Origin of the sequence: Pseudoalteromonas sp. CNC9-20 (genome assembly GCF_022347875.1) — a bacterium.
Classification (GTDB): domain Bacteria; phylum Pseudomonadota; class Gammaproteobacteria; order Enterobacterales; family Alteromonadaceae; genus Pseudoalteromonas; species Pseudoalteromonas ruthenica.
On record NZ_JAKRFS010000002.1, the window covers coordinates 403,701 to 461,371 of the forward strand.

The window sequence follows — 57,671 nt, forward strand, 5'->3', positions numbered from 1 at the left end:
TGCGTTTAGATGGGGCGTCGCACCACTTTGCGCCAGCCAACTACCCCGCAGTGGCCAACTTTGAAGCCACTGCGGCCCTAGTGAAAGCATGTCAGGATAGCGATATCACTCATCACGTTGGCATTACCGCATCCAGTGATACCTTTTACCCTGGGCAAGAGCGTTATGACACCCACAGTGGTTATGTTCCCACCCACCTTCAGGGGTCCATGCAGCAGTGGCAAGCGCTTAACGTGATGAATTATGAAATGGAGTCTGCCACCTTGCTGACTATGTGTAGCGCATTAGGGCTGCGCTCAGCGTGCATCGCCGGAGTATTAGTCAACCGCTGTGAAAACGAGATACCCGACGTGGATATCTCGGCTGTTGAACAAAATGCGATAGATCAGGTTATTGCGGGAGCACAGCTGCTACTTAGTAATTCGTAATTAAATTGCGCGTGCGGAGCAAGTTGAGCTAACACTGTTTTGCTTGCTCCGAGGTGTGATTTGCCCGCCTGCTGCTCCAATAAAGTCACCGCTGTAATAGCACTAAAATCGACTTCTTGATTGGCCAACACAATTTGGCTTAGCGCCGCTTGCATGGGTGAAAAGCTGGGATTAAACGCGGCATTCTCCATATAACGGCCAAAATAGGTTGCGCCTTCATATTCAATGGCTACCGCCGCTTTCCCACCACTGTAAGGGGCATAGCTTTGCGCAAAATGGTGGTGTAATGAGCGGCTATCATCATGATAGCTAGCAGAATTACCCAGCAAGGGCTGCTCTACCCCCAAATCAACTGGACCAAAGGCTTGAGGCAACAATTCGTTCAAGGTCGTTGACTTATCACCTATGGTTATAGCGATGTTCTTCGCATCTTTGAACTCATTAATAAATTGACGGCAATGCCCGCATGGTGCGGCGCTGATATAGATGTGCTCAATCTCTGTTGCGCCGTGTAGCCAAGCATTATGCAATGCGCACTGCTCTGCATGGGTGGATACCTCTAACCCCAAGCCTGCTAGCTCAACATTTACACCGACTGCATAAAACACGTCACCTTGGCTATTTCTTGCCTTAACAAGCGCGGCGACATGAAATGACGAAATGGGCGCCACCGCCCATGTTTGGGTTTGCGCTAGCAGCCAATCGATGGTGTCTTTAAAAGAAGACCCCAGCTCCTGCTGAAGTTCTTTGAATTGCTGCTCAGAGGCGATACCGCCTTGGCGTTTTGTTTCTGCGAGTAACCCTGTAACCTGCATGTTCAGGCCTGTTGTTATTTTTTGGGCTTGGGATACTAACCTAGCACGAAAGTGGGCGCAACCAATTACGTGCCTGCTCCTGGCAATCAAAGTTTTTCACCCTGACCCCAAGCTCTCGTACTTTTTGCGTCACCAGTTCATGCATAAAACCCTGATAACTAACCACCCGAGCAATACTCAACTGGCCGAGCAATGGCGCTAGCTTGTTGCACACATCAATGAACTCATCCTTAGCATAAGCATGTTCAAATTCGCGTACATCAATTAACACCGCTTTCGCATTGTAACTATTGGCGAATTCAATAATGGCGTTGGCGTTATTTAACACATCAATTGATTGCGCTTTACCGCGCATGGTTGCGCAGACAATGTTTTCTTCAGCGCAATAACTTAAACTCGCAACAACAGAGTTGGCCATGTCGTTCTCTCTAATAAATACAGATACAACAAAGGCACAAGTTCGTTTGCACTAGGAGGGCAAAAGTGGAAGCGGCTCAGCCATCATAGCCAATGTATTGACCTTAGACCTGGAGCTTTGCGTGGAAACTCTTTCGAGCACCGTGCCTTTATTCTGAGCAGGCCATAATACGTAAATTAGAGCTTTTATTCAACTAAACTGAATAATCACCACTCTACGCTGTGATCCGCTTTGACCCCGTTATTATCGCTAACACCGAAATTCGTTTTACTGTTTGCAGACCCCTCAACTTTTCCTCATAGAGACCTATCATCCATACAACCAGTAAGGTCCAGGCTTAATAACATGATGAATAGACGTTTTATGCTTTCCTAGGTAGATGATGCTTTACTATGGAGTACATTAAGCTTGACTATAATTGCGAAGAATGAGCGTCAGCTAAGCATTAAGACGCCAATTCCATAAACAGCTTGTTTTATACCGTTTACTTACCAGCCCTTATTTTGGGTAACTGAGTTTGCAAAATGACAAAAGCAGGAATTAGTGGCAAAAACGCTAACCACGATAATTCAGAAACAACCCAAAACCAAATGAACCATGACTCTGCAGCAATTAGCAAAAGCAATTTTATGATACGCCTAAAAAGCATAAGGCCGCCCATAGCTGCTAACGGTAAACCAAAACCTAGCGAGCCGACTAAAACTATAGCTGGGTGAATAGACTCAAATTCGGTATTTCGTATAAATGAAAAATAAAATTCGTAGCCATTGCTGAATAGCAAAGGGCTCAATAGACAAAGCATCCAAACAATGTTCCAGCTAGTATTACGCTGAAGCTTAGAGTGGATTTTATTTTTTTCTTGAAGCTTGCTCAATGCATCCATTTCACTCAGGCTATCCCTAGGTATATAACGCCCGCCTAAGAGGCGGAAAATGCTTGGCTAAAATTAGCGAAGAATGAGCGCAAGCCAAGCATTTTGCGTCCATTTTTTTAAGGCGCTTGTATGGATAATAACTCCATATTTTTATTATTTTAAACCAGTTTAGGGTAATGTGAGACCCAGGCTTAAGCTGCAACTTAAGCTTTCCATGCGGCAGTTCGATTGAGCGCTGGCTCCTCAGTTGAGAGACCGATAACAAGAACGAACGCCGCATAGGACTCCAAGCACCACACTCGAATAGTCTACTGGGTCTCGAGCCCGCATTGTGCAAGCAAGAGTTAGCTTATTATGAATACTAAAACGGATCAAAACATAAACGTCGGTGTCAATACTGGTAAATCCCAACTCGACATCTATATTCGCCCGCTGGATATCTATTTTACCGTTTCAAATGACGGTAAAGGGATCCGCGAGGCCATCATCAAACTGAAGAAATTTAACCCTGTTCGTATCGTGATTGAGGCCACAGGACGACTTGAGTTCAACTTTATAGTTGCCTGCGCGAAGGCTGATTTACCCTTCGTTGTCGCCAACCCGATTCATGTAAAACGCTTTGCCGGTGCCATCGGCCAACGCGCTAAAACCGACAAGCTCGATGCCAAGTTGATTGCCCATTACGGCGAAGCCATTCAACCCAATTTGTCAGCACTCAAGCCAGAGACCATGCAGGCTATGAGTGATTTGGTGACACGGCGAAACCAACTACTGACCATGCAAACGATGGAAAAGAACCGCCTGAACATCATGCCTAAATATCTGGCGATGACTATCAAACCTATCCTGACAGCGTTTAAAAATCAGATTGAAAAAATAGAAAATAAAATTGCCGCGCTGATCACAAGCTGTCCTGACTATCAGGCAAAAAGCGACATTTTACAGAGCATGCCCGGCATAGGTAAAATCGCTGCTGCGTCCATCATAAGTAACCTGCCTGAACTCGGTTACATTAACAACAAGCAGGCCGCATCTCTGGTCGGTGTTGCACCCATGAATCGGGAAAGCGGTCGCTATAAGGGCCTCAGAACCATCCAGGGCGGCAGACCCCAGGTGAGGACTGTGCTGTACATGGCAATGATGTCTGCGATGCAGTGTAATCCGGTGTTTAAAACCACATATCAGCGCCTGATTGCAGCCGGGAAACCGAAAAAAGTAGCCATTATTGCGTGTGTCAGAAAAATGGTGGTGATCTTAAATTCGATGCTCAGAGATGGGGCAATGTGGGAAGCGCCAAAAGCTTAAAAAGAGCTATTGACGCCATAGTCTCTTGTTAGAAGCTGCCTCTTCGGTGCTCTTTTGAAGGATCATGAGGCTGGACATTACCACCTTGTGTGGCTTTATTTATGTAGCCCAAATCTGTTTCAATCTCTACTTGAACCAAGTAAGGTTTACCTAATGCTGAGCGCCAGTAGTGATACTTTTCTTGATACTCTTGATTAAAACTAAACTTCGCAGAAACTGACTTAACCCATTCCCTTGGAATCTGATGCGCAGCAAGCATTCGATTCACCTCAGACTTCATCGATTGGCACATATCAACCAATACAGGTGAGACAATATCGCTTTTACAATCTATTAAGTTTAGAGTGACCGAATCAACGCCATGCTCTTGTGCAAGTAGAAATAACTGACCCACGGCCCAATAGCCGAGATAGTCATTATTTCGACCACTCAATAATTCAGAGAGATTGTTCACAACCCCTTTTAGTTCTCTACGACGAGGCATAAATTCTCATAGGCTTCTAACGCTTGCCTAACAGGCGTAAAATAGCAGGCAAAAATCAGCGACGAAGGAGCGCAAGCCTGCTGTTTTGCGTCCTTTGGTTAAAGCGTTTGTTAGGTGAAATTACGGCACCAATTTGAACTTTTTGGGCTCTATAGGAATTAGCTCCATTTTAGGTGTCTGGCGATTTGGCCAATTCAATGTTCTATACTTCAAAAGCCAGTTTTTAATCACTGGCTCATCTTTACTTTCCCTAAATTCTGGGCACTCATTCCAAAACCCATCAGTTAGTTTAAATGTATATTCTTGACCATCTAAAACTACGATTATTGTTTCCCATGCAGGGTCAAAATAGTTTTCTCTATTTTTAGGCCCTACTCTGACCCCATATATTCCAGAGCCATACCAGGTGCTAACTTTCACTGAAACCCCCCTCACACCTAACGCCCCAATAAGGGGCTGATAAATGCTTAGCTAAACTGTGTAGCGAAGCGGAACCTAGCCAAGCTTTAGCAGTCCCGCACTTAATTGGCTTGTTATGTGTATTTTGACATTAATTCGATTGTAATTTGCTGACTAGTAACATTTTTACTAAACCAGCTAGTTTCATTTTTAACGTTAATCTTTATTGAGAGATTACCTTTGCCCATTTTATTAAGAGCGTTGCTAGCCATTTTACGCAATGTAATCCAGTCTGGGTGAGTTTCCAACTCACCCCAAAATGATTCATGGGTGTCGTTACTTCTAGCTTCAAAAAATGCATCAATTTCAGAAATGGCTTTTACATCGTCAGTTGTTAAAAGGCCATTTTCAATAAGCTGAGTTTTATGCTCGTTGAAATGAAATTCCAAATCAATAGCCATTTCTTCTTCGGCATTACCAATACCATAAGCCTCTAATTGAACTTTTGGCTCAGAAGAAATGATGATTAAAAGCTTTAATAACTCTTCGTAATGATATTTGATGTAATCCATACTATCGATACACATAACGCCGCCATATGGGGCGCATAAATGCTTGGCTAAACTTAGCGAAGAATGAGCGCAAGCCAAGCGTTTTGCGTCCAATTGCCATAATGGCCTTGTTATATTTACTTTATTTGCACACTCGTTGGTTCTTCATTTCTTAGTTCTGACAAATTTTTATCGAAGTCTTTTGATACTTTAGAATACCAATACTCGAGTAATTTAGAATTACAGTTGCTATCAAGAAGCGGTTGAATTGATTCTTCAGCCATTTCTAGTGTGAGTTCGGGATCGCCAATAATTGAGTTGAATTTTTTATACGATACCCGTGTTTTTTCTAAAGTTAATTTATTAATTTCTTCAATTTGCTTTTTCGTCAATGAATAGGATGTACTGCATTTGGAGTCTACCAACGCAAAAGTAACGTCATACATTTTTAGGTTGCCAATATATTTGGCTAAACGAAGAGCTTGCTGATCTGCATGAGCACTCGATGCGATCATAAAAGAAAGTATAAATTGACTAAACTTCAACGGGTGAACTCCATGTAAATATAACGCCGCGTTAAGTAGTGAGCAACGCAGCCACGAAACTTAACCAGACCACCGTAAACACTAAACCCAACGATGAAATGAAAAATGCCATGCGTTGGGAATCTGTCTTAAACGCTTTGTTATAGCGATTTAACCACAACACTTCTTGTTCTTTTTTCCTGAACCACAGTAACACTGATCGTTTCTTCCAGTGTACTTTTTAGCGAGAGACAAGATAGCAGGATAAAGTAGCGATGCTCTCATTTGGAACTGATTCAGATCAGATTGAGCAACAATACCTTGATTATCCAAACGCAATTTGTCTTGCTCAACTTCTATAGCAATGTACTCAGATAATGATTGGTCACTTATCAAAGGCACAAATTTTGTCGGAAGAAAGTTATGCTTAACGAGAGTTTCGACCGAACTGTCAGGAGCAAACTTCAATAGCCCCGTCCTATATTCATTCGGTGTTACGCAGACTAATGAATTGTCAGACATTTTGACGACAGCATGAGCGGTCATTTTGATTGAAATATTCCCTAAACACGAAAAAATCCAGCCAAATTGCACACTACCGCCATATTTTTCAATGTAAGCAGTGACATTGTTTAGACAATTAAGAGGCTTGGCACTCGGTTCGGGTTGAACTGGAATCTTCTTTAAATCTTCGACACCTAGTTTCTCTAGCAAATTATTACTTAATTCTGATAAATCAAAATACTGCAATTCTGTACTCCTAACTCAACAATCGCTATAACAGCTTATTAGCGTGCATTTCGGGTTAAGCCAAAATTCAAACAAAAAAAGTTAGTCGCACACGTTATATTTATAAGTAATTTCATAAAGTTACCAGAGTGGATTGGTAATGTCTAAGCAGTATTGGTTTGTTAAAAACGAGCATTGAGATATCCGAGCCTAAAATGGCACGATATATAAATATCGAACTTCAACACTTTCATAGGGTTAACTTTAGTTTCTACTTATTCGAGCCAAAAACTGCTGTATATAACGAGCCTTATTTTACGCTCTTGGCCTATTTCTGCGCTGTTGAGCACCCGCGTTATTTATTTGCATGAGGAAAGTAGCCTCTTTGATGATCGCTCATCGCATTTTATTGGGTGTGAATGATGGCCACTTACCACAATGGCGAGGTTCAGATGCGAGGCGGCTGATACACCGCCTCGCACCTAATTAACCGGTATTGCGCATACCCGCTGCGATCCCAGCCATGGTGACCATTAAGGCTTTATCTAATGCCTGTGAGCTATTGGTACGGGCTCGTTTCAATAGCTCTACCTGCAGCACATTAAGCGGATCTGTGTAGGGATTGCGCAATGCAATAGACTCACGCACCCAAGGCTGATGCCCTAATAAAGTGTGCTCTGGGCTTAGTTCTTTAATCAGCGCTACCGATTGTGCTAACTCTTGGCGTAAGCGCTCGCCAAAGTGCTGTAACTGCGGCGCCACTAAGTGCTGATCATAATGCGCACTAAGCCAACTATCCGCCTTACAGAATACCATTTCCAACATTTCTAATCGGGTGCGAAAGAACGGCCACTGCTGACTCATCAGTTGCAATGTATGTTCACCGTATTCACTAATCACCGCTCCTAAACCTTGATAGGCCCCCAACCAAGCAGGCAGCATCAGACGGTTTTGCGACCAAGCAAAGATCCAAGGAATGGCCCTTAAGCTTTCCACCCCACCATTGGGGTTGCGCTTAGAAGGCCGCGATCCCAATGGCAACTTACCCAACTCTTGCTCTGGTGTGGCACTGCGAAAGTAAGGTACAAATTCAGGGTTCTCGCGCACAGTCGCACGATAATGCTGGCACGATGCGTCGCTAATTTTAGCCATAACGTCACGCCACTTAGGCTCAGGCTCTGGGGGTGGCAGCAGGTTCCCCTCAAGTACTGCGCTGGCATATAAATGCAGGCTTTGCTTTGCGACACTGGCCAGTCCGAACTTGAAGCGGATCATCTCACCTTGCTCAGTCACGCGCAGGCCATTTTTCAAACTCCCTGGCGGTTGCGAGCGCAACGCTTGCGCAGCTGGGGCTCCTCCCCTGCCAACAGTACCGCCGCGCCCGTGAAATAGCACGAGTTCAATGCCCTGCTCCTCACTAAGCTGCACCAAGGACTCCATAGCGCTATATTGTGCCCAGCCTGCGGCCATCATCCCTGCATCTTTGGCTGAATCTGAATAGCCAATCATCACATACTGATGAGTGCCTAGATGTTGGCGATACACATCATCGCTATATAAAGCCTGCATCACTTCAGGCGCACGGTTGAGGTCATCCAGAGTTTCAAACAAAGGTGCAACCGGCATGTTAAACTGACAGCCTGCTTCTTGAAGTAATAACTTAACTGCCAGCACATCTGATGCCTGACGAGCCATGGAAATAATGTAAATGCCAAAGTTTTCGGCGCGATTTTGGGCAATCACTTTAAAGGTGTCGAGAACCTCTTGGCTTTGTTCGCTTGGTTGCCAATTGCGAGGTAATAACGGCCGCTTGCTGGCCAACTCTGCTTTGAGAAACTCTTGTTTGCCTTGCTCATCCCACTGGCAGTAATCACCTAGGCCTAGGTACTCGGTCAGCTCACCAAGCACCTGTGCGTGTCTGTCGCTGTCTTGGCGGATATCCAATTGCGAGAGCTGCAAACCAAAACACCGACAGCGGATCAGCGTATCGCGCAGCTGCCCCTGGGCGATGATGGCCATATTATTGGCCTCTAACGAGCGCTCACAGGCCTTTAACACATCCGTTATCTGAGTGATATCCGTGATGATGTTTTCGCCGCGTGGCGACTGCTGGGTTATTTTGGCCTCGAGATACTCGTGAGTGAGTGTCAGCTTTTCACGTAGTTGCTTTAATACGGCACGATAGGGTTCATGGGCTCCTTCAGCCTGTTTAGCTAAAGCATCATCGCAGGCGAACATCGATAATTCACTGATCAGCAGGTTGATGTCTTTAATATACAAGTCCAATGCCATCCACCGGCCATGGTCGAGTACGCTCTGTGTCACACTCGATGTTACAAAAGGATTGCCATCGCGGTCGCCGCCCATCCATGAGGTAAAACGCACCGGCTTTGCATCACTTGCTAAACCAACACCCAACTCTTGAGTCAGCGTGTCATCAAGCTCACGCACATATTCTGGCACCGCTTGCCACAGGCTATTTTCAATGACCGCGTAACCCCACTTCGCCTCATCCAAAGGCGTTGGCCGTTGTTGACGAATTTCATCGGTATGCCACGCCTGTGCTATTAATTGACGCATGCGCGCGTGGAGTTTTTGTTGTTCCTGCGGCAGCAAGTCGCCCAGCTCTAACAGGTTTAAGCAATCACTTAATTGCACATGTTTGTTAATCAGTGTGCGTCGTGTCACTTCCGTTGGGTGCGCAGTTAATACCAAGTTGATATCTAGTCGTGCAATTGCCTCTTTGATGGTGTGCTCTTGCACATGGCTTTGCTTGAGGCGCAGCAAAGTCTGCTTTAATGGGTCAAGTTCGCAAAAACCCTGGTTACCCGAGCGCGACACAGTATGGTACTGCTCAGCAACGTTAGCGAGGTTGAGGAATTGGTTGAACGCGCGCACAACAAGCAGTAACTCATCGTCGCTTAGGGATTGTAACTCGCTGATCAGCGCCTCACGCGCCTGCTCATCGCCACCGCGAGAAGTTTTTGCCAACTGACGAATTGATTCAACTTTGGCCAAAGCCGAATCACCCAATGCCTGAGCAATGGTTTGTCCTAGCATCTGCCCTAATAAACCCACATTACTGCGTAGTGCCGCGTATTGATCACTCATATCCTCACTCCTGTGTCTTTATTTTTATCTTTTGTAGCATGGAAGTGCCTCGCTTTGAAAGGCTAAGAAAAGGAGAAAAACTAATTTGATAATAATTCCTATTTGCACTTGATACATTAAGCTATGCTAGTAATAATCATTATCAACAAGACGAAACGGAGTCTTTTGCTTTCTCTAGGTCTTGTTCATACGCACTCAATGCGATGAAAACTTTACTTGCTACATTGCTCATATCGGTGACGGTAGATATGACCCCAAAAACCCAAGCCTTGCTTGGGTTTTTTTATGGCTAAGCTTTGGACCCATACCAATAAACAGGCTAGAATCATAAAGATACGAGCCATACGCGGAGAACACAGATGTTGCGATACACACTATGCGCACTGACACTGAGCAGTGCACTTGCACTCGCGCCCGCAGCACATGCGGGGTTAGAAGAAGGCATTGCTGCGGCCAATGTGGGAGATTTTGAAACCGCCCTCAGCGAGTTTCAATATTTAGCAGACATGGGCTACGCCCCTGGAATCTATCAACTGGCACAAATGTACGAAAGCGGCCACGGTGTAGCGAAGAATCAACGTAAGGCTGCTCAGCTATATCAGCAGGCCGTGGATAAAGACTATGCAGACGCGATGTTTTCCTTGGCAGTCATGTACCAAGAAGGCCGAGGAGTAAAGCTAGACTTGCAACGAGCGGTCAGTTTATTCAAAGGGGCTGCCGAAAAAGGGCTGGCTGCTGCGCAATTTAACCTTGGCGTTATGTACACCAATGGCGAAGGCGTTATTAAAGATTACCAAAGCGCAATCGATTGGTATCGTAAAGCGGCAGCGCAAAATTATACCTTGGCTCAGTTTAACCTTGCGCTAATGTACTATGAAGGCCTAGGTGTAGCTAAAAGTATCGAGAAGTCTTATATCTGGAACACCATCGCGGAATACAATGGCAATGACGATGCCAGTACCAGCCGCAAACTCGACGAGAAAAAATTGCAGCCTGAAGAAATTGAGCGGGCAAAGCAAAAAGCCGACGACATCTATGAAAAGATCCTCGCCGGCCGTTATGCTGGAGAAGGTCGTCGCCTATAAGTAAGCTGAGAGTGACTTGTTAATCGAGTCACTTCGCTCTATTAGCTTCTGTGCTGTACGATACATGCGCTTTTGCATTAATGCATGCGCCTTCGACAAATATGCAGAAGCGAGCGATTTCTTCAGTTTTACCATGGGCTGAAAATCTTCTGGTACTTTTTCTGCCAACGTGTTCACTTCTTCTTCCAGTGCAATCAGCTCTTTATGGTCATCCATATTAGTAATAGATACTTCCCAAGCATCAAACTGATCTTGGTAATACGCCGTGGCAGCCTCGTAAGGATACGGTGTATCCGGGTTACTCTCACGTTTATTGAAGTACTCTGCCAGCACCGTCATGGCTTCGCGTTTCGCTTCACCTTGTTGCAATAATTGCGCAATCTGCTGATTTTGCGCAAATACGGCCTCACCGACTTCGGCTAAGGTATCTAAAGTCGCAACGTCGTCTGCTTCAACGGCTGCTTGGTATTGCTCAAGGTATAAAGTAACCCCAGCTTCCATCGGTTGATAATCAAATTCAGGGGCAATGAAGGCTAGATCTTCAGAAAGCTTAACCAAAGAGTTGTCACCGCCCTCGGTTAGACGTCCTTGACTCAATAACAAGTCAATTTTTTCAACCACACCGTCAAGCACCGATTGCTGCTCTGTTCGCGTATCTTGAATAAGTTCAGCCAACGCTAGTGAGTCAGGGAAACGAGGTTTGGCCTGATCGTACACGTTAATAATTGCAGTGAAGTTCTTGTATTCTTGCTCTTTATTCTGCCCTGCTAGCTTCGCTTGTTGCTCCAACTGTGCCAGTAACTGGGGCTGGTTTTTAACCACCAAGCCTTGTTTTAGTACTTGGTACTGTGGCGGAATTTCACCTAGTTTACTGAATAGGTTACTTGGCCCCCATCCCATCCACTGGTTAAGTTGCTCATTTTTGGCAACAGCATTGTCGTATTTAGCTTGCAACAAAGCGTAATCACTTTGCGCTTGGGTATGATAAGTAAACCCTAACCCTGCAACTACAGCCACAGTTGCCACCGCAGCCACTGCCGGCATGTGGTTGACAGTCAATAATTTCGACTTGAGTTCGCTAAAGCTCTTAAACCCTGGCTGCGAAATTGATAATGCTTTTTTCAGCGCGCCCCAACGTAGCATCGGCATCGACGCTGGCTTTTTCAGAGTATAAGTCGCTGGCACCTCATTGGCGGCAACACGGTCATAAGGGTGGTTACTCGAAATAAGTTCATAGGCGATACACGCGAACGAAAAAATATCATCTTGCGGTGTCGGCTCTTGGCCATCTAATTGCGATGCACTGGCGTAAGCTGGGGTGTACCCGGCAACACCATCTTCTGCCTGAGCGCCTTGATAAGCGTAAATATCATCGCCGCGATGGGCGCGAGCAACACCAAAATCTAGAATTTTTACGTCACCTTGGCTGGTGACCATAACATTGGAAGGCTTCAGGTCGGTGTGCACAACACCGTGGGCGTGCGCATAAATTAGCGCATCAATCATTTGCGTGAGAATGGGTTTGGCGTTGGCAAATTTCATGCCCGTTGGCCGTGAACGCTTGATAATTTGCTCAAGTGTCTCGCCCTCTATCCACTCCATAACGATGTAGTGAATCCCGGCCACGCTTGCACAATCATAAACGCGGACAATATTTGGATGCGATAATTGCTGACAGCGCTGGGCTTCTTTTTTCAACAGCGCCAATGCTTGCTCTGATTCTGCAAACTGCGATTGTAACACTTTAATAACGACGTGATGTTCACCATCGCTGGTTGAGAGGTGTAGGTCTTTGGCACGGTAGATATCACTCATACCACCTTGGCCGACAAGTTCCTCCAACAGATACCGTGCACCTAATTTCAAACCCTGAAGGTTGGCGCTTTGAGCATTCTTTTGTGGGGCGTTACCTGAGTTTGCGATACCAGCGATTTGCGTTTTATCTTGCTCGCTTGCATTTTGCGGCTTGTCATCCATATTGGCTGTCCTTTAATGCGTTCATCCATTCACTGAGCGTTAATATATTAGATTATTAAATAAAAGGCTATAACAGATTGCGGTTTAAATGACCTTTTATACGGTTCAATAGTATAACCACCAGTATAATTGCAAAAACCACCACAATCTCTTAAAGCCACTACAATGGTTACTTGAACTTATGCCACACCGGAGTAAATGTAGCGCTATTAGATACCGTCACTTTTATTGACAAAATCTAACTTAATATTTATCCTCGTGAGCTATTAACGTCGTCTTATGGAATAGAGTAAAGCAAATGGAAGCGACCTTTAACGTTATCAGCTACCACCGCCTATCCCCTGAAATAGAAACATCAAAGACCACCCAAGATAGCTTGGTATTTGGTCGTTCACAGGAGTGCGACTGGCACTTGCCAGATCCTGAGAAAATAATTTCCAGCACCCATGGCCGTATTGAGCGCTCTGGGTCGAACTTCGTTGTTCATGATTTATCAACAAACGGCCTGTTTGTTAACCACAGTGTGACCCCTGTAGGCAAAGGCAATCAACAAGCATTGCAAGACGGTGATGTGCTTAGTATTGGCGATTATGAAATCGAATTTAAACTGGCGCAAAGCGCCGTCGCCGCGCAAAGCGCACCAGTAGCTCAGCCATCGCAGCCGAGTATACCTGCGCAGCAAGCTGCACCTGCTTCGAGCTCTAATAACGATGATTTGTTTGCAACGCAGATGCAATCCGCAAACGAACTTGACCAATCTTTCCAGATGCCCGGTCTAGAAACACCAGCGAGCGCCCCAGCAACCGGCTCTCAATCCGCAGCCGAAACCATTCCCGAAGACTGGGGGTTAGACTTAGCATTCGGCCAACCTGAGAGTGCGTCCCCTGCAAGTCAGCCTGCGCCTCAGCCAGAGCCACAACCAGCTCCTGCTCCTACGCCGGCACCAACAGCGCAAACGCAACATAGTATCGCTCCGGCCCCAGAACCAAAGGCGCCACAGCAAGCTGCACCACAAGCTTCGGCTGCGCCGCAGCCAGCTCCAGCAGCTGCAGGGCAAGGTGAATTAGCAGCTGCTTTTTTGCAAGGTTTGCAAGTTGACGCGCAGCTTGCGAATGAATTAAACAACGCACAAACGTGGCAACAGATGGGGGAGAGTTTACGACTTCTATTGTTGGGCTTAGTTGAATCACTTAGACAACGCTCCTCGGTGAAACAACAACTGCGCTTGAATCACACTATGTTCCAAGCACAACAAAATAATCCACTGAAGTTTTCAGCAACTTTAGAAGATGTAATCCAGAACTTATACACCCGAAATAGCGCCAGCTTTTTAAATGCTGAGCAAGCTATTGCCGAGGCGTTTAAAGACACTCGCGACCACGATACGGCAATGATGGCCGGGACCGTGGGGGCCATTGAAGGATTACTCGATACACTTTCACCAGAGCGCCTGAAAAGCCAAGCAAACGAACAAGGCGGTCTGAAAAAGGTTTTACCATATCAATTAGAAGCGAAAAGCTGGCGTTTATTTAGCGCTATGCACCAAGACATGGAAAGTGAAATTGAGCGCAAAGGCAGTGGCGCGCTCGCTGATGATTTTGTTAAAGCTTACGATAGTAAATTAAAAACGCTTTAGATTAGTTATCCTAGAGGAAACAACATGAACAACAAATTATTGTCCGTATTGGTCGTAATTTTTACCTTAGCACTGAGTGCGTGTACTGCGGTGAATAAGATAGTACCGCCCTCCACCGACGTCACCTTTAATGTCGCGGCTGATATCAACCCAGATATTAATCAACGTCCTTCACCTGTTGTGGTTAAAATCTTTGAGCTGAGTTCACGGACAGTATTTGATAATCAAGATTTCTTCACCCTTTATGAAGATCCTGAGTCGGTGTTGGGCCCTGATCTGTTAAAAAAGGACGAGTTAGAGCTGCAACCTGGAAGCAAACTTGAGTACCCGATGTCGCTAGATAGAAATACGCGCTATGTCGGCTTTGTTGTAGCCTATCGCGATATTGATCAAGCTCGTTGGCGTGCAGTGTTAGCGGCCGATCCAACAGGCTATGATGATGTAACTGTTAATGTTGAGGAAATTGCTGTTTACGCCAAAGACTAAACAGCACTAAGAGGGAATTTACATGAGCGACCACAGCGCAATCGCATGGACCGAGGGGATGTTCTTACGTCCCCAACATTTTCAGCAAGCTGAGCGCAGCATTCGTCGTGCGATCAACCACAGCAGCCAGCATGTCCACCACTACCCGTGGGGGACTGTGTCGTTGGAAATAGACCAATCCTTGCTACCTTTAGGGCAAGTTCGTTTAAGCAAACTGACCGCCACCCTAGCTGATGGCACCGCCGTTGATATGCCTACGATCGACCCGCTACCACAAGCACTGTCGTTAACCAGCGAAGTACGGGACGAAGTTATCTATTTGGCGATTGCCAGTGATAAAACCAATGGCACAAATATCAGCGCTGATGGTGACGGTATGATCACCCGATACCGTTTTGCTGACCACACCTGTGCCGATGTAAGCTTAGGCAGCGATGCTCAGGAATCTGTGCAAATTGCTGCACTGCACAGCCAACTTAAACGCCATAACGATGATCGAGCTGGTTATATTTGTTTACCTATTGCACGGGTAATCGAAGTATCCGACGAGGGCAACATTAAACTTGATAGCAAGTTTATTGCTCCTACCTTGAATGCCAAAGCGGTTGCGCCATTAACCAGCGTGGTACGCGAAATTCATGGCATGATTAAGCAGCGTGCAGAAGCACTTTCTGCGCGATTAACTCAAGGGCAAGCAGGTTCCACTTCGGTGGCTGACTTTATGATGCTGCAAGTGCTAAACAAGTACCAACCGGTGTTTAGTAACTTTGAAAATATGGATATGTTACATCCATTTATGCTTTATAACCGGGTGATTGAATTAGTCGGTGAGCTCAGTACCTTCAGTACCCGTGATAAACGAGTTCCCGAGCTGCCCCATTACAACCACAGTGAGCTGACTGCTGTGTTTGGCAATTTAATGGTATTAATCAACCAAACGCTGAGCCAAGTACTTGAACAAACTGCACTGGAAATACCCCTTGAGAAAAGCAAGTTTGGTATTTATTTTGGCGCAATTAATGATAAGTCTTTACTTGATAATGCTCACTTTATACTGGCTGTAAAAGCGAACCTACCTAACGAAGAAGTACGTCAGCGTCTACCCGCACAGACGAAAATAGGTAGCGTCGAGACAATTCGCGACTTAGTGAATAACCAAATCCCAGGAATTACTCTTGCGACCTTGCCTGTCGCACCTAGGCAGGTGCCCTACCATGCTGGCTACCATTACTTCCAGCTGGAAAAAGGCAATGAGCACTGGCTTAAGTTAAGCAGTAGTGGTGGTATTGCACTGCATATTTCTGGCAACTACCCCGAACTACAAGTGGCACTTTGGGCCGTTAAGGGATAACTAACCAACAGGATACAATCATCATGGACAAGACGATTTTAAAGCCCCGTCCAGGAAGAAGAGGACTGGCACAAAATAATGGCGAGCCAGCTCCTGCAGGTGCTGGTGCTTCAGGCGCAGCGGCTAGTGCAGACACCTCTAGCGGGGATAAGACTGTAGTCAATGTGAACCAGTCAAAGCCTGTTGCTCGAGTGCAAGGGAACGCACCTATTTTTCAGTCCAAGCTAGTCGATTACGGTGCTGATATTTTTTCACTGACAGTGGCAATCAATCGCATGAGTCATTGCGATGATGTCGATAAGCTTAAACAACAAAGCATTGATGCTATTAAGAATTTTGAACAGTCTTTGCGTAACGAGCACCTCGATAGCCAGCTTATTGAGTCTGCACGATATTGCGTATGCGCGCTGTTGGATGAGACCGTGCTCAATACGCCGTGGGGCAGCGAAAGTGTGTGGGTGAATGAAAGTCTCCTATCCATCTTTCATAAAGAAACCTTTGGTGGTGAGTACTTCTTCACTTTACTTGATGAGGCACTGCGCCAGTCGAGTCATAATATCGACCTACTCGAACTACAATATTATTGTTTGAATCTTGGGTTCCAAGGCAAGTATCGTGTCAGTGCACAGGGACAATCTGCGGTCGATGATTACCGTGATAAGTTGTATCGCGAGATAAGCCTGATCCGTGGCACTGGTTCAAGCCAGTTATCGATTAATTGGCGCAAACGCATTGCTAACGGACTAGAGCTACGCCAGCAATTTCCACTCTGGGTTATATTAACCTTATTTGCTGCCCTCGCCCTGGTGGTTTACACCCTTTTTTCGTACCAACTGAATCGTTACTCCGATAATGTTTTCACAGAGCTTGATGCCTTAGTTCCCTATCAATTAGGCGAACAAACCACTGGTGATAGCATGGAAGCCAGTGTGCTGAACCAGTTGTTGCAGACAGAAATTCAACGTGGCGTGCTCAGTGTCACGTCACAATCTGACCGCGTACGTATTCGTATATCCAGTGAGTCGCTGTTTGATTCCGGCAGTAATATTGTTCGTGCTGATATGAAGCCGATTATTGCTAAAATTGCCCGTGCCCTTGAAGGCACACAAGGTAAAGTGCTGATCACCGGCCATACCGACAACACGCCGATTTCAACGCCTGAATATCCCTCTAATTGGCACTTATCATTGGCGCGAGCAACGCAAGTTGCCAACGCAATGGCGCAAAATGCGTCGTTAAGTGGCCGCTTATGGCCAGAGGGGCGTGGCGAAGCGGAACCAGTTGAAAGTAATGATACCGCCGCACAGCGAGCCAAAAACCGCCGTATTGAAATTGATCTGCTGTTTTAAGTTTCAAGGAAGAGATTATGTCTATCAAAGAAAAAGCGAGGCTGCTCTCGTACAAACTTAAATCTCGAGTTGTAGTAACAACTTTGGGCTTTTTAGCGCTTGCCTTATTGATATGGTTTGGCGGCCCACTCATTGCCATCGCCGGTGCCGTTCCTTTGGCTTCAGCAGCATGGCGGTTAGTGTTAATTTTATCCATTGTCGTCGTGTGGTTGCTAGTGACTTGGTCGAAACGAGTCAAACAGAACAAACGCAATGAACAAATGGCCAATGAGCTCATTGATGGAGATGCCGACGCCAACAGTGATGTGAACGAGGAAATCGACACACTGAAAAAGCGTATGAGTGATGCCATTGATACGCTGAAAACCGCAAAGCTATACAAAAACCAAAATGTATACCAGCTGCCTTGGTATATTATGATTGGCCCACCGGGTTCAGGTAAAACCACTGCTATTAACAACTCAGGTCTTGATTATCCACTGCGTGAGTCCATGGGTATCGACATGATCCAAGGGGTTGGCGGTACTCGCAACTGTGATTGGTGGTTCACCAATAAAGCCGTGCTCATTGATACCGCTGGACGCTATACCACACAAGACAGTCATGCCCGACATGATGCTCGTGCATGGCAAGGTTTTTTGGGGTTATTACGTAAAAACAGACCATTACGCCCCATCAACGGTGTAGTTATTTCCATGGGCATTAGCGAATTAATGCACCAGACCAAGACCGAACGAAATCTCCACGCCCGCGCCATTAAACAGCGTTTGCAGGAACTGCAAAACCAGCTTGGTATGTCGTTTCCTGTGTACGTTATTTTATCAAAAGCTGATTTGATTGCTGGCTTTAATGAATACTTTGAGTATTTAACTGAAGAAGAAGCAGAACAAGTTCTAGGTGTCACTTTTGAATTGAATACAGCGGATAATGAACAAGCACCGGTGAATCATTTTAACCGGGAATTCCATGCGCTTATTTCTAACCTTGCAGCCAAGCTCAACCAACGCTTGATGCATGAGCGCGACCCGAAACGTCGTGGCATTATTTTTGAATTTCCTCGTCAATTGCGTGTACTGCAGGGTATCGCCGACACCTTCCTAAAGGAAATTTTCACCCCTAACGCCTACGAGCAGCTGCCTATTTTACGGGGCGTTTACCTAACCAGTGCGACACAAGAAGGTGTACCTGAAGATTTACTGGCTCATAAGAAAGGTTACAGTGCTAACACAGGCGGTGAAAGTAGCCGCGCCTTCTTCATTAAGCGACTATTAGAGGAAGTGGTCTTTCCGGAGCAAAACTTAGCCTCAACTAACCGCCACCACGATAAACAGAACAAGTGGATGCGTATTGGTGCAATTTCCACCGCTGCTTGTGCCACTTTAGCGCTGAGTATTAGCTGGTACCTTAGTTACTCATGGAACAAAGAGCTCATCAAGTCAACGCAAGGCGCTATTGATGAGTACCAGTTGCTCACGGCTGGCGGGCTGAACGGACAAACCGACTTACTCACTCTCACAAAAGCGCTAAACCGCCTGCGTGACCTGCCTGCAGGATATAGTGACCATATTCCGCTTGCAGACCCATCAGCCGTAGGCTATGACAAAGGCAGCGATCTGAAACAACCATCGGTTGAGGCCTATAAGCGCGCACTATTCGCACACCTCGCGCCTTATATGGGCGAAGCGATGACCACAGAGATGAGTGAGCACAAAGAACACTTAGGGTATCTGTATGAAACCTTACGCGCTTATCTTATGCTGTATATGCCAGAACGCTTTAAGGCCGAGGATATTCAGGCTTGGTTCGCCGCGTACATTGAACGCGAGATGCCGGGCGATGCGTACATTGCCGACCGACAAGCTCTTAACTCTCATATCGCAACGCTCTTAGCTGAAGGCTTTGAAGGTGTCGACCAAGACCTTGCTGCGGTTAAAAATGCCCGTGTAGAGCTGACTAAACTCCCCTTGGTTGATCGCGCCTACCAACGCTTAAAGACCGACTTTATCGACTCTAGCGTGGCCGACTTCAAACTCAGTGATGTGATCAGCTACAACAGTATGTATGCGTTTAGCTTTAAAAGTGGTCGCGACATAAATACAGGGATTCCAGGGCTCTATACCCACAGTGGTTTCCATGGCATTTTTAACATTGAGAAAAAGAAACTATTGAGCAACTTACTGCATGATAGTTGGGTGTATGGTGATAATCTCAGTGAAGTCGGTGACGATGCCAAAGCACGTATAGAGAAAGATTTAGAGTATCGTTATTTCCGCGACTATATCTACTACTGGGAAGAGTTTTTAGATGACTTAACGCTGCGCCCTTACAGCACCACAGAAGAAGGTGTGCGCGTTACAGAAATACTTTCTGGTCCAGAAGCGCCCATTAAGAATATTCTTGCTGCCGTGCAAAAAAATGTCGCACTCACCAAAATGCCGGTGTCAAAAAACCAAAAAGCAGCTGCGGCTGTAGCGGCTAATGCCGCCGATGTGGCACTGCATAGTAAAACGTCGCGATTAAAGCGCCTACTGCCCAATGAAATGCCAGATATCGAGATGCAACTCCCTGGTGCTGAAGTGGAACAAGCCTTTGCAAAAATCCTTGAGGTTGACCCGGGTTCGCTTGAAGATATCCAAACCAACCTGCGTAGCCTTAATCGCTATCTTGATAAGCTCGCCAATGGCGATCAGCAAAAGCTAAGCTTTAAAACTAAGGTCGCCAGTAATACCGATCCGAAATTTATTGCGACACTGCGTTCACAAAGCCGCTCTCTGCCCTACCCGTTTGATAACTGGCTAGAAGGCATGACTCATAATGCCGATCGCATTACCAAGGCAAGCGCTAATCAGCACTTAAATGAGATTTGGCGCTCGCAAGTGGTTCGTGAGTACCGAGTTGCCATTGCCGATCGCTATCCGTTTAACCCTATTTCTTCGCAAGAAGTACGGATGCGTGATTTCAGCCGCTTCTTCGGCCCAGATGGTACATTGGATAAATTCTTCAAGCGCTACCTAGCAGCTAATGTTGATACCAGTACCTCTCCGTGGCGCTTTGAGCGTGATATCGGCGTTAGCCAACGCAGCCTAGCGATGTTTGAACAAGCCTCGAAAATTCGCCAAGCATTTTTCAGCGGTGGCAGTGATAAGCCCAGCCTACAATTTGGGTTGAAACCTATCTCACTGGACAAAAAAGTCAGTAACTTCCGCTTAGAAATAGACGGACAAGCGCTTAACTATCGTCATGGGCCGCTGCGCGTAGTCAATATGACCTGGCCAGGGGACAGTGCAGAAAGCGAAACACGCATCGTGTTTACGCCACCAGAGGGCGGGCGCTCAACGAATACCACCTACTCGGGTGAATGGTCATTGTTCAGAATGCTTGACGATATGAGCCAGAAACGTCCAGAAACTAAGGATGATCATCAGTTACATATCGCTTTAAGCGGTAACGAAGCTAAAGTGCAACTGCTACCAAGTAGCACCATTCACCCATTTTGGAGTGCCAACATAGAGAGTTTCAGATGTCCGACCAAGCTGTAAATATGGGCTATTGCGGAAAGGTCCCCTCCCGTGGGGACTTTATCGCGCATCAACTTGAGCGTAGTTTTCAGGTACCTTGGAACGAGTGGTTACAATCAGTGGTGGCGGTAAGTAAAGAACAGCTTGGTGATATGTGGACTGAGCGTTACCTCACATCACCAGTATGGCACTTTGCCCTATCAAGCGGCGCCTGCGGGGCCAATGCCATGTGTGGCTCGTTTATTCCCAGTGTTGATGCGGTTGGGCGTCACTTCCCGTTTACCGTCGCTGCCATTACCAACAGTAAGCCACTGGATTGTTATAACAATGACTTTGCAACGCAAGAGTACGAAGATGCGGTGCTCAATGTGCTAGAGGACTCGGTTGATTTGCCCAGCTGGTTTAAATCAGTTAATGAGCAATATCAGCAACCTAAAGCAGACATTGAAGAGCTTTTGCTGACACGCTCTGGCGATCCCAGCAAAGAGTCGTTAAGCGTCATGCTTGCTCCCAGTGCAGACGCTAACACCTTATTACACAATTTACTGAGCTCACGATATGCGAACTATTGTCTATGGTGGACACATGGTTCCTGTTTGGTTGAGCCTTGCTTACTGGTTACGCCCGGATTACCGGCGATAAGCCAATTTTCCGCCATGCTTGATGGACGATGGCAGCACTGGGATTGGAACCATAGTCAAAAATTAGACAGGGAAACTGCATGAGTATTACCAGTTACGCGCAGAGCCATCGAGGTGTAGTGCGAGAGATAAATGAGGATGCGTTAGTTGAGCTTCCACAACATAATGTTTGGGTCGTCGCCGACGGTATGGGCGGCCACGCCGCTGGCGATTACGCCAGTCAGCTGGTGGTTGATGTATTAAAGCGCCACCTCGATAGTGTAGGTAGTGGCAACGTCAATTGTAATGTCATCATCGCGGCATTAGAAGATGCCAATACTCAGTTGTACCAGCACAGCCAAGAAAATATGGATGGTAAAACTATGGGCTCGACAGCGGTGGTGCTATTTCTTCACGAACAAAGCTATTACTTCGTATGGGTGGGCGATAGTCGCGGCTACCTATTGCGTCGCGACCGACTCGAGCAGCAAACGCGTGACCACAGCCAAGTGAATGAGCTAGTCGATGAAGGTGTTATTACCGAAGAACAGGCTGCCGTGCACCCACTGTCGAATGTCATTACTCGCGCTGTAGGTGTAGCCCCCGAAGTACAGCCAGAGGTTATGCAAGGCAAGTTACAAGATAAAGATGTGTTCTTACTCTGTAGTGACGGGCTCACTGGAGAAGTTTCTGATCTCGAAATAGAGAGTTCATTATCCCCACTGAACATTATTGATGCCGGCATGGCACTTATGCACTCTGCGCTGGTGCGAGGAGCGAAAGATAATGTCACCTGCATTTTAGTGAAAAATAATGAAAATCATGTACAAGAGACGAATCAGTGCGATCAGGGTGACAAAACCGTACCGCTCTTCTAATATTTAACTATTGCCAAAAGATAAATAATCACATTTGTGCTATATAACCTTGTTTTAGGCACATTTATTATTTATCATGCATAAGACGCAATTAAGTTAAGCAATCAAGGGATTTTGAGCGTATATGTCAGGGACCGATCTTTTCGATTTATCACCACTTGTTAACGCTATCAGCGACGAGCAGCCGACCGGGGTAGACCCGCGTGAGGATGTATCGCCGACGTCGACGTACTACACGTTAAAAGACTTACGTAACACGCTGCGTGCGGATGAGCGTAATGCCCTCATTGACGATGAAAGTATAATTGCTGTTGCGCGAGATTGGCGACCCTTACTTGAACAAATCCCCGACGTCCTTTCACAACAGTGTAAGGACCTAGAGTTAGTCGCTTGGTACATAGAAGGGCTTTGCCGCTTACATGGTTTTGCCGGTTTAAGTCATGGCTTTGAACTTGCCGCACAGCTGATCGAATTATATTGGGATACCCTCTACCCCACCCCTGATGAAGATGACATTGAAGAACGTGTAGCACCGATTGTCGGTCTCAATGGTATTGACAGTGAAGGCGCACTCATCATCCCATTGAAGAGCATCGCCATGACCGAAGGAGTCTCTCAAGGTCCATTCTCGTTATGGGAATATGAGCGTGCTGTTGATTTAGAGCGTCTAGATGAAGAAAAGCGAGAGCGCCGAGTTGAAGAAGGTGCGGTATCGCTAGAGCAAATCACGACCGCCGTCAAAGAAACTCCAACCGAGTACTTTGTTGCTCTTGATAAAGAGATTGATGACTGTTTACAGGCTTTCACGCACCTAAGTGAGGCCATGGACGAGAAAGTAGGTTCGCCCCAACCTACCAGCTACATCACTAAGACTCTTGAACAATGTAGAGCCGCTATCAAGCACCTGGCTGGAGATCGTATCGAAGCCGCAAATGCTGTCGATGAACCGGCTGCTGATGATGGGCAAGCAAGCGATGGCGACGCAGCCGATAGCGAAGAACAGAGCACTTCTGGCGGCAGCAAAGACGTTATTCAGGCGAGCATTAACTCACGCCAAGACGCCATAAAACAGCTGCAAAAAATATCCGATTTTTTTCGTAAGACAGAGCCTCATTCGCCCATGTCTTACACCATAGAGCAAGTAATCCGCTGGAGTGAATTAACACTGCCGGAACTACTTAACGAACTGATATCTGACAATGATGCACGCACAGGTTACTTCAAGTTGTCAGGCATCAAAGTCGAAGATAGCGAAACCTAGAATAATCTGAAAGGAGTTCTCGATGAGTATCCATGATAAGTTGAAAAGAGTAAGGAAGCCTCGCGTCCACATTACCTATGATGTCGAAACTGAAGGTGCAGTGGTCAAAAAAGAGCTCCCTTTTGTTGTTGGTGTTGTCGGTGATTTTTCCGGCCACAATAAAGAGGCACTAAAGCCATTAAAAGATCGCCGTTTTATTCAAATTGACCGCGACAACTTTAACGATGTGTTGAAGCGCATGAGCCCAACGTTGAATATTAAAGTTGATAACACTTTGGCCGATGATGGCTCCGAAATTGGTGTTGATCTAGAGTTTAAATCGCTGTCTGACTTTGAACCCGCAGCCATTGTGAACCAAGTTGACCCGCTGCGTAACCTCATGGACACGCGTAATAAGTTACGTGATTTAATGACCAAGGTTGACCGCTCAGAGGAATTAGAAAACATCCTAGAAGACGTACTGAGCAACACTCAAAGCTTGGATAAACTTGCCAAAGAGTTAGACGTTGAGGAGAAAGAATAATGAGCACGGACGTTCAAGAACAACAACAGGAAGGCGTAGAAGAGCAAAGCTTTTCATTGCTAGAGCAGGCAATTGGCGCTACCAAGCAGACTGAAAGCTCACGCGCTCAGGAGCTTATCAAAACCTTAACTGAAGAAGCGCTAAAAGGCACAGTACAGTGGAATAAAAACCTGACTGTCACCTTTAATGAAGCAATTAAAGTTATTGATGAAGCGATTTCTAAGCAGTTGTCGGCCATTATGCACAATGAAGAGTTTCAGAAGCTTGAAGGCTCTTGGCGTGGTTTGCATCACTTAGTGAGCAACTCAGAGACCAATGCCACTCTCAAAATTCGTGTGATGAGCTTGAAGAAGAAAGAGCTGCATAAAGATCTCTCTAAAGCTGTTGAATTTGACCAGTCGCAAACCTTCAAGAAAATTTACGAGTCTGAATTTGGTACCCCAGGTGGTGAGCCCTATGGTGCTATCGTAGGTGACTACGAGTTTACTAACCACCCAGAAGACATTGAAACTTTAAGCTTGATGTCAAACGTCTCTGCTGCAGGCTTCTGCCCATTTATTTCAGCGTCGTCACCTTCACTGTTTGGTTTTGACTCATGGACAGAATTAAGCAAACCGCGCGATCTTGAGAAAGTATTTGAATCGCTAGAATACACCAAGTGGCGCTCATTCCGTGACAGTGATGACTCACGCTTTGTGACGCTTACCATGCCTCGTGTGCTAGCGCGTCTACCTTATGGCGAATCGACTAAACCAGTTGAAGAGTTTGGCTACGAAGAATTTGACGTCGATCCGTCGACTTCTCGCTCTGGTAATACTGAGCATGATAATTATTGCTGGACCAATGCTGCGTATGCAATGGCAACGAATATGACTCAGGCCTTCTCAAAATACGGCTTCTGTACTGCTATTCGTGGTGCTGAAGGTGGCGGTAAAGTTGAAGGCCTTCCTACGCATATTTTCACCAGCGATGACGGCGACCCAGATCTCAAGTGCCCGACAGAAATCGGTATTACCGACCGTCGTGAAGCTGAGCTAAGTAAATTAGGCTTCTTGCCACTGTGTCACTATAAAAACACTGACTATGCTGTGTTCTTTGGTGGTCAAACTTGTCAAAAACCAAAGGTTTACGATAACCCAGACGCAACCGCCAATGCGGCAATTTCTGCTCGCCTACCTTATATGATGGCAACCTCACGCTTTGCCCATTACCTCAAAGTCATGGCGCGCGACAAAATTGGTAGCTTCATGGAAGCAGAAGATGTGGAAATGTGGTTAAACCGTTGGATCCTGAGCTATGTCAATGCTTCAGAAGGGGGCGGTCAGGAAATTCGTGCTCGTTACCCACTTGCTGATGCAAAAGTAAGTGTTAAGGAAATCCCTGGTGCACCAGGTTCTTATAATGCTGTGGCATGGCTTAAGCCATGGCTACAAATGGAAGAGTTAACCACCTCTTTACGTTTGGTAGCAAAAATTCCAGAGGTGGGCTAAGCCCTCCTCTTTACAAACTCAGTATTTTTGCAAAGGATGATGTGAATGAGTGCTGGTGAGTTTTCATTTGTTAGTCAGGATGTGTTCGAGCAGCAGCAGGAATCTGCTTCTCGACGCCTGCCAAATGATGTCTTTATGGAGCGCTTCGTGCGCCAAAAAGATGCAACTCATGCACTGCTTTTGTGGCTTGAAAACGCCCCTGATGCTCCATTGCAACGCAGCAATGAAAAAGTGGGGGCTTATTTAAGTCGCACTATCGCACTGATTGATGAGCTGTTACAAAAGCAGCTCAATATCATCCTTCATCACCCCAAGTTTCAAGCGCTCGAGTCCAGTTGGCGTAATGTTAAATACCTCACAGAAGAGGCGGAGCAATACGACAAAGATGGTAAAGTCAAAATCAAGCTACTAAATTGTAGTTGGCAAACGCTGACCAAAGATGTCAGCAAAGCCATTGATTTCGACCAAAGCGACTTTTTTAAACAAATTTATTCCAACGAGTATGATAATCCAGGCGGTGAACCTTTTGGTGTCATCATCGGAGATTATCGTATTTCTCATAAGCCACGACCTGGCGTTGCTGGTAACGATATCGATACCTTGCAAGAAATTGTGCGCACGTGCGCGGCTGCTTTCTCGCCCTTCATTACCTCTGCAGAAGCAAATATGTTTGGCGTTGATAACTTTTCCGAACTCGGCTTTCACGTTGACCTGAGCTCCCAATTCGAGCAAATCGAATATATTAAGTGGCGAAAGCTGCGCAATATGGAAGATGCTCGGTTTTTAGGGATAGCCGTGCCTCGCGTGCTAATGCGTGCCCCTTATGTTGAAGATGGTCAGCGTAGTGAGGGATTCAAATTTCGTGAGGTCATTAATAACCCCGATGAAGATAACCTCTGGGGCAATGCCGCTTACCCGTTTGCAGCAACCCTTATTCGTGCGTTTTGCAATTCAGGTTGGTTCGGACAAATTCGTGGAATGCAGCCTGGTCAAACTAACCAGGGAGTTGTAACGAACCTAGCACAGAGCCCTTTTGAAACGGACTTGTATCAAAAACAGCCGAAGCCTCCCGTTGATTTACTGATTACTGACCGAGCCGAAAAAGCACTCTCTGATAGCGGCTTTATTCCGCTTTCGCCACTGAGTAAAAGCGGCAACTTGGTGTTTTTCAGTAATGCATCTGCCCAACAACCGGCCAACTACGATAGCGTTGCTGCGCGTATTAACGCCAAGCTGTCCTCGATGATGCAATATATTTTATGTGTTTCGCGCTTTGCTCACTACATCAAGGTGATGGGCCGTGACCGAATTGGTTCTTATGCGACTCCACAAGCCTGTGAGCGAGACCTGCAGTCGTGGATAAATAATTACACCACCGCATCAGACTCTGCATCTGATGAAGTGCGCTCTCGTTACCCGCTTTCGAGCGCCCGGGTCAATGTTAAGGAACACCAGGCCAAACCTGGACATTATTACTCAGTGATGCAGCTTCAGCCCCACTTTCAGCTAGACCAGATGGTGTCTAGCATCAAGTTAGTGACCGAGCTCTCACCCACTCACTACGAATAAGGCAAATAGACAGGATTACTATGAAGGAAATATTCGATTACATTCAACAAGGCAAGCTACTTGAAGCGATCAGCTACTGTGAGCAACAGTTGAAAGATGATCCCGTGAACTTTGATATACGCAGCCAATTCATAGAGTTGCTTTGCCTTAACAATGAGCTTGAGCGCGCTGATAAACAGCTTGACTACATGGTTCAGAAAAACCCTGATTTTGCTGTTGGCGCTATGAACTTACGTCAATTAGTACGTGCTGAGCAAGCGCGTCAAGACTTCTATCAAGGTAAAGCTGCACCAAAACTATTTCATGATAACGATGACCTAGATGCTATTTTCTTGGAGCTACGTATCGCGTTAAACGAAGGCGATAGTGATACTGCACAGCGCCTAGCTAAACAGCTCGAAGAGCAGCGTGCCAACCCGACCCTAGCGATCAATGACGCTCCTTGTACTGATTTTAGAGATCTTGATGATAGCCTGAATAACTACATCGAACTGCTCGGCACCAATGGCGAGTTTTACCTCGCTCGCAGTGAAGAAATTCTTAGCATCGAGTTTAAACAACCCGAGTCACTGGTTGAGCATCTTTGGTTGCGCGTCGAAATTGATATTAAAGATGGTCCAAGCGGAGAAGCTCATATTCCTGCTATCTACGGTGGTGATAACAATGAAATCGAGCGTTTGGGACAAGCGACAGAATGGCAACAGTTAGGTGACGAGCTGTACATAGGTCGCGGTCTGAAAATGTGGTTTGTTGATGGTGAAGCCGTGGCTATTAATCAAATCACCACGGTGGCTCAACAATCTGAGCAAGCGGCCTAAAGGAATAAACGATGCGCGTTCGCAGTGACCATCAGCTACAAGCTTCTATTTTAGACAGACTCATCGATGATGAGCCTGATAATCAGCTGAGCACTAGCCGTGGAATGGCAATTAATCTAAAGACTCTGCGCGCCAGTGTGCGCCGAGACTTAGAAGCGTTGCTGAACGCGCGGATCCATTGGCATACGTGGCCAAGACAGTATGAAGAACTTGCCACCTCAGTGTTGACCTACGGCTTGCCTGATTTTTCAAACATGCCTGTTAGCAGCACCGAAGGCCGGGAGCTACTGTGCCAAAAAGTGCGCGACACGATTTTACGCTTCGAACCTCGCTTTATTGAGGTCGAAGTGAGCTGCCTAGAAGATGACTTGCCGCTGGATAGAATTATGCGTTTGCGCATCAATGCGCTGCTTTGGGCAGAGCCAGAACCAGAGCTCATTAGTTTTGACTCAGAAGTGGAACCGATTAATTTGGGAATGACAGTCCAAGAGACCAGCTTATGAATGACGAATTACTAAAGTATTATAATCGTGAACTGGCCTATATTCGTCATATGGGGGCCGACTTTGCCGACAAATATCCAAAGATTGCCGGGCGTTTAAAGCTTTCTGAAGAACAGATTGAAGACCCGCATGTATCGCGCTTGGTTGAGTCTTTTGCATTTATGACTGCACAGATCAGGCAAAAACTAGACGACAGCTTCCCAGAATTAACTGACGCCTTGATGGGTCAACTTTACCCTGATTATCAAGCGCCTATCCCGTCAATGTCTGTCATTAAGATGACCACTGAGAACCTTTCAACAACCGGGGTGGTGCTACCGCGCGACAGTGATGTTGAGTCTGATGTTGAGGGTATGAAAACCTGTCACTTTCGCACCTGCTATGACAGTTATTTATGGCCGGTCGAAGTTAATAACGCGCAGTTTAACAACGCCCCTTTTAGTGCTCCGCGCCCAATTTGGTCTACCACTGCCAAGTCTGTAGTAAAAATTGAACTACAGGGTGAATACAAAGAGGTCGGCCTTAAAGAAACCGAATTAAACAAGCTACGGTTTTATATTAATGGTCAGTGGCACCATAGTTTGAGCATTTATGAATTACTCTTTAAAAGTGCTATTGGCTTTGCCATTGAGGCTGAGGGTCATGAAGCTAAATTCTTCTCAACGCGTCACCTGCAAGAGGTCGGTTTTAGCGATCAACATGCCACCATTCCCTACAGCGACAAATCAGCCACTGGCTATCGCCTGTTGGCAGAGAACTTTATTTTCCCTGAGAAGTTTCTATTCTTCGACTTAGAGGATATCAACCAGTTTCTACCTGAAGATAAAGCAAACTGTAATCTGTACATCTACTTCGATGAAAGCTCTCAAGAGCTTGAGAAACAACTCGGTAAGCAACATTTTCAACTCGGCTGCACGCCCATTGTTAACCTGTTTGAGCAGGAACTAGAGCCTGTTCGCGTATCACTCAGCCAGTACGAGTACAAACTGGTACCGCGCTATATGGACGCGGATATCTCAGAAGTGATTCAAGTTGGTGAAGTCAACGCCTACGACCACAAAGATAACAGCTATCAGGTAACGCCTTTTTATGGGCAAACTCACCCGGCTTATCGCGATCAAGATCGACTTTTTTGGCATATTCGCCGAGAGTCTGCATATTGGGCTGGCGGCTTCACCGAGCAAGGCACCGACACCTTTTTCAGCTTGGTTGATAGAGAGTTTGAACATTTTGAGCCAGACAGCGAACATGAAAGTTGGTTAGTTACGATAAAAGCACTGTGCAGTAACCGCAACTTACCGGCCAATTTGCCTTTCGGCGGTGATGAACCGCAGATGCTCGTACCAGAGCGTGCGGATATTATAAAGAAAGTCCGTTGTTTAGTTGCTCCCACGCATGCAGTTCGCCCTGAGCTTAGCGATGCTACACGGTGGCAGTTAGTGTCCCACTTGTCTTTGGACTATTTCTCTGGCCCTGATGCGCTTCGCAAGTTAAAAGAAACGTTACGCCTGTATGATTTTAAGAATGCACCTGAATCGAAAGCGCTTATTGACAATATCCATGGTGTTAATATTGAGATGACCTCTGCGCGGCTTGTGCAAGGTGGGCGTACGTGTTTTGCCAGTGGCAGCGCTATTACGTTGACCTTTGCAAAGGATGACTTCTCCGGCAGCGGCATGTTCTTTTTTGCTTCGGTGTTAGATCATTTCTTCGCGCAATTTGCCGCCATTAATAGTTTTACTCAGTTGCGTATACGTTTTAAGGATCAAGACAGTATTTATCATAGCTGGCCTCCTCGTTCGGGTAAGGTGCCGCTGTTATGAGTATCGATAGCTTATATAAAACCCCCGGCCAATTTGACTTCTATCAAGCGGTGTTTATGTTGCAAAACCGTGCTGGAAGTCGTGGTCAGAAAGTAGGAGCTGATGCCTTACCTAACCAAGAGTTAGTGCGGTTCAAGTCTGTACAGCACTTAGGCTTTCCCGGCTCCCCTGTTGCTAAAGTCAAACCAGTCGCTTGCGAACATGGCGGACAGTATCATCAAGTGGATGTGACTTTTATGGGGCTCACAGGCCCAAGCGGAGCGCTGCCTCAGCACTACAGTGAACTGGTGCTTTCTCGTATTAAGCAAAAAGACACCACAATGGTGGACTTTTACGACATGTTTAATCATCGCTTGGTGTCTTTGTATTACCGCGCCTGGGAGAAATATCGCCAAGCAATCAATTACTCTACGCATAGTGAGCATTTTGACCCATTTACTCGCGTATTAGGTCACCTCAGTGGCGGCAATGCACCTTACCGTTTGCATATGGCGGGTTTATTTAGCCGCCGAGTGCGCAGCGCGGTACAGCTAGAGCGTTTGCTCACTCACTATTTAGAACTTGATGTCGACGTAAAACAATTTGTCGGTACCTGGCGACCACTAGCGTCATCAGAGCAGACACGCCTAGGGACAAGAGAAAACCCCGAAGGGCAATTTGCTCGCCTTGGCTCTGAGGCTGCGGCCGGTAAATCCGTATGGGATGTAAATAGCGCCATTGATATTACCTTCCATTGTAAAGATAAAGCCAAAGCACGCGCACTGTTACCACAAGGCCCGTTAAATGGGTTACTCAAAGATATGCTCCATAGCTATTTAGGCTATGCCGTCAAAGCTAACATTAATGTAAAAACGCAATTAAAAAACCTACCTGTTATGAGGTTGGGACAACAGTCTTCAGCCTTGGGCCATGGGGGCGTAACCCTCGCTCGGGAACGGGTACTATCGCGTGATGTTTGTATTCAATTACGCGGACAATAAGGAAAAGGAAAACACCTATGTCATCTATGACCCTCAATAAACTCGTAGAGAAGCTCTCGCCAGAATGTCGAGGCTCCTTAGAAGCAGCGGCTGCGCTGTGCCATAGTCGCAGCCACTTTACCGTGGAGCTTGAGCACTGGTTGCATGCCATGCTGGATAAAAAACTCGATGATGTGCGTATCACATTGGCGAGTTTCAGTATTAATGCTGACAGATTAATGGCCGAGCTAAACCAAGCTTTGGAAAGCTTTAAAACCGGTAATGAGTCTGCACCCAGCTTATCACCACATGTGATCTCTTTATTGCGTCAAACCTGGCTTAACACCAGTATCGAGTTTAACGATACGCAAATACGCAGCGCTTATTTACTTTACACGCTGGTAAAAGACGACACGCTTGGCTCTTTAACAATGCGTCATGCACCGCAACTGGAAAAAATTGACCCTTCTCAATTACTGCATGCGTGGCCCGAATTGGCCGGTCAATCAAACGAGAGTAATCAGCTCGCTGCATCTACATCAAATTCTGACAAACCAGCAACGCAAGCTTCGGGTAAGACGCCAAGCTTAGATCAATTCACCATTGATCTTACTGCGCAAGCAAAGTCTGGCAAGATTGACCCTATTCTAGGGCGTGATGACGAAATTCGACAAATGATCGATATCCTGACACGTCGCCGTCAAAATAACCCTATTCTGACTGGTGAGGCAGGTGTGGGTAAAACTGCTGTTGTGGAAGGGCTTGCGCTTCGCATCGCCGAACAAGATGTGCCAGAAGCAATTAAGAATGTGCGTATTCATACGCTGGATCTCGCGCTCCTTCAAGCTGGCGCAGGAATGAAAGGTGAGTTCGAAAACCGCTTAAAGTCACTAATTAGTGAAGTGAAAAACTCGGCGCAGCCCATCATTTTATTTATTGATGAAGCCCACACTATGATCGGCAGTGGCGGTCAGGCAGGTCAAAATGATGCCGCCAACTTGCTGAAGCCCGCGTTAGCGCGCGGCGAGTTGCGCACGATTGCGGCAACGACATGGGCCGAGTATAAGAAATTCTTTGAAAAAGACGCCGCTCTAACTCGACGCTTCCAAGTCGTCAAAGTCGATGAGCCTGAGCCAAGCAAAGCCATCGCCATGTTGCGCGGACTTGTACCTGTCATGGAAAAACACCATAGCGTCTTCATATCAGAACAGGCACTGGAAAGTGCAGTGAATCTATCGCACCGCTATGTAAGTGGCCGCCAACTCCCCGATAAAGCCGTTGGTTTGCTAGACACAGCCTGTGCTCGCGTTGCTATGAGCCAAGCTGCTACGCCTGGCCCGGTGGAAAACTTAAACCGCAAAGTGCAGCGCCTTGATGATCAAATGGCCATGTTGACGCGCGAAGCGAATGCGGGCTTAGACCATAGCGCTAAAATTTCCGAATTAGAACAACAAAAGACGGATATCGAAGCGCAGTTAGCCCCGCTCAAAGAGCAATGGCAGCAAGAGCAACAAGCTATAGCCCGTGTAGGAGAAATTCTCAGTGAACTACAGCAAGAACAAGCGGATAAAGAGACGCTCGTTGCTGAGCTCAATGATATTAAGGCCAACCTGAGTGAATATGAGCAAAATATGGTTCACTGGCAGGTCGATGAAGCTCTCATTGCCCAAGTTATTGCTGATTGGACAGGTATTCCTGTCGGTAAAATGCATGAAGATGAGATCAATGCAGTACTTAACTTAGCCGACAGCATGAAAGAACGTGTGGTCGGCCAAGATCATGCGCTTGACCTTATTGCTAAAACCGTTCAAACATCACGCGCGCAACTTGCTGATGAGAACCGCCCCAATGGTATTTTCATGCTTACCGGCCCAAGTGGTGTAGGTAAAACTGAGACGGCGCTTACACTAGCAAGTGAAGTATATGGCTCAGAAGAAAACGTCACCGTTATTAATATGTCTGAGTTCAAAGAAGAGCATAAAGTGTCATTGCTATTAGGCTCACCACCGGGCTACGTTGGCTATGGCGAAGGCGGTATTTTGACCGAGGCGGTGCGTCGCCAGCCATACAGTGTGGTACTACTTGATGAGATGGAAAAAGCACACCCTGGAGTGCAGGATATTTTCTATCAAGTGTTTGATAAGGGGATGATCAAAGACGGTGAAGGCCGTGACATCGATTTTAAAAATACCATTATCATCATGACATCAAACGTCGGCACTGACACCACCATGAACTTGTTCGATGACCCGGAAACAGCCCCATCTATCAAAGGACTGCAAAAGGCGCTACGTGATGATTTACTAGAAGCGTTTAAGCCAGCTTTCTTAGGAAGAATTAACATTGTTCCTTATGTACCTCTGACTGATGAAATGCTCATCGACATTGCCAAAATCCAGCTCGCGAAAGTCGAAAAACGCGTCGCCAAAAACTATGGCGCAGAGTTTAGCTTCGAAAAAGAGCTTACAGATTATATCGTACAACGCTGTCATGAGCCTGGTTCAGGTGCTAGGAACATTCATAATATTCTACAAAATGAAATATTGCCGAAACTGAGTGAAGAGTTACTCAACAGCATGACCAGTAAAAAGGACATTAATTCAGTATCATTGACTATCGAAGGTGATGAGTTAGTGATTGAGGTGGCTTAACCCACCTCAAATCGAATTGCAAAAATCAGAATAATATAATTTCTTATTAATTATATTCTTGTGTTAGATATCGCAATTAAATATAATTTACTCAGCGCATATAAAGATGCACTAGAGAAGGAATTATTTTTTGCTGACAAAGGGATTTATCAGTACCCACCCTTTACTTGCAGTTCAAAAGATAATGAAGTCGAAGCTATAAATTTCCGGTTCGCCGGGAAGTACCCTATCCATTTATGGATGTTAGTAAAATGCAAAAAGGAGCATAAGAAATGCAAGCAAATACTTACCTTAAGTATGGTTCAATCAAAGGCGAAACAACTGCTGAGTCTTTCAAGGATTTGATCACAGTACTATCTCTAGACTGGAACATCAGCCGTGAAATTTCAGCTCACACTGGTACCGCTATGGACCGTGAAGCAAGCGCGACTCGCCTAGGCGATGTGACTATCACTAAACTTCAAGATAAAGCGTCTCCGGACCTTTTCAAAGAAGCTACGATTGGTAAAGGTCAACCTGCGACTTTCCACATCACTAAGCAAGGCGACAAAGTAGAAGAAATCATGAAAATCGACCTAACTGATGCCATGATCTCTAGCTACAGCGTGTCTGTACAAAACGATCGTCCTATCGAGACAATCACCATCAGCTACACAGAAATGATGATGACTGTAACTCCAACAGACGACAAAAACAGCATCACTGCGCCGCTTGTATACGGCTACAGCGGTGTTAAAGGTCAACAAATGTAATTTATTTGTTGCCCAACTCAGCTTCGGCGCTCACGCGCCGGAGCTTACTGTATTTTGGATAACAATTGAGGCATGGAATGCAAAAAGCGACACAAGACAAAAATGTAATTAAAATCACCACAGCGGCTGGCAAGGATGCGTTTTATCTCACTAGCTTTAATGCTGCGGAGAGTATGTCCGAGCTGTTTGTTATCTCTGCCAATATGTTTACCATTGGCTCGCAAGTAAGCCATGATGCCGTAGTAGGTAAAGCGGCTGTTATTGAGTTACGCAATGCCAAAGGCGGCGGTGCGGCTCGCCACTTTCATGGTATCGTAAGCCAAATGGTGTCCTTGGGCACACGCACAGCTGATAAAGATGAACAAAAAAATTACATCGATTATCAGGTTACTATTGTGCCTGTTGCTGCGACAATGCAACATCGCCAAAATTATCGAATCTATCAGCAAAAGAAAGTTACGGAAATTGCCGCTGATTTATTTGGTCAACATGGCGTTGCTTTTAGCGATAAAACTAAAAAGAGTTATCCAAAGTACGAGTACTGTGTTCAATATCAAGAGAATGACTTGGAATTTATCCAACGCTTATTCCAGCAAGAAGGTATTTACTTCTATTTTGAACATTCACAAGGCAATCACACTTTAGTTTTTGCCGATGATGAAACCGTCTATGCTGATGTAGCAGACTCACCCGTAGCCCACTCCTCGGGCCATCTTAGTGAATCTCATATCAGCGCTTGGCAAGGTGGCCTCTCTCTGGCTCCGGGTAGTTATAAACGTTTAGGTTATGACTTTGAAAAGCCGAGCAAATACCCAGACGGTGAACAGAAAAAGCCTGAACTGCCGACACAAAGTAGCGGCGAAGTATTTGAGTACACCGGAGAGGCAGAGTGCAACAAGCGCGCCTCGGATCTCGCTTCAATTCAACTGCAAGCATTACAAAAAGACATGAACCTGAGTAGCGGTAAAAGTGATTGTCGCTCGTTTGTGCTCGGTGGTATCTTTGCGTTTAAAAAGCATGAAGACCCCCGCCTAGAGGGTAAAAAGTTTGTTGTTACAAAATTACGTACCTCTGCCAATGTTCCTAACCAATCGGGTGCTGGCCAAAGTGAAGGCTTAGTCTACTCGAACAGTTTTAGCTGTGTACCTAAAGATACTGTTTATCGCCCTACCCGCAGTTACCAAAAGCCCTTAGTTCAAGGTATACAAACTGCACTCGTAACCGGTGATCCAGGTGATGAAATCCATATCGATAAGTATGGCCGCGTAAAGGTGCAATTTGATTGGGACCGCGAGGGTAAAAAAGACTCCAAGAGCTCATGCTGGATCCGTGTAGCTCAAAATTGGGCGGGTAAAAAGTGGGGTGCGTTCTTCTTCCCTCGTGTTGGACAAGAAGTCTTAGTTGAATTTATTAATGGCGATCCTGATCAACCCATTATCAGTGGTGCGCTCTATAATGCCGACTTGATGCCTCCTTATGCATTACCTGCAGATAAAACCCAAAGTGGTATTAAATCAAGGTCCACCAAAGAAGGTGGCGCCGATAACTTTAATGAAATACGCTTTGAAGATAAAAAAGGCAGTGAACTTCTCTACTTACAAGCAGAGAAAGACCATCACTTACATGTTAAAAACGATCAGAAAGACACCATACTCAATGACCGTTTAAGTGATATAACCAACAACGACACGATTAAAGTCGGCAAAGATCGCAGTACAGATATAGGTAAAAACGACACCCTGAAAGTAGGTGACGCACTTAATATTGAAGCTGGTAAAGAGATTAATATTAAAACCGGCGGCGCGTCTATCACCATGAAAAGTGATGGCAGCATTGATATTAAAGGCACCAATATCAAGATCAATGGCAGCCAAATTGCCCTTAAAGCTGGCGTGATTAAGTTGAATTAATATGAACGCTTACCTTAGCAGCCACAACCAAGAAGCCTTGTTTTCACAAGGTATCGTGGTGTACTGCTGTTTTGGCGAGCCTCACTTAATATGTCGTCCAGAGCATATCCCTGATGATCCTATGCTGGGGCCAGCAATGGCCGAGTTCAGTGCGGGGGTAGTATTTGCAGAACAGTTCCTTCATGACTTGGACCCGTGGCGAAATAATCACCTTATCATTAGTGCGCTTTACGATTATTTAAACTTAACCCTACTAAATGGCGGCTCAAAGCCCTTACATGTACAGTTGTGCGATGTGGCGCAGGCAATGACAGACGGGCGACTAGTTGTTTATCCACTAGAAGATATTGCCCAGCATCCAAGCGTTGTAAAACGTCAGCTGCAAAAATCTGACAAGACTCGTTCACAGCAATCCAGCGCTGAGCAACCAAAACGTAGTAGTGGTGCAGATTTGGCCAGTCCTCAAGGTAAAAGCACGCCTTCTAGCTCAAAAGCTGCGGTTCCAGCCTCAAGCTCGGCCGGTGTAATAGACGGGCCTTCGACAAACACCCCATTACCCCAAGTGGCAGAGGTCCCTGAGCAGTTTGATGCTGTCGCAGCTAGGCAACAACGTTATCAGCAAAGAAAGACTCTAATTGCCGATACCCGCTCGCTACCTGGAGCAGAGCCTGCAGCGCAGCGTCTTGACTTTAATAATGACAATGTCGTTCGTGCTGAGGCCGCTCAGTATGTTTATCGCGTTGATGAATACAACCGAGGGCATATAGACACGCTGCCAGAACCGCCTGTGGGTTTAAAACACCTCAACGCAGAAAATACACCAGAATTAGCGGACGCGGTATTTACTGATAATGATTCGGGCTTCGGAGCCGCGTTATTTGAATCTGATATTACTGGTGAAAAAATGTTAACGTTCCGAGGAACGAATAACGGTGTAACCGGTGCAGCAGATTGGAAAACCAACTTTATGCAAGGCAGTGGTATGGAAACGACCCAGTACAACCAAGCGATGGAACTTGCACGAAGAGCTGAGCAATTATATCAAGATGATGTCATTATGGTCGGTCACTCTCTCGGTGGCGGGCTGGCAACATCCGGTGTAGCTGTATCGGGAAATAAAGGCTATACCTTTAACTCCTCAGGCTTACACCCGAAAACGTCGGCACGTGAACAAGGGTTGCCTTTAGAAGAAGTATCAAAACTGATTGTTTCTCAAGCGGTTGATGGTGATGTTCTCACCATGGCGCAGAGCTTGCCAGTAAAAGGCATACTCACTGGCGCTGCGGGATATCTGGGGGGCCCTGTCGCGGGCCTTGCTACAGCTGCGGCAATTGCCGGTTTAGACCTAATCCCTAAAGCGTCTGGTGATATGCGCAGTCTGCCAAGCCTTCAAGGTGGCACACCCATAGACCGCCACGGTATGGACCAAGTTGTTGAGGGAATTGAGTCGCAAAAGCAAGAAGATATAAACACCCTTAATACCATTAAAGACAATTACTTAGGCTAGGTGAACATGAAGCTTCTTTTTATTGCTGTGCCTTTGGCACTGATACTGATAGCCTGCATGGCATTGCCTACTCAAGGAAAAAATATGAAAGCTGAACAATTTTTTGAACCCTCCCATGTAAAGTTGCTCAACGCCATTAAAGCGGGTGACAAGCAAGCCGCGCAAGCTATCATTGATACTGGCGTTGCACTGGATGTACGCGGTGAACATGGTATTACGCCACTATTTTGGCTCGCTATGGAGACGGACAAAGAATCGTTACAGCTTGCGCTAGAACTCGGCGCGAATCCCGACTACCCGGCCCTAGTTAAAAAAGACCGTAACGAACCAAAGAAAGAGCAGCTCCTTGCAGCTTTAGCGGGCAGCGAGAAAACAGATATGATGCAGGTTTTATTAGAGCATAATGCCTCTCCCAACGGCGTTGATGCCCATAAAAAGCCAGCTCTTTTCAATGCTATTGCCAACGATAAAGACGACCAAATAGAATTACTGCTAAAGCATGATGTTGATCTTAATGCCACAGATGCGATGAACACCAACGCCGCCAACTATGCGGCGCTTATGCTAAAGTATAAATACGCTTTACTATTTATTTCTAAAGGAGCCAACTTCTCTGCGCCCTCAACCACTGGTGGCACGGTTGCCAACAGCATAGAAAAAGACTTGCGTAAAAAATTGGTTCGCCCTGGCACTGACAATTATGAGTATGTAATGGAAATCAAAGAACTGCTGATAGAAAAAGGCGTTTCTTTTCCTCCGCCCTCACCGAAAGAAGTTAGAGCGGCTAATTAAGGCTTTGTGTAGTTAAAAGGCCGCAACCGCATCACTGCCCGCTCTACTTTATTTGCTACCGAAAAGGAGTGATAAATTAATAAGCCTATTAACCTTGTCACATTCATTGGCTCAGACTTCGCGTAAGACTGACATTGACGTTCTCCAACTTTAACGTGGCGCGCACATGGCTGTATGCAGTGCTGCTTATATTTATGGCCATGCCCACACTAGCGCAAGGTATGAAAGCTGAACAATTTTTTGAGCCCTCCCATGTAATATTGCTCAACGCCATTAAAGCGGGTGACAAGCAAGCCGCGCAAGCTATCATTGATACTGGCGTTGTACTGGATGTACACGGTGAGCATGGTATTACGCCACTATTTTGGCTCGCTATGGAAACGAATAAAAAATCATTAAGGCTTGCGCTAGACCTTGGTGCTGATCCTGACTTTCCAGCTTATGTAACCCTAGACCGAAATGGACCGACTGAAGAGCAACTATTGTCGGCTTTAGCCGGTAGCGACAAAACCGAAATGATGCAGGTTCTGCTTGAATATAATGCCTCTCCCAATGCAGTAGATGCAAGCTTAGAGCCGGCTTTATTCAATGCGGTTGCTAATGACAAAGATGAGCAGGTAAATTTGTTATTAGCTCATGGGGTTGATCTTAATGCCACAGACGCGATGAACAATAACGCCGCCAACTATTCGGCGCTCATGCTAAAGTATAAATACACTTTACTATTTATTACCAAAGGTGGCGACTTTTCTGCGCCTTCAGCCACAGGCGGCACGGTTGCCAATAGTATAGAGAGAGACTTGCGAAAGAAATTACTTCGGCCCGGAACCAGTAATTACGATTATGCGATGAAAGTGAAAGAACTGCTGATAGAAAAAGGCGTTTCTTTTCCTCCGCCCTCACCGAAAGAAGTTAGAGCGGCTAATTAATATAAACGAAACTTAAGTTATTGTCGTTTTAATGAAGCCTCACACCTAGATCGCGCTGTAAGATGGGTGGTGGAATTGGCCACGTAATCACTTAATGCCGTTTATTTTACTCTTTGTAAAAATACTGACGCTAGGTATTGATCCGCCCTCTATTTCACTTAATATGCTACCTTAGCAACCAAAACCATTATATAGGGACATAAGCTATGGGCATTGATATTAAATATTTACAACGAATCGTTGATGAGGTGCTAAAAGCGTCAGCACTAAAAGACATTACCTGGTCAACCTTAGCTTTGGTTCTTACTCGAGAAGATAAGGGGTTTGCAAACGCTGGCTTCTACTACCAAGACGATGGTTCAGCCACGCCATTTTACGTCAACTCCAATGAGCATTTGGTTCTCTCAGATATGGTGCAGGATATGCAGCAGGAAATCACTCGCCAAGGCCCCTTGCAAATTCAGCAATTATTGGTACAAATTCAACAAAAAAGCGGCTTTTTCAAAGCAGACTTCGAATTTAAAAACCATCAGCGCTGGGACTTTAATACCACGGAGCTTGAGCCACTACAGGCCTTGTTGAAACCTGACTTTTCAGAATAATCAAACTGGGCATTCAATATACTTGTCGACGCACCATTAATCGGCGATAATGTAGCCTTTCAGCGATTAAAAGGATGTGATCATGGGAAAACCCGCTTCCACTTTGACTCATATGCATGTATGCCCCAAGACTAATCCCGGCCCAGTTCCTCATGTCGGTGGCCCTATAATCATGGGCTCAGGCAATGTATTGATTGGTGGCCTGCCAGCGGCCAGAAAAGGCGATAAACTTATTTGCGTAGGTCCACCGGATACCATTAATTCAGGCTCAGGATCTGTAAAAATCAATGGTAAACCCGCCGCACGTATGGGCGATGGGACCGCTCACGGCGGGAAAATAGTAGTTGGTAATCCAACTGTATTGATTGGTGGCTAGGCTAAAGGATTGCACTCACGCATGGAAGCTTTGAATACCGCTCAACGTTTGCAAGAACTGGTGTGCTTACAATCACATCCTCTGGCTAATCGTGCCAGCTTTTTAAGCGCCGTTAACCGCTTCACCGTCGAATTGCGGCAGGCCAGCGCGGGTTTGCGAGATTTTTCTGATCCACATTGCCCTTTTTCACTGAGTATAGCCAGCAAAACGCTGCTCGATGCAGCTTTTATAGTTAGCGATGAAACCAGCTTTGAGCAACGAGTGCTTTTTTGCCAGCTATTGATCAGGCTACAACGATTAAGTCTGAAGTCTGCACTGAATCAATTGTTACTTAGCGAATCACCAGAGCATCATGCCATCGCTTTAGAGCTGGCTTGGCGAGAGGGAGTGTTAACACATATTCCCGAGTCAGTGTTGCAGCAAATCGACACGACAGACTACAGCGACTATCGCGCGTTGCTCACGGGGCAAACCTTAAGTTGGCAAGCAAACGATAAACAAGACATATTGACTGCTTGCGAAGAAATACTGGCCCGTTATTCGCTCACGCACCCTTTAGCCCAACTATTTTTCTTGACCTGTTCCAATGATGATATTCAGCGTATTGCCAATACCTGGTCAAAAAGCCACAGCCCACAAGACATTGCACACCTATTCATGCTCGCGGGGCTGACAAAGCAGCTTCCTTTGATTTACCAATTACTGTGTGAGGAGCCCAATAACGAGCTTATCAACACTTTCATGAACTGTTACGGCGAGCACGTAGAAACGCTATTTACGCAAGAGCAACTGACCGAAGCTTGGCTTGCTCCCGATACCTTAGGCAACTTTCAAGAGAAACTATCAACACAGTGGCCAACCTTTTGCGAGCAGGTCGATTTTGCCAATCGACTACTGGCAGGGAAAGACATCTACACGCACCCGCTTAAAGACTATCAGTTCGATGCTATTACGCCTTACTTGGTGGCGCAGCTGTTTAATTTAATGCACAAAAAAGAGAGCCATATAGTTCATCCACTCTCCTTGGGGGTCACATGGCAATAACACTTACAGAGTTCGATATCGCCCTTCCAGGGCTCGAAAGTACCGAAGCAGCACTTCTTCTTAGCGAGCCTATGTCTGTAAGCGAGCAGTCACAACAGAGCGAGGCAATGCCCTGGCCTATTTCTCTTATTGCGCCACTAAACCAGTTTTTAGCCCGCTTTGAGTTTGACCCCGAGGAGCCTATTTTTTGGCTGCTGCCTAACCTCGCTTATGATGAGCAACGCCTAAATACGCTTATTTCAGCCTTAAACGAAGTGGCTCCCAATGGCCGAGCGCAACCAGGCCACTCCCACCCAGTAAACGAGTTTTTCGCGCACGGTGAATCGGCATTGCACTGCGCGCTCATTAAAGCGATGCAGCTTGCTAAACATGTCACATTCATTGCTCTAGATGAGCAATTTTTACATCTAAATGAAGGTATCACACACAATAATGGCGCCGCATTCGCATTAGCACGAATACAGTTTAGTGAAACAGGGCTGCACGTGCCCTTTTGTCATGGTGAACCTTGCTTCGATATCGAACAACACAACCCCTTCCCTACTTTACTCAGCCAAGCGATAAAAGAAGTGCCCGCCCCAATAGAGCACATTGTAGCCCCCGCCTTAGGGGAAGAGCCTTGGCCTAGAGCCTGGCTTGAGGGGTATTTACAACTAAACGGTAAAGTGGTTGAGCAACCTAAGGTGACTCAAAGTGAATACGTTCATGGTCAGCTCGGCGCAGTGTTTGGCCTTTATTCATTTATTGGTATCTATAATGACTACAATTCGAGCATGCATCGTGATATTATTTTACACCTTGGCAGCACGCCCAAGCTCTACCAAGCAGCTTCTGTGTATCAATGGATTGATTAAGGAATAACGTAAGAATATGGATATTCGTTCAATTGCCTTTCGCTCAAAACGCGGCTCAGTGTTAATTACCCTTGCCAATGATAAAGCCCCTGGTGGCTACGATCCGGTGGCGATAGACACCCCAGATGCGGCAGGCGCCCAAGTCAATCTATTGGCCGAAGATCTGGTCGGCGATATTCATAAACGAATTCAATGTGTGCATATGCTGCGCGCTGCGGGCGTGCATTCAGTTAACACCGCCACCGCGCGGGAAGTCGCCCATGGCCTAAGCTCGGCGTTAGCATCAGGCTCCTTACTTTGTTATAACCAAAAACCTAAACGCAGCATTCAAGTTAGCGACAATACCAACTCGGCCAGTGCCAGTGGCGGCGCCAAAGCACAAAAAGATAAAAAGTCCCAACCCAGCGTGGTCAAAAAAGGCGGTCAATCCGAGGGCAACCCTAACAAAGCCCAAGTCAATGACACGGCCACTGAGCAAAGTGTAGATGAACAAGAGTGCCGCTCTGATCCTATCTCCATGCTCAGCGGTGAAGAAATTCTTCCGTTGGTCGATTTTACCCTTAACGCCCCCATGCCTTTAAAGTGGCAACGCCTATACCGTTCCAGTAAAAGCGATACCAATGTGGGCTTGGGTTTTGGCTGGCGCCATCATTTTGCTCTTAGCATTTTTGAGCGCTACGAAGCGCCACCGAAAGTCGGCCCGAAAACACCCGGGCGCTACTGGCTAGAACTCGTAGATGAGCAAGGCCGCATACACGAGTTTGAGAAAGTAAAACCAGGGCAAACCAGTTATCAGCTTAGCTCACAACTTGCTTTACACTACCAAAACGATGGCAAGCAAACCTTAGTACGCCCTGATGACAGCCATTACACGTTTTTTGCTGGTTCCAAGGCCTGGTTACTCGAGAAAATAACCGATGCCAAGGGGCAAACACTCAGCTTTTTCTACGATGCCAACGAACGCCTAAGCCGTATTGCTATTAATGATAAGCGCGGTGTAGTACTGCAATATAACGGCGATGATTTATTAACCAAGGTTGCCGCTTATCACATGGATGACAAAGATAAACGTCACATCCATGAGCCGCTGCTTGCTTGTTACCAATACAATGACGCGAAACAACTGGTGGCAGTGACCGATAGCCAGGGCAATATCGAGCGTTACAGCTACCGTGGCGATAATGTTATCAGCAAGCGTACCCGCGCCAGTGGCTTTAGCCACCACTTTGAGTGGCAAGGTGCAGGCGTTGATGCAAAATGTATTCGCCAGTACGGTGATAACAACACCTACAAATACAGCTTTGAATACCCACGAGAAGGAGTGAGTAAAAGTACCGATAGTCGCGGTAATACCGAAACCTTTGTTCACAACAGCGACGGTAAGCTGATTGAATACACCGACGCGCGGGGCCATAGCTGGCGATACCGCTATGATGCCTTTGGCAATCGTACTCACACCCAGCATCCTGATGGCAGCGAAGAGCGCAGCGAATACAATGATCGTGGCCAAAAAGTGGCCCACTACGATGCTCAAGGCAATAAAACCACCTTTGCTTACAACCAACTGGGACAGCATGTACTGACTCGCTATGCCGATGGCGGCGAACTCAAGCGCGCGTTTACTGCCATGGGTCTGCTGCAATCGCAAACTCTGCCCGATGGCCGCACCAGCCACTATCAATACAATGATAATAATCAATTGACTACAGTGGTGCATGGCAATGGCCGCAGTGAACAGTTTAGCTGGAGTGCTCAAGGCGAGCTCTTAGCACATCAACAAGGTGATGTCCTAACGCGCTTTAGTTACGACGAACTAGGCCGTATTAATGCAACTCTAACCAACACCGGTCTACTAACCCAATTCGAGCGCAATGCCGCCGGCCAACTCAGCGCCAAAGTCATGCGCCAAGAAGGCGACGAGCACGCGGCGATTCGTATTGAGTACCATTACGATGCTGCTGGTCGCTTAACGGCGACCACCAATGGCAATGGCGAGCAAACCAGCGCAGATTACGCTGGGTTAGCGCAGCCCGAACAAGTGCGTTTTGCCGATGGCAGCCACTTGCGCTACCGCTATGATAAAGAGCGCAACCTGATCGGTATTACCCGCAGTGATGGTGCAGAATACCGCATTGATTACGACGCCAATGAAAACCCAATTCGCACCACGGGCTTTGACGGTCGCGTGCAGCGCTTTGAGTTTGATGCTCATAACCGTGTGGTCGCACTCAACGATGCCGACGAGCGCTTTATTAAATTAAAACGAAACGCGCTTGGCCAAGTGATAGAGCAACAGGCTGCCCATCCTAATGCCAAAGACAGCACCCTGTGTAACCTGTCCAACTATTTTAGTTATGACAGTCAAGGACGCCTGCAACGCGCCCACAACGGTGCCACCACTCTGACACAAGGGTTCGACCAAGCCGGTAAACTACTGGTAGCGACCCAGGGCCAACATACCCTTAACTACAGTTATGATGCCTTTGGCCGACGCAGCGCCTTAACTTTAGCCGACGGCCAAATTCTTAATTATCATTATGACGCCCAAGGCCAACTGGCGCGCATCGATCTCAATGGGCACACCCATGTTGAGCTCAGCCATCGACATGGTCAACTCAGTGAAATTCACTACGCCAATAAAATCACCACCAAACAAGAGTTTGATTGTTTTGGCCGTCTTTGCGAGCAGGAGTTATCGCATCCAGAAAATGCGCTCTATGCCAAACAAAGTTACCAATACGATGGCAACAATCAACTTATAGCCAGTCAGCGCGAGAGCTCAAACAGCGAGCTAAGTAGCGATAAGCAATATCAGTACAACGCCATCAATCAGCTTATTGAGGTCAACGGCGACCAATCGGCGCGCTACCACTGGGACAGCTTTGGTAACCCGGAGCAAGCGACCGCATCGGATGAACCAGCACTGCGTCCAGTTGATAAAGAGCACACTTCCCCTGCCCTTAATAACAGCGGCGAGGATGTCTTTACGGGCACAGCCTGTATTGATGACCGCCTATACCACCTTGGCCAGGACGAGTTTGACTATGATGCCTGTGGTAACCAGGTGCATGTGCTTGGCAAAGGGCAGCGCCAACGCTTGGAATACAACGCCTTAAACCAGCTCGCAAGCTTTTATCATAACGATCAGCTGACTCGTTATGAATATGACCCACTCGGTCGACGCTGCGCAAAACTGACCGAGCAAGGGCGCATTGACTATATTTGGGATGGTAACCAACTGCTTGGCGAGTGCCAAAACGGCCAGTATACCTGGTATGTATCACTGCCAGGAGAATATCAGCCATTGCTGCTAATCAACGACAGTGGTGTGTACTATTACCATTTAGACCAACTCGATACTCCGCAGTTTGTGACCAACGCCCACGCCGAAGTGGTGTGGCAAAATAATACCGATGCCTTTGGTTACAGTGAACAAATCGAGCTCAGCCCAGAGCATATTACCCAGCCCCTGCGTTTTCAGGGCCAGTACTTTGATGAAGAAAGCGGCTTGCACTACAATCGCTACCGCTACTACAGCCCCAAACAACAGCGCTTTATTAACCAAGACCCGATTGGCTTGGTCGGTGGTATCAACCACTACCAATATGCACCCAACCCCATTAACTGGGTGGATCCACTGGGATTGAGTTGTAAGGAAAAATATATAGTACTTGGTGAAGGGCAACATGCAGTTGAAATTTATGCTGACTTAATGAGGAGTAAGTTCCCTGACCTTGAATTTAGAACGATTGGAAATGATTGGAAGTCTATAGTAAGGAAGTCTGGTGCTAGTCGAGAAAGTTTTGGTTCTAAGGAGTGGGAGAAAAAAGCTGTCAATGGAAATATACAATGGATTAAGGATATGCATGAAGAGGGCTATGTATTTATAGATATTGGTAATGACTCCTTACCTAATCGTAGCTCTTTTTATATTGCTGAGAAAGAAACACTTAGAGAGGTTGATGCTAAAGTACTTAAAGGGAGCAAACGAAATATAACCCTTGCAAGAAGTAAAGCTAAACCAAGTCAACGACCTCCATCAAAGTTATAGTAGGAATGATAATGGAAAACAACTGCATTTTATTACCTGTTAGTGATTTAGAAAAGGCTGATTATTATTATGAAAAAATTTTAGGCTTCAAAATTTTAGAGGACTATTACAAGACCCCGGAAGGTTTTGGGGATAGTCCTTTGTTTTTACTGGCTCAAAACTTTAAAGGTGAAAATGTCTTGCAAAACGATAGACCTAAGTTGTTTCGTTTACATTACACCGGAGACATCTTGCAATTATGCAAGTTATACACAGAAAAAAATGTCGATATCTTGACATTTTCTGAGTATCCAGGTGGATATTATATGTTAATACAAGATCCATTTAACAATAAGTTTGAAATATTAGCTGACTTTTTGAAAAAGGAACAAACAATAGATCCATCAAAATGGTCATTTTTTAATAGAATTTGAACTTTTAAGCGACTCCACTATGGCGAAAAATTCAACATCAACACTAAAAAACACACATAACATTATAATTAAAAATGAATATTAATTTACAAAACCATGTTTATAACCCCCCCTTAAAATCACCCACAGAATTCGGTTGATAATTGCATCACTCATGATTAAAGGGTTGTAGACGTTCAATTGTCTGTTGGTGGTATTCTACCGTCGCCAAACATAGAGAGTATGACCATGAGTTACAAGCAGTTGCTTGAAGCGCAACTACACCATATCGAAGCCTATTTGCACGAGGGCTTTAGCTACAGGGGACGTTGACAAACGTTAGCCACGGTACCATCAACCTTGAAGTTATAAATGTGGCAACCAACTGCTTGGCGAGTGCCAAAACGGCCAGTATACCTGGTATGTATCACTGCCAGGAGAGTATCAGCCATTACTGCTAATCAACGACAGTGGTGTGTATTATTACCATTTAGACCAACTCGATACCCCGCAGTTTGTGACCAACGCCCATGCCGAGGTGGTGTGGCAAAATAATACCGATGCCTTTGGTTACAGTGAGCAAATAGAGCTCAGCCCAGAACACATTACCCAACCCCTGCGTTTTCAGGGCCAGTACTTTGATGCAGAAAGCGGCTTGCACTACAACCGCTACCGCTACTACAGCCCCAAACAGCAGCGTTTTATTAACCAAGACCCAATTGGCTTGGTTGGCGGTATTAACCACTACCAATATGCACCCAACCCCATTAACTGGGTGGACCCACTGGGATTGAGTTGTAAGGAGGGGCAAAAGAAACATGTATTCGCAGGCCACGGCTCTATAGACCCTACCAGACCGTCCACCGTTCCAGCAGGAACAACTTTGACAGTCTATTCAATGGACGGAGCCACTATCACCGATGACTTAGGCAGCAAAATTGAAGAAGGGTTAGTTTCTAGCGATGTTTTCAAGGTTGTATTTTCTGAGGGCGATACCATACCCGGCTACACGCTACATCCAAACTGTGGAAGCTTAAATATTTCTCCAAATTCAATTCAAGTTTCAGATGAAAAGCATATCTCTGAATTACTATCCGAGAATATGGGAGATTGTCATTGGGCAGCATGCACATATATAGCAGGACACAAAAATTCAAATGTAATCCATGATGAAGAAGGTATTTTTAAAGAAGAGAATGGCCAGTATTCACAGTTAAAAGACGGCAATTGGCAAAGTTTAGAGGATGAAGGTACTAACGATAGCACTAGAAACCCTAAAAAGATTTCTGATAATTTAAGAAGTACTGTGCCTGCAAGCGTGCCTAAAGCTAAAAAGAAACGCAAAAAATCATTACGTCTGAAGTACCTAGGTCGCACGCCGGGTAAAAAATCAAAAACAGGCAAAGAAGTGATTAATAGAATGAAAGCGGAGGGTAAAATAAGATCCTCTTTTAAAGGTACTGAATTTCAAGCGAGTGATGGTGAATGGTATCCTTTATCAGAAGCTGATATGGCGCATGAGCCAATGGATGCGGTAAAATACTGGAATACGACCGGACGTAAACATGGTCCAAAATCTAAACAAGTTCGAAAATGGATGTTGGATTCAAATAATTATACTCTAGATCATTACAGCTTAAATCGCTCCGCTGGAGCTAAACTGAAAGAACGTTATGAAGCACCTTTAGGATAGATATGAAAAACTTACCTGTAAATTTGAGAGATAAAATCGATGCACTATATATCTCTGCCTATGAAGCATTAGAAAAAAAAGATTTTACTACGGCGAAAGAGCAAGCAGAAAAAGCATGGGAGTTATTACCTGAGCCTAAATTCGACTGGGACGTAACTCTCAGCTTTGTTTCTGGAATTTGTGAGATGTATAAGGAGTTAGAGCTTTATAAAGAAGCTCATGTAATTTTGGATGAGCTTTTTGAATTTGGGAATCTAAAGTCATACCAAGATGGACCTATATTCTTAAAGGGAGCCATTTATTTTGAGCAAGGTGAACTAGAGCTAGCAAAAGTGTGGTTTGATAAAGCGAATACAATATCTAAAGGGCGTTGCTTTGTTAGTCAGCCGAAGAAGTATAAAACTTTCTATAGTGAGTATAAATAATGGATATTCATGATCAAATAGAGCAGTATTGCGAACAAGGTAATGACTTGTTCGATGAAGATGATTTTTTAGGTGCTATAGCCATTTGGCAAAAAGCGCTTGATTTAATCGTTGATCCTAATGAAGATTGGAATGAAGTGCTGTGGCTAAAGGTTTCGATTGGTGATAGTTTTTACATGATTGATGAATATGAAAAGTCTTTAGACTCTTTATTGGACGCCTTAAATTACCCTGAAGCAAATGAAAACGCATTTATACATTTTAGGGTCGGACAATGCCAATATCAATTAGGTAATATAGAAAGTAGTCAGAACTCGCTGTTAAAGGCTTATATGCTTGCTGGTAAGGAAATTTTTGATGAACATGAAGAGGAAGGAAAATTTTATTATGACTTTTTGTCTTCGAAAATAAAACTATAGCTAGGTATCATGTTTATTTTATCTTAATTGCCTCAGATTACTTGAAGCTTATTTTACAAGGAGTTGTGAGTGATTTCACGAAACCCTAATGACCGAAAGGTTAACCTAGATTTGATGAACAACGAGTTCAAATCAAACTCAGATAAAGAAATTTTTTTAAAGTGGTTTCTTAGCGCACTCGAGAAAGCTGAAATTGTTAATAAAAGACGCCATATAGCTATTTGTCCTATATGTGATGAAGAAAATTTTTTATTACTAGAAGAAAAGAAAGTGATAGCCAAATATGAATATAGAATACCAAACGGGGAAACAAATTTAATTGTAGATTCATCTATTCTACATTTGGTATCTGTACATGCTTTAGTACCCGACGATTTGGTTATTTCAGCTTTAGAGAAAATATATTGCAAGTCCCCTATAAGCTAGTTTTTATTGTGGAGCCTTCATCATGACTGGCTTAACCTTTCGTGATATTGCTTAATTTACACTCAAAAACAATCCGAGTAAGGCCAATCACATTGAGCTGATGTATATCCAACCAGGTAGGCCACAGCAAAATGGCTTTGTTGAGCGCTTTAACGGTTCATTCAGCAGAGAGTATCTCGATGCTTACTTGTTTGAGAATCTCAGCCAAGTGCGTGATATGGCTTGGTTCTGGCGATTGGATTATAACGAAGAACGACCCTATGAAAGGCACGGAAATCTGCCGCCGGCAGCTTACCGAGCAAAACTGGAAAATTCTAATTTAGAGCTGTGCCATTAATAGGGAAGTGGACAGCGGTAAAAAGCTCCTCATTAAAAACAAAGAAGACGGGACCTTAACTGTTCAAAAACCAGACAGGAATGCAAAAGTCAAAACTTAACTTAAGAGATTAGAAATGACGAGAGACAAGGTAAAAAGTAAAGATTATTATGACGATCGGATAGCTTTTAAGAAAGAATGCATCGAAGAAGACATAGAAGAGCTCAAATATGACCATAGCAACCCAACCAGGGTTAAGATGAAGGGTGCTTTTAGGCTAGTCAGTGACTCTATGTATCTATTACATCAAAAATACTCACGTGGCGATGACTTACCCTCGTTAAAGCCAGTTCTCTTAAATTTAATCGAGTATCGCCAGTGGCAAAAGGATTTTGCAGACGCTTTACCTGAAGGAGAAGAGACTGAACGCATACAATGGGAGGAAATTCGCGAAGACTATTTAGAAGACTTCTTGAAGTGGCTCAGTTTTGCTTATTGTTTAAATATGGGGAAAGATTATTACTTGAGAATGTTAGCTTTAATAGCTAATCAAGGTCTCGACTCATTATTAGATAAAATAGCCGTTAAGATGGGGGATATTGAACGAGACATCTCTGAGGAGTTACTATTTAAAAAGCGCTTTAGTAAACTTTACGATGTTATCGAAAGCCAGCCTGAGCAACGCCCTGAATTATTAGCTGCATATCTAGATGCATGGTATGAGTTAGAAGGGTGTCCTGATTATCATTTGATGAATACTGATGCATATATCGGCTATTGGTGTTGGGAGGCAGCTTTAGTTGTCAAGCTCTATGACATTGATGACAGTAGTTTTATCAATCATGAATACTACCCTAAAGATTTAGTTCATTGGCAAGATAACTCAAATAAGTAGAGAATAGACGATGCGAGATACTCGAAAGGATAAAGCTTATTTTGAAGGACTAGTTATTGATTTCGAAGAGGCATTGACTGAAACTCAAGAAGCGCTAGACGCTGGAAATTTCTCTACACCTAGTAGTCGAGTGGATATTTCTTTACGGTTATTTCAGTTATCAATTATGCGTGCTGTAGCACATTATTCTTATGGAACACCTTTAGAGATACTTAAGCAACTTGTATTAGAGATACTGCCATACCGCAAACAGGTCACCTTTTACGCGGATAAGTTACCTGCGGTTCACCAAGTATATCGTTATGCGTTCGAACAATTAGGCGACGTTGGAGAAGCATGCGGCTCTTATAATATCAATCGATATATTTATACGCTATGGTGGCTCTCTTTACTAAACGCATGCGATATAGAAAAGTCGCATATATTAGATGCATTGAAAACAATCGGGGAACAAGGGAAAGATAAGTTACTCGATTGCATTGCTATTGAACTAGGCGATAAAAATAGGCCTATGTCTCAAAGCTTGTATTACCCTGAAGTATATCAAAATCTAAGTGATGCTTTTAGTTCCGATAAAAATAAGCAGGTCACATTACTCAATAAGTTTATTGAAAACTGGTATGAAAAGCTGGAAGTTGCGGATTGGCACGGGAACCATGAATGTTCTTTGGAGTTTGAATATACGGATTATTATACAGGGTACTGGAGTTTTGAGCATGCTCTAGTAGCTGATTTACTAAAAATCCCGAAGCACAAGCTAAACCAACACCCAATGGTCGCTTTTGATTTAATTAAGAACGGTACGCTTTTACATAAAGCTGAAGATGCTTTCAAACTAGAAAGCTTACCAGATTTAAACAATCTAAACCTTCATGATATTGCTGAATTCACACTAAACAACAACCCTAATACAATATTTAAGAAAAGGTGGCAGGATAATTATGTTCACTGTGCGATGGGGTTGTGGCAAGAGATTCGAAAGTGCTACACCGAAGATAAAAAGTGTAATTTCAGCCCACAAGAGCTGCTGTTTGCAATAAATTATGAATATGCTGTACAACCATATCGCGATTCAAGTCGCGAATCTTTGGCATTTTTTAAATGGTGTTTTGAGAACTTAAAAACCACCTAGAGTATTCAGTTCACTCTATCAAGCTCGATATTGGCTCTACTGCCGATAGCGTCAATAAGTCGAGTTATCATCGTGCGTTGGTTTCGGAGCACAGTATGCATTTTAGTTATGATGAAACTAAGGTTGTTATCAGCGACTATCACAGTGAAGAGCTTGGAACGCTAATCCAAGAGTATTCGGTGACATTCACCCAAGGTGATAACAAGCAATACTGGCTTTGCAATGACAAAAGTAAAAGTACGCTGCCAGCGATTGAGGATTTTGATTAAACAATGACTAAAAGACCACAGAAAGTACCACCCTAAACTCACTTCAGGAAGGTATAAGTAAGTGATAATTCTATAAGGAAGTAACATGGACAAAATAAACAAGGATGTAGATTACAAAAAAATGGCAGGGAGTGCTCGTTTGGTGATGCTCGGCGAATCAAGCCATAATCCCGCAATCTATAATCTATAAGTATGAAGCCATCAAAGCCCTACGACAGCTAAAAGCTGCAGGTTTTACTCACTTTGCAATAGAAATGCTCCCCCGCTCCATGCAAGAGAAAGTAGAGTTTTATCAACGTACTGGTAAAGGGTTTGGTGAAATACAAAAGTACTTTGATGATAATTGGGCTTGGGGATATACAGTACCTGCTGCTTACGGTGAGCTAGTCAAATCAGCTCGTGATATAGGCCTTAAGCTCGTTGCTCTTGACTTAACTTTAGCTGAAATGGACAGCATTGACTCATCATGTCCTTCTAAGCTCGCGGAAGAAGAAGAGTGCTTCGATAGCCATACTCGGAGAAATCTAGTTTGGGTTGAGAACATAGTTAAAATTCTGAATCAAAAGAAGAAAAACCGCGTAATCGCGTTTATGCATCGATGGCATGCGCTGAGAGGTACTTCTTATCAAGAGGGCCTCGACACCCTAGTCGTAACCGAGGGGATATCAAAGGTAAGATATATAGATTTTGTTGGTGGAATAGCATGTTATTCAAAGCGCAGTTGCGAGGGCTTTTCAGACGAGCAAGGAAGCTTAAAAAACGAATATTTCTACAGAGAAAACGTTTCGCTTGAAACAGCAATCAAAACCTATCAAGTGCACTTGCCTGAGAAGAGCTTAATGCTTGAGAGAACAAAGTGATGAAATATTTAACTTTTATAGCCCTTGTGCTCAACTCTCACTCTTACGCTGGTACTTTATTCCCAAATCACGACATTAACGACCCGAGCTTACCTAAAGCCACCGTTATGTTGCAATGCAAAAAAAGTCTGATGTATGCGCCTAGACAGCTAGAGGCTTGGTGCGAAAAGGCGTATGAACTGGGTTACTGGAGGGCTCTAGAGTTTATCGGTTTGCATACAGGAGATGGTAGCCGTTATATCGCCGAAGTAAAAAAGCGCGCAGAAAAAGGCTCTTTAGATGGAGTATTAGCACTTGCCTATGCTTATAAGTCAGGGAGATTTATTGACAGAGACGTCAAAAAGTCTATCGCGCTTTTTAAACAGTACTTAAATGAATACAACTATTTAGAAACGGAGAGTTTGACTGTGGGTAAAACGCATGAGCAGCTTTACCTCCTATACAAGGAGTTAGGGAATGCTGAGAAGGCTGCTGAACACAAGCTCTCCCTTGATAAAAGTAAGTATGCAGAAGTGAAGAAAGCCATGCTTAAAAAATAGCTTGATGACATTGGGAATTCACTAGACAAGTATAAGCTGTAAAAACCTAGACTTGTACTTACAATCACACAGTTTAGAGTCGGTGATAGTCAGCTTAGATATGGGTTCTCCCCCTGCACCATGGTACACCAAGCTGAACGGTAATAAGCTATATTAGTGCAACCTATCATTCAGCTTTTTGAGGTAAACGGCGACCAATCAGCGCGCTAACACAAGGACAGTTTTGGCAACCTAGAACAAGCTACCTCATCGAATGAATCAGCGCTGCGCTCAGTTGAACATGTCCGCAAATTATTTCAGAGTACAAAATGATTAAAAATACCGCTCTATTTATATGCATTAGCATCTCAAGTGTCGCATGTGCAAACGTAGATAAAAAAACTATAGCTCCAACATTTGGTTCAGAAAATAAAACAGATGGATACTTCTTAGAAAAGCTGGCTCTAGACAAGCCTGAGCAATTTAAAGAGCTATCAAATAAAAAATGGTTTTATTCTTACGAAGTTACGTCAGAGAGTAAGAAGACCCTTGAAATTAATAGCTGCAAAAAGCTATCTGAAGCATTAGAGAAAGGTTATAGCTCATCAAATTACAGAGAGCAGAAAGCATTAATTGCCACCAATAAAATATGCACTACTTGGTCTCATATGGGTGAGTTGAAACCCTCTAAAAAGAGCTTTATAGGAGCACTTAAACATAGCTTGAATTTACCAAATAAAATGCCTCCAGAGTTGTCTTTAGTTATTTCAAATGATGATAAACGCCGCTTAGAAAATGCGAGTAGCTGGGAAGAGATGGGCCAGATTAAAAATATAGAGCCGGTCAACGATGAGCAGGCTGTTTATTATGACAAAGATGGCGGAATTCAAAGGTTGACCATAATGGCGTATGGCGATTATAACGAGGACGGTGTTGAAGATGTTGTTCTTCACATGGCAAATGCAGTTGAGCGTGGAAGTTACTCATCCTCATATAGCTACGTCATAACACGGCTAACCGCCGACTCAAAATATAGCCTTATTAAAAAGTTTTAACATTAGCTTAAATTTTAAAGCAGCATGTTAAACCCAAAGCTACTACATCAATGAATATAATTTTTTGATGTAGGGCCTTGGCCCCACTAGCTGTTAAAATTGCTTTCTTTGATAGTTGCAGAAGTAGAAGGTGTAAAGTATAGATTTTTACTTGCCAAATACATTGATGAGCTACTTAATATGGTTATATTAAAGGATACAGTTACGGAGTATGCTACTCGGGACGATAAAAAGCTAAGAAATAAATGGTTGTAAAAATGGGGAGTGCTAGCTGTTTGTTATTCGCAGCTTCAAGCTATGCTGCAGCAAGTGATGTACAAGTTATCTTTGATTGCCGCGCTGACAATCCAACCCCAATTTATGTCGTTGCGAGCAAGGTAGATGACACCTATGCACTCACCCATTTTGAGCACCCAAAATTAAAGTTCGATATTGGGTCTACTGCTGATAGTGTTAATAAGTCGAGTTATCACCGTGCGTTGGTTTCGGAGCACAGTATGCATTTTAGTTACGATGAAAGTAAGGTTGTTATCAGCGACTATCACAGTGAAGAGCTTGGAAAGCTAACCCAAGAGTACTCGGTGACATTCACCCAAGGTGATAACAAGCAATACTGGCTTTGCAATGACAAAAGTAAAAGTACGCTGCCAGCGATTGAGGATTTTGATTAAACAATGACTAAAAGACCACAGAAAGTGCCAACCTTAAATTTACCTCAGGAAGGCATAAGTAAGTGATAACTATATAAGGAAATAGCATGAATAAAATAAACAAGGATGTAAATTATAGAAAAATGTCGGGGAGCGCTCGCCTGATCTTACTCGCAGAATCGAGCCATAACCCTGTAATATATAAGCATGAAGCTATTAAAGCTCTCCGACAGCTAAAAGCTGCTGGCTTTACTCACTTTGCAATGGAAATGCTCCCCCGCTCTATGCAAGAGAAGATATTGCAATATCAGCAGACAGGTAAAGGCTTTAAAGAAATTCAAAAATATTTTGATAAAAATTGGGCTTGGGGATATTTAGTCCCAAAAGCGTACGGAGAATTAGCAAAAGCCGCTCAAGACATCGGCTTGAAGATAGTCGCTTTAGATATTTCACAAGAAATGATGGCTAAGTTTGATAAAGAGTGCGTTTACAAAGAGTATGAAAATGGCAAATGTCTTAGTACCCACACCCGTAGAAACAAGATATGGGCGGACAATATCACTGCCATTTTAAATCAGTCTAAGTCAAATCGTCTAATTGCTTTCATGCACCGTTGGCATGCCGTGCAAGCTTCCGAGTATGAACCAGGTTTGGATACTCTGATGCAGGAAAGAGGGGTAAACAATATTAGGCTTATAGACTATATAGGCGGTATTAGTTGCCTATCTCAAAGACACTGTGAAGGTGAATCTACAGAGGTAGAAACTCTTAAACAACAATATTTTTATCGCGAAGGCTTCCCTCACAAACATTTCGTAAAAGCATTTCAAGTACATGTCCCAGAAAGGAAAATAGATTCAGATGGGAAAGTACAATGATGAATGTAAAACTAATATTTCTCGCTATCTGTATCGGCCTAGCTTTTCCGTCATATAGCAAACCTTTGTCAAATCAATTATGGCCAGCTCTTGATATAGAAGACCCGCAACTAACCAGAAATACCGTAATGCGGCAATGCCAAAGAAGTCTAAAGTATGCACCTAAGGAGCTTGAAGCATGGTGCGAAAAGGCTTATAAAATGGGAGCTTGGGAAGCTTTACTTTATATTGGTTACCACACAGGAGATGGCTCTCGCTATGTGAACGAAGTAAAACGCCGTGCTGCAAAAAAAGAACACATAGCTATTCGTAAACTCGCTTGGCTTAACTATAATGGCGTATTTATAGAGACAAATTTAGCGGAAGCAGCGCGGTTGTATAATATCTTTCTAGCACAAGAGAGCGACTCCTCTGCATTTATGCTGAGGTCTATTCACTATAACCTAGCAAAAATCTATACCACTTTTGAAGATTGGCCACGTGTTATTGAGCATGCACAGTATGTAATTGATCAGAATGCGGGAGATGGCTCTGATGCCCTTGCTAAAGACTTAAAGGCAAAAGCGCTAAGTAAGTTAAGTAATTAGCCAAGGAGTACGAGTATCATAACCAAAGGAGCCTGGCAGCATAACGACTAAGCGGTTGAGATGCGATACATTGGCTAGCGTTTTTAAACTTAAGGTTTTTTCAATAGCAATGCCATTAACTCTCACCCACCTTTCATACTCTTAGATTAGAGGTTTCACTAGAAGGAGCTTCATTATGGTGAAGGCTTTATTTTTAACCCTAAC

The 57,671-nt window shown here is 44.9% G+C and carries 54 protein-coding genes, 1 pseudogene and 1 riboswitch (2 of these 56 cut by a window edge); of the genes and pseudogenes, 45 read left to right on the forward strand and 10 right to left on the reverse strand.

Translation table 11 applies throughout. The features are described from left to right. Positions 1-428 carry the 3' portion of a uridine phosphorylase gene (gene udp / locus MHM89_RS05435; protein WP_022944403.1) on the forward strand. 334 nt of this gene lie to the left of the window's left edge, so only the last 428 of its 762 coding nucleotides appear in the window; its start codon lies beyond the left edge, outside the window; the stop codon is at positions 426-428. On the opposite strand, the gene cdd is transcribed toward udp, so the two are convergent. From cdd to MHM89_RS05450, 3 genes are all read right to left on the reverse strand, one after another. Further along, positions 386-1,243: a cytidine deaminase gene (gene cdd / locus MHM89_RS05440; protein WP_239408298.1), complete on the reverse strand. Its 858-nt coding sequence runs from the start codon at positions 1,241-1,243 to the stop codon at positions 386-388. The genes udp and cdd overlap by 43 nt on opposite strands. 40 nt (positions 1,244-1,283) lie before the next feature. Further along, positions 1,284-1,661 (reverse strand): hypothetical protein, encoded by a 378-nt coding sequence (locus tag MHM89_RS05445; protein WP_045979882.1) that lies wholly within the window; start codon positions 1,659-1,661, stop codon positions 1,284-1,286. A gap of 67 nt (positions 1,662-1,728) precedes the next feature. Next, positions 1,729-1,818, reverse strand: a riboswitch (cyclic di-GMP riboswitch). Between the two features lie 327 nt (positions 1,819-2,145). Further along, the gene (locus MHM89_RS05450) at positions 2,146-2,544 is read right to left on the reverse strand and encodes a hypothetical protein (RefSeq protein WP_045979881.1); all 399 of its coding nucleotides are present in this window, start codon (positions 2,542-2,544) and stop codon (positions 2,146-2,148) included. 345 nt (positions 2,545-2,889) lie between these two features. Here MHM89_RS05450 and MHM89_RS05455 point away from each other — a divergent pair, with 345 nt between their 5' ends. Beyond that, positions 2,890-3,840, forward strand: a complete 951-nt coding sequence (locus MHM89_RS05455; RefSeq protein WP_239408299.1) for an IS110 family transposase — start codon at positions 2,890-2,892, stop codon at positions 3,838-3,840. A gap of 28 nt (positions 3,841-3,868) precedes the next feature. On the opposite strand, the gene MHM89_RS05460 is transcribed toward MHM89_RS05455, so the two are convergent. The 6 genes from MHM89_RS05460 to ppc all read right to left on the reverse strand — a co-directional run bounded on the left by MHM89_RS05460 (position 3,869) and on the right by ppc (position 9,638). Next, entirely contained in the window at positions 3,869-4,324 is a 456-nt protein-coding gene (locus MHM89_RS05460; RefSeq protein ID WP_045980709.1) for a hypothetical protein, read from the reverse strand. A gap of 120 nt (positions 4,325-4,444) precedes the next feature. After that, a complete protein-coding gene (locus tag MHM89_RS05465; RefSeq protein WP_239408300.1) occupies positions 4,445-4,744 on the reverse strand; it encodes a hypothetical protein in 300 nt (99 codons plus the stop codon). Between the two features lie 113 nt (positions 4,745-4,857). After that, positions 4,858-5,310, reverse strand: a complete 453-nt coding sequence (locus tag MHM89_RS05470; protein ID WP_239408301.1) for a hypothetical protein — start codon at positions 5,308-5,310, stop codon at positions 4,858-4,860. Between the two features lie 101 nt (positions 5,311-5,411). Next, entirely contained in the window at positions 5,412-5,819 is a 408-nt protein-coding gene (locus MHM89_RS05475) for a hypothetical protein (RefSeq protein ID WP_239408302.1), read from the reverse strand. Between the two features lie 150 nt (positions 5,820-5,969). Then, positions 5,970-6,548 carry an SEC-C metal-binding domain-containing protein gene (locus MHM89_RS05480; RefSeq protein WP_239408303.1) on the reverse strand — a complete coding sequence of 193 codons (579 nt, stop codon included), beginning with the start codon at positions 6,546-6,548 and terminating at the stop codon, positions 5,970-5,972. Between the two features lie 465 nt (positions 6,549-7,013). Further along, positions 7,014-9,638, reverse strand: a complete 2,625-nt coding sequence (gene ppc, locus MHM89_RS05485) for a phosphoenolpyruvate carboxylase (protein ID WP_239408304.1) — start codon at positions 9,636-9,638, stop codon at positions 7,014-7,016. Positions 9,639-9,997: 359 nt separating this feature from the next. On the opposite strand from ppc, the gene MHM89_RS05490 reads away from it, so the two are divergent. After that, positions 9,998-10,723 (forward strand): tetratricopeptide repeat protein, encoded by a 726-nt coding sequence (locus MHM89_RS05490; protein ID WP_022944412.1) that lies wholly within the window; start codon positions 9,998-10,000, stop codon positions 10,721-10,723. Here MHM89_RS05490 and MHM89_RS05495 read toward each other — a convergent pair. Then, complete coding sequence (locus MHM89_RS05495) at positions 10,718-12,700, reverse strand: serine/threonine-protein kinase (RefSeq protein WP_239408305.1); 1,983 nt, start codon at positions 12,698-12,700, stop codon at positions 10,718-10,720. The two genes, MHM89_RS05490 and MHM89_RS05495, sit on opposite strands and share 6 nt — an antisense overlap. A 298-nt stretch (positions 12,701-12,998) precedes the next feature. Between MHM89_RS05495 and tagH the strand changes: the two genes are divergently transcribed. The 42 genes and pseudogenes from tagH to MHM89_RS05710 all read left to right on the forward strand — a co-directional run. Beyond that, on the forward strand, positions 12,999-14,336 hold the full coding sequence (gene tagH, locus MHM89_RS05500) for a type VI secretion system-associated FHA domain protein TagH (protein ID WP_239408306.1): 1,338 nt from the start codon (positions 12,999-13,001) through the stop codon (positions 14,334-14,336). A 24-nt stretch (positions 14,337-14,360) separates the two neighbouring features. Continuing rightward, on the forward strand, positions 14,361-14,822 hold the full coding sequence (tssJ, locus tag MHM89_RS05505) for a type VI secretion system lipoprotein TssJ (protein WP_045980643.1): 462 nt from the start codon (positions 14,361-14,363) through the stop codon (positions 14,820-14,822). 22 nt (positions 14,823-14,844) lie between these two features. After that, positions 14,845-16,173: a type VI secretion system baseplate subunit TssK gene (tssK, locus tag MHM89_RS05510; RefSeq protein WP_045980642.1), complete on the forward strand. Its 1,329-nt coding sequence runs from the start codon at positions 14,845-14,847 to the stop codon at positions 16,171-16,173. Positions 16,174-16,196: 23 nt separating this feature from the next. Continuing rightward, the gene (gene tssL, locus MHM89_RS05515) at positions 16,197-17,522 is read left to right on the forward strand and encodes a type VI secretion system protein TssL, long form (protein WP_239408307.1); all 1,326 of its coding nucleotides are present in this window, start codon (positions 16,197-16,199) and stop codon (positions 17,520-17,522) included. Between the two features lie 17 nt (positions 17,523-17,539). Next, positions 17,540-21,061: a type VI secretion system membrane subunit TssM gene (gene tssM / locus MHM89_RS05520; RefSeq protein WP_239408308.1), complete on the forward strand. Its 3,522-nt coding sequence runs from the start codon at positions 17,540-17,542 to the stop codon at positions 21,059-21,061. Then, positions 21,043-21,765 (forward strand): type VI secretion system-associated protein TagF, encoded by a 723-nt coding sequence (tagF, locus tag MHM89_RS05525; protein ID WP_022944419.1) that lies wholly within the window; start codon positions 21,043-21,045, stop codon positions 21,763-21,765. Before tssM ends, tagF begins: the two co-directional genes overlap by 19 nt. After that, the gene (locus MHM89_RS05530; protein ID WP_022944420.1) at positions 21,762-22,538 is read left to right on the forward strand and encodes a Stp1/IreP family PP2C-type Ser/Thr phosphatase; all 777 of its coding nucleotides are present in this window, start codon (positions 21,762-21,764) and stop codon (positions 22,536-22,538) included. Before tagF ends, MHM89_RS05530 begins: the two co-directional genes overlap by 4 nt. A 124-nt stretch (positions 22,539-22,662) precedes the next feature. Further along, entirely contained in the window at positions 22,663-23,799 is a 1,137-nt protein-coding gene (gene tssA / locus MHM89_RS05535; protein WP_045980639.1) for a type VI secretion system protein TssA, read from the forward strand. 22 nt (positions 23,800-23,821) lie between these two features. Continuing rightward, complete coding sequence (gene tssB, locus MHM89_RS05540; protein WP_045980638.1) at positions 23,822-24,322, forward strand: type VI secretion system contractile sheath small subunit; 501 nt, start codon at positions 23,822-23,824, stop codon at positions 24,320-24,322. Further along, entirely contained in the window at positions 24,322-25,812 is a 1,491-nt protein-coding gene (gene tssC / locus MHM89_RS05545) for a type VI secretion system contractile sheath large subunit (RefSeq protein ID WP_045980637.1), read from the forward strand. Before tssB ends, tssC (MHM89_RS05545) begins: the two co-directional genes overlap by 1 nt. A 45-nt stretch (positions 25,813-25,857) precedes the next feature. Beyond that, a complete protein-coding gene (gene tssC, locus MHM89_RS05550; protein WP_138509744.1) occupies positions 25,858-27,381 on the forward strand; it encodes a type VI secretion system contractile sheath large subunit in 1,524 nt (507 codons plus the stop codon). 20 nt (positions 27,382-27,401) lie between these two features. Then, a complete protein-coding gene (locus MHM89_RS05555; RefSeq protein WP_022944425.1) occupies positions 27,402-28,199 on the forward strand; it encodes a type VI secretion system accessory protein TagJ in 798 nt (265 codons plus the stop codon). An 11-nt stretch (positions 28,200-28,210) separates the two neighbouring features. Next, positions 28,211-28,702: a type VI secretion system baseplate subunit TssE gene (gene tssE, locus MHM89_RS05560; RefSeq protein ID WP_045980635.1), complete on the forward strand. Its 492-nt coding sequence runs from the start codon at positions 28,211-28,213 to the stop codon at positions 28,700-28,702. Then, complete coding sequence (gene tssF / locus MHM89_RS05565; protein ID WP_138509742.1) at positions 28,699-30,525, forward strand: type VI secretion system baseplate subunit TssF; 1,827 nt, start codon at positions 28,699-28,701, stop codon at positions 30,523-30,525. Before tssE ends, tssF begins: the two co-directional genes overlap by 4 nt. Beyond that, positions 30,522-31,505, forward strand: a complete 984-nt coding sequence (gene tssG, locus MHM89_RS05570; protein WP_239408309.1) for a type VI secretion system baseplate subunit TssG — start codon at positions 30,522-30,524, stop codon at positions 31,503-31,505. The genes tssF and tssG overlap by 4 nt, the downstream gene beginning before the upstream one ends. Positions 31,506-31,522: 17 nt before the next feature. Next, positions 31,523-34,135 (forward strand): type VI secretion system ATPase TssH, encoded by a 2,613-nt coding sequence (gene tssH, locus MHM89_RS05575; RefSeq protein WP_239408310.1) that lies wholly within the window; start codon positions 31,523-31,525, stop codon positions 34,133-34,135. 272 nt (positions 34,136-34,407) lie between these two features. Next, on the forward strand, positions 34,408-34,887 hold the full coding sequence (locus tag MHM89_RS05580) for a type VI secretion system tube protein Hcp (RefSeq protein ID WP_045980632.1): 480 nt from the start codon (positions 34,408-34,410) through the stop codon (positions 34,885-34,887). A 77-nt stretch (positions 34,888-34,964) separates the two neighbouring features. After that, positions 34,965-36,797, forward strand: a complete 1,833-nt coding sequence (gene tssI / locus MHM89_RS05585) for a type VI secretion system tip protein TssI/VgrG (RefSeq protein ID WP_053910770.1) — start codon at positions 34,965-34,967, stop codon at positions 36,795-36,797. A gap of 1 nt (position 36,798) precedes the next feature. Continuing rightward, positions 36,799-38,304, forward strand: a complete 1,506-nt coding sequence (locus tag MHM89_RS05590) for an Mbeg1-like protein (RefSeq protein WP_152441616.1) — start codon at positions 36,799-36,801, stop codon at positions 38,302-38,304. Between the two features lie 84 nt (positions 38,305-38,388). Continuing rightward, positions 38,389-39,096: an ankyrin repeat domain-containing protein gene (locus MHM89_RS05595; RefSeq protein WP_239408311.1), complete on the forward strand. Its 708-nt coding sequence runs from the start codon at positions 38,389-38,391 to the stop codon at positions 39,094-39,096. Positions 39,097-39,317: 221 nt separating this feature from the next. Continuing rightward, positions 39,318-40,025, forward strand: coding sequence for a hypothetical protein (locus MHM89_RS05600; protein ID WP_239408312.1), 708 nt, complete (start codon positions 39,318-39,320; stop codon positions 40,023-40,025). Positions 40,026-40,231: 206 nt separating this feature from the next. Beyond that, positions 40,232-40,627 (forward strand): hypothetical protein, encoded by a 396-nt coding sequence (locus tag MHM89_RS05605; protein WP_138509734.1) that lies wholly within the window; start codon positions 40,232-40,234, stop codon positions 40,625-40,627. An 82-nt stretch (positions 40,628-40,709) separates the two neighbouring features. Beyond that, on the forward strand, positions 40,710-41,003 hold the full coding sequence (locus MHM89_RS05610; protein ID WP_026111034.1) for a PAAR domain-containing protein: 294 nt from the start codon (positions 40,710-40,712) through the stop codon (positions 41,001-41,003). A 21-nt stretch (positions 41,004-41,024) separates the two neighbouring features. After that, positions 41,025-42,047 (forward strand): hypothetical protein, encoded by a 1,023-nt coding sequence (locus MHM89_RS05615; RefSeq protein ID WP_239408313.1) that lies wholly within the window; start codon positions 41,025-41,027, stop codon positions 42,045-42,047. After that, the gene (locus MHM89_RS05620) at positions 42,038-42,901 is read left to right on the forward strand and encodes a hypothetical protein (protein ID WP_239408314.1); all 864 of its coding nucleotides are present in this window, start codon (positions 42,038-42,040) and stop codon (positions 42,899-42,901) included. Before MHM89_RS05615 ends, MHM89_RS05620 begins: the two co-directional genes overlap by 10 nt. Positions 42,902-42,917: 16 nt before the next feature. Next, positions 42,918-46,952 carry an RHS repeat-associated core domain-containing protein gene (locus MHM89_RS05625; RefSeq protein WP_239408315.1) on the forward strand — a complete coding sequence of 1,345 codons (4,035 nt, stop codon included), beginning with the start codon at positions 42,918-42,920 and terminating at the stop codon, positions 46,950-46,952. Between the two features lie 11 nt (positions 46,953-46,963). Further along, entirely contained in the window at positions 46,964-47,365 is a 402-nt protein-coding gene (locus tag MHM89_RS05630; protein WP_239384634.1) for a VOC family protein, read from the forward strand. A gap of 454 nt (positions 47,366-47,819) precedes the next feature. Then, positions 47,820-49,037, forward strand: a complete 1,218-nt coding sequence (locus MHM89_RS18800; RefSeq protein WP_343224215.1) for an RHS repeat-associated core domain-containing protein — start codon at positions 47,820-47,822, stop codon at positions 49,035-49,037. A gap of 2 nt (positions 49,038-49,039) precedes the next feature. Next, positions 49,040-49,462 (forward strand): hypothetical protein, encoded by a 423-nt coding sequence (locus tag MHM89_RS05645; protein ID WP_239408316.1) that lies wholly within the window; start codon positions 49,040-49,042, stop codon positions 49,460-49,462. Further along, positions 49,462-49,881, forward strand: a complete 420-nt coding sequence (locus MHM89_RS05650; protein WP_239408317.1) for a hypothetical protein — start codon at positions 49,462-49,464, stop codon at positions 49,879-49,881. Before MHM89_RS05645 ends, MHM89_RS05650 begins: the two co-directional genes overlap by 1 nt. Before the next feature lie 69 nt (positions 49,882-49,950). After that, a complete protein-coding gene (locus tag MHM89_RS05655) occupies positions 49,951-50,307 on the forward strand; it encodes a hypothetical protein (protein WP_239408318.1) in 357 nt (118 codons plus the stop codon). An 85-nt stretch (positions 50,308-50,392) separates the two neighbouring features. Then, positions 50,393-50,644 (forward strand): annotated as a pseudogene (locus MHM89_RS05660) (transposase); the annotation flags it as partial. A gap of 115 nt (positions 50,645-50,759) precedes the next feature. Beyond that, entirely contained in the window at positions 50,760-51,518 is a 759-nt protein-coding gene (locus MHM89_RS05665) for a PoNe immunity protein domain-containing protein (protein ID WP_239408319.1), read from the forward strand. Between the two features lie 10 nt (positions 51,519-51,528). Then, positions 51,529-52,650: a PoNe immunity protein domain-containing protein gene (locus MHM89_RS05670; RefSeq protein ID WP_239408320.1), complete on the forward strand. Its 1,122-nt coding sequence runs from the start codon at positions 51,529-51,531 to the stop codon at positions 52,648-52,650. Between the two features lie 95 nt (positions 52,651-52,745). After that, complete coding sequence (locus tag MHM89_RS05675) at positions 52,746-52,919, forward strand: hypothetical protein (protein WP_239408321.1); 174 nt, start codon at positions 52,746-52,748, stop codon at positions 52,917-52,919. A 269-nt stretch (positions 52,920-53,188) separates the two neighbouring features. Further along, a complete protein-coding gene (locus tag MHM89_RS05680; protein WP_343224216.1) occupies positions 53,189-53,779 on the forward strand; it encodes a hypothetical protein in 591 nt (196 codons plus the stop codon). After that, positions 53,776-54,318: a hypothetical protein gene (locus MHM89_RS05685; RefSeq protein WP_239408323.1), complete on the forward strand. Its 543-nt coding sequence runs from the start codon at positions 53,776-53,778 to the stop codon at positions 54,316-54,318. The genes MHM89_RS05680 and MHM89_RS05685 overlap by 4 nt, the downstream gene beginning before the upstream one ends. Positions 54,319-54,626: 308 nt before the next feature. Further along, positions 54,627-55,352: a hypothetical protein gene (locus tag MHM89_RS05690; RefSeq protein ID WP_239408324.1), complete on the forward strand. Its 726-nt coding sequence runs from the start codon at positions 54,627-54,629 to the stop codon at positions 55,350-55,352. Positions 55,353-55,597: 245 nt separating this feature from the next. Continuing rightward, positions 55,598-56,023: a hypothetical protein gene (locus MHM89_RS05695; protein ID WP_239408325.1), complete on the forward strand. Its 426-nt coding sequence runs from the start codon at positions 55,598-55,600 to the stop codon at positions 56,021-56,023. An 86-nt stretch (positions 56,024-56,109) separates the two neighbouring features. After that, positions 56,110-56,880, forward strand: a complete 771-nt coding sequence (locus tag MHM89_RS05700; RefSeq protein ID WP_239408326.1) for a ChaN family lipoprotein — start codon at positions 56,110-56,112, stop codon at positions 56,878-56,880. Continuing rightward, entirely contained in the window at positions 56,877-57,467 is a 591-nt protein-coding gene (locus MHM89_RS05705) for a hypothetical protein (protein ID WP_239408327.1), read from the forward strand. The genes MHM89_RS05700 and MHM89_RS05705 overlap by 4 nt, the downstream gene beginning before the upstream one ends. Positions 57,468-57,642: 175 nt before the next feature. Further along, positions 57,643-57,671: the 5' portion of a hypothetical protein gene (locus MHM89_RS05710; RefSeq protein WP_152441604.1), read on the forward strand. Its footprint extends 562 nt past the window's final position; the window shows 29 of its 591 coding nt (coding positions 1-29); the start codon lies at positions 57,643-57,645; the stop codon falls past the right edge of the window.

Bases quoted from the DNA above. Each gene is read 5' to 3' on its own strand.
- cdd (WP_239408298.1), bottom strand. From the start codon at position 1,243: ATGCAGGTTACAGGGTTACTCGCAGAAACAAAACGCCAAGGCGGTATC.
- MHM89_RS05445 (WP_045979882.1), bottom strand. From the start codon at position 1,661: ATGGCCAACTCTGTTGTTGCGAGTTTAAGTTATTGCGCTGAAGAAAAC.
- MHM89_RS05450 (WP_045979881.1), bottom strand. From the start codon at position 2,544: ATGGATGCATTGAGCAAGCTTCAAGAAAAAAATAAAATCCACTCTAAG.
- MHM89_RS05455 (WP_239408299.1), top strand. From the start codon at position 2,890: ATGAATACTAAAACGGATCAAAACATAAACGTCGGTGTCAATACTGGT.
- MHM89_RS05460 (WP_045980709.1), bottom strand. From the start codon at position 4,324: ATGCCTCGTCGTAGAGAACTAAAAGGGGTTGTGAACAATCTCTCTGAA.
- MHM89_RS05470 (WP_239408301.1), bottom strand. From the start codon at position 5,310: ATGTGTATCGATAGTATGGATTACATCAAATATCATTACGAAGAGTTA.
- ppc (WP_239408304.1), bottom strand. From the start codon at position 9,638: ATGAGTGATCAATACGCGGCACTACGCAGTAATGTGGGTTTATTAGGG.
- MHM89_RS05490 (WP_022944412.1), top strand. From the start codon at position 9,998: ATGTTGCGATACACACTATGCGCACTGACACTGAGCAGTGCACTTGCA.
- MHM89_RS05495 (WP_239408305.1), bottom strand. From the start codon at position 12,700: ATGGATGACAAGCCGCAAAATGCAAGCGAGCAAGATAAAACGCAAATC.
- tagH (WP_239408306.1), top strand. From the start codon at position 12,999: ATGGAAGCGACCTTTAACGTTATCAGCTACCACCGCCTATCCCCTGAA.
- tssJ (WP_045980643.1), top strand. From the start codon at position 14,361: ATGAACAACAAATTATTGTCCGTATTGGTCGTAATTTTTACCTTAGCA.
- tssK (WP_045980642.1), top strand. From the start codon at position 14,845: ATGAGCGACCACAGCGCAATCGCATGGACCGAGGGGATGTTCTTACGT.
- tssL (WP_239408307.1), top strand. From the start codon at position 16,197: ATGGACAAGACGATTTTAAAGCCCCGTCCAGGAAGAAGAGGACTGGCA.
- tssM (WP_239408308.1), top strand. From the start codon at position 17,540: ATGTCTATCAAAGAAAAAGCGAGGCTGCTCTCGTACAAACTTAAATCT.
- tagF (WP_022944419.1), top strand. From the start codon at position 21,043: ATGTCCGACCAAGCTGTAAATATGGGCTATTGCGGAAAGGTCCCCTCC.
- MHM89_RS05530 (WP_022944420.1), top strand. From the start codon at position 21,762: ATGAGTATTACCAGTTACGCGCAGAGCCATCGAGGTGTAGTGCGAGAG.
- tssA (WP_045980639.1), top strand. From the start codon at position 22,663: ATGTCAGGGACCGATCTTTTCGATTTATCACCACTTGTTAACGCTATC.
- tssB (WP_045980638.1), top strand. From the start codon at position 23,822: ATGAGTATCCATGATAAGTTGAAAAGAGTAAGGAAGCCTCGCGTCCAC.
- tssC (WP_045980637.1), top strand. From the start codon at position 24,322: ATGAGCACGGACGTTCAAGAACAACAACAGGAAGGCGTAGAAGAGCAA.
- tssC (WP_138509744.1), top strand. From the start codon at position 25,858: ATGAGTGCTGGTGAGTTTTCATTTGTTAGTCAGGATGTGTTCGAGCAG.
- MHM89_RS05555 (WP_022944425.1), top strand. From the start codon at position 27,402: ATGAAGGAAATATTCGATTACATTCAACAAGGCAAGCTACTTGAAGCG.
- tssE (WP_045980635.1), top strand. From the start codon at position 28,211: ATGCGCGTTCGCAGTGACCATCAGCTACAAGCTTCTATTTTAGACAGA.
- tssF (WP_138509742.1), top strand. From the start codon at position 28,699: ATGAATGACGAATTACTAAAGTATTATAATCGTGAACTGGCCTATATT.
- tssG (WP_239408309.1), top strand. From the start codon at position 30,522: ATGAGTATCGATAGCTTATATAAAACCCCCGGCCAATTTGACTTCTAT.
- tssH (WP_239408310.1), top strand. From the start codon at position 31,523: ATGTCATCTATGACCCTCAATAAACTCGTAGAGAAGCTCTCGCCAGAA.
- MHM89_RS05580 (WP_045980632.1), top strand. From the start codon at position 34,408: ATGCAAGCAAATACTTACCTTAAGTATGGTTCAATCAAAGGCGAAACA.
- tssI (WP_053910770.1), top strand. From the start codon at position 34,965: ATGCAAAAAGCGACACAAGACAAAAATGTAATTAAAATCACCACAGCG.
- MHM89_RS05590 (WP_152441616.1), top strand. From the start codon at position 36,799: ATGAACGCTTACCTTAGCAGCCACAACCAAGAAGCCTTGTTTTCACAA.
- MHM89_RS05595 (WP_239408311.1), top strand. From the start codon at position 38,389: ATGAAAGCTGAACAATTTTTTGAACCCTCCCATGTAAAGTTGCTCAAC.
- MHM89_RS05600 (WP_239408312.1), top strand. From the start codon at position 39,318: ATGAAAGCTGAACAATTTTTTGAGCCCTCCCATGTAATATTGCTCAAC.
- MHM89_RS05605 (WP_138509734.1), top strand. From the start codon at position 40,232: ATGGGCATTGATATTAAATATTTACAACGAATCGTTGATGAGGTGCTA.
- MHM89_RS05610 (WP_026111034.1), top strand. From the start codon at position 40,710: ATGGGAAAACCCGCTTCCACTTTGACTCATATGCATGTATGCCCCAAG.
- MHM89_RS05615 (WP_239408313.1), top strand. From the start codon at position 41,025: ATGGAAGCTTTGAATACCGCTCAACGTTTGCAAGAACTGGTGTGCTTA.
- MHM89_RS05620 (WP_239408314.1), top strand. From the start codon at position 42,038: ATGGCAATAACACTTACAGAGTTCGATATCGCCCTTCCAGGGCTCGAA.
- MHM89_RS05625 (WP_239408315.1), top strand. From the start codon at position 42,918: ATGGATATTCGTTCAATTGCCTTTCGCTCAAAACGCGGCTCAGTGTTA.
- MHM89_RS05630 (WP_239384634.1), top strand. From the start codon at position 46,964: ATGGAAAACAACTGCATTTTATTACCTGTTAGTGATTTAGAAAAGGCT.
- MHM89_RS05645 (WP_239408316.1), top strand. From the start codon at position 49,040: ATGAAAAACTTACCTGTAAATTTGAGAGATAAAATCGATGCACTATAT.
- MHM89_RS05650 (WP_239408317.1), top strand. From the start codon at position 49,462: ATGGATATTCATGATCAAATAGAGCAGTATTGCGAACAAGGTAATGAC.
- MHM89_RS05665 (WP_239408319.1), top strand. From the start codon at position 50,760: ATGACGAGAGACAAGGTAAAAAGTAAAGATTATTATGACGATCGGATA.
- MHM89_RS05670 (WP_239408320.1), top strand. From the start codon at position 51,529: ATGCGAGATACTCGAAAGGATAAAGCTTATTTTGAAGGACTAGTTATT.
- MHM89_RS05675 (WP_239408321.1), top strand. From the start codon at position 52,746: ATGCATTTTAGTTATGATGAAACTAAGGTTGTTATCAGCGACTATCAC.
- MHM89_RS05680 (WP_343224216.1), top strand. From the start codon at position 53,189: ATGCAAGAGAAAGTAGAGTTTTATCAACGTACTGGTAAAGGGTTTGGT.
- MHM89_RS05690 (WP_239408324.1), top strand. From the start codon at position 54,627: ATGATTAAAAATACCGCTCTATTTATATGCATTAGCATCTCAAGTGTC.
- MHM89_RS05695 (WP_239408325.1), top strand. From the start codon at position 55,598: ATGGTTGTAAAAATGGGGAGTGCTAGCTGTTTGTTATTCGCAGCTTCA.
- MHM89_RS05700 (WP_239408326.1), top strand. From the start codon at position 56,110: ATGAATAAAATAAACAAGGATGTAAATTATAGAAAAATGTCGGGGAGC.
- MHM89_RS05705 (WP_239408327.1), top strand. From the start codon at position 56,877: ATGATGAATGTAAAACTAATATTTCTCGCTATCTGTATCGGCCTAGCT.